This window comes from Pantoea dispersa, from assembly GCF_035783935.1.
GTDB classification, from domain to species: Bacteria; Pseudomonadota; Gammaproteobacteria; order Enterobacterales; family Enterobacteriaceae; genus Pantoea; species Pantoea dispersa_C.
This window is the reverse complement of the sequence record NZ_JALKOV010000006.1, coordinates 1-57,671: the sequence shown is the minus strand read 5'-3', so window position 1 is coordinate 57,671 and position 57,671 is coordinate 1. Positions and strand designations below refer to the sequence as shown.

The window sequence follows — 57,671 nt, the reverse complement described above, 5'->3', positions numbered from 1 at the left end:
ACGTTGTAAGAGAACGAGATACCGGTGAAGCGCACCGCCGCCGGAAACGCCCGCACCATAACAAACGGCACCACGCCGACCACGCCCACGCTCAGTCCCGCCAGACCGTACCAGACGAACAGCATCTGCGGCGTGCCGCCAAGCTGCTGGAAAAAGCTCCAGCTGCACAGCGCCAGCAGCAGCGACCCGATCAGCAGGGTGCGCGCCGCACCGTAGCGATCGACAATCCAGCCCGCCAGCACGCAGCCGATCAGCAGCATCACGGTCGCGAAACTGTTGGCCTGCAGACTGAGCGCTGCCGGCACGCCATGCTGTTTCTGCATCAGCGTTGGCGCCATCAGAATCACCACCACAATACAGGCCGACAGCAGCCAGGTAAGCAGCATCGACACCGCAATGCCGCGCTTATGGCTGGCGAGAATGGTCTGCAGCGGCAGCTTTTCCGCCAGCGCTTTGCGCTGCTGCATCTGGCGGAACACCGGCGTTTCATGCAGCCAGCGGCGCAGATACATCGCCAGCAGGCCAAACAGGCCGCCGAGGAAGAAAGGAATGCGCCAGCCGTGATCGCGTATCGCCGCCGGGGAAAGCGAAGTATTCAGCACCGTCGCCACCAGCGAACCAAGCAGAATGCCGGCGGTCAAGCCTGCAGTCAGCGTGCCGCAGGCAAAGCCGATGCGTTTCTCCGGCACATGCTCCGCGACAAACACCCATGCGCCCGGCACCTCGCCGCCAATGGCCGCGCCCTGCAGCACGCGCATCAGCAGCATCAGTAACGGTGCGGCAATGCCAATGCTGGCGTAGGTGGGCAGCGCGCCCATCGCCAGCGTCGGCAGCGCCATCAGCAGAATACTCAGGCTGAACATCTTCTTACGCCCGACTTTGTCGCCAAAGTGCGCCATGATAATGCCGCCCAGCGGGCGCGCCAGATAACCGGCAGCGAAGATGGCAAACGTCTGCACCTGGCGCAGCCATTCCGGGATGTCTGGCGGAAAGAACAGCTCGCCAATCACCGCAGCGAAAAAGACGAAGATGATAAAATCGTAGAATTCCAGCGCCCCGCCAAGGGCAGCCAGCGACAGGGTTTTATAATCCTGTCGATTGAGTCGGGGAGATGTCAGCGAATCCATAAGCGTGCGGTATCCAGAGGCCGTGTCAGTATAGTTGTAAAGCTACAGTTACTATACCGTCAATATTTTGCCACACCAGCCGCACTGAATTTTATGCCTGAAAACGGCGATTTTCAGACGTTTGTCTCACGCCGTGCGCTTTTCGGGCGAAAAGCTGCTACCACTTCGCTGTGCGTCTCGACGTAAGGCCCTTCCAGCAGCTGTAAACAATAAGGTACAGCGGCAAAAATGCCCGGCACTTTTACCGTACCGTCCTCTGCTTTCAGCCCTTCCAGCGTCTCTTTAATCGATTTCGGTTGGCCTGGCAGATTAAGAATCAGCGACTGCTTGCGGATCACGCCCACCTGGCGTGACAGAATCGCGGTCGGCACAAACTGCAGGCTAATCTGCCGCATCTGCTCGCCAAAGCCGGGCATCTCGCGATCGGCTACCGCTAAGGTCGCATCCGGCGTGACGTCGCGCCGGGCCGGACCGGTGCCGCCGGTGGTCAGCACCAGGTGACAAAAGCGTTCGTCCACCAGTTCGCAGATCGCCTGCTCAATCATCGGCTGCTCATCCGGAACCAGGCGGGTTTCAATTTCAAACGGTGTCGCCAGCGCAGCGCTCAGCCAGCTCTCCAGCGCCGGAATGCCCTGATCCTGATAGATGCCGTTGGCGGCCCGATCGGACACGGAAATTAAGCCAATACGTAAAGTATCCATAGAGTTATCGCTATGTTGACCGCAGGGCGGTAAGAAAAAGGGGAATGACAGAAAGGATAATACAAAGCACCAGCGAGGGAAACGCGAAAACCGTGGCGACCGGCAGCCGCCACGGGACATCACCTTACAGCAGTTCGGCGATCATCTTCTCAAGTTTGCCCTGGTCGATGGCAAAGTTGCGGATACCTTCGGCCAGCTTGGTCACTGCCATTGGATCCTGGTTGTGCTGCCACAGGAATTCCGCTTCGGTCATTTTTGCCGGACGTGCTTTCACTTCGCCGCTGTAGCTCAGTTTACGCTCTACGCTGCCTTCGCTCTCGGCCAGCTCTTTCAGCAGGCCCGGAGAGATGGTCAGGCGGTCACAGCCGGCCAGTTCGATGATTTCGCCGACGTTACGGAAGCTGGCGCCCATCACCACGGTTTCATAGCCGTGCTGCTTGTAGTAATCGTAGATTTCAGACACAGACACCACGCCTGGATCTTCATGCGCCGCGTACTCTTTCTTGTCGGTGTTCTGCTTGTACCAGTCGAGAATACGGCCCACGAACGGAGAAATCAGGAACACGCCCGCTTCGGCACAGGCACGCGCCTGGGCGAAGGAGAACAGCAGCGTCAGGTTACAGTTGATGCCTTCTTTTTCCAGCTGCTCCGCCGCGCGGATACCCTGCCAGGTAGAAGCCAGTTTGATCAGGATACGATCGTTGCTGATGCCAGCATCGTTATACAGTTTGATCAGGCTACGCGCTTTCGCGATGCTCGCGTCGGTGTCGTATGAGAGGCGCGCATCCACTTCAGTAGAGATACGCCCCGGGATCAGTTTGAGAATTTCCAGACCAATGTTGACGGCCAGCTTGTCAGAAACCAGCGCCAGCTGCTCTTCTTTGTTGCTGCTCTGCTGACGTGCCCAGCTAATGGCTTCGTCAATCAGTTTGCGGTATTCAGGGATTTGCGCAGCGTTGAGGATCAAAGAAGGGTTAGTGGTGGCGTCCTGCGGTTGGTAGAGTTTCATTGCCGCGATATCACCGGTGTCGGCGACCACAGTAGTCAGCTGACGCAAGGAAGTAAGTTTGTCCGTCATGGTTCTCTTTTCTCTTAAGTTGACTGTCAGGGTGTAAAAGGCTGTTGCGATAATATCACGCAGGCTAAGCGGCGCAACATCGCCGCGTGCCCTTTACGATAGCGCTAACAAATGGGAGCGATTTGCCGATCCGTGCAGCTTTTTTGCTACACTCGTCGCGACATTTTTTCCCATCTATCCCCTGAAAACAGCGGGTCAACGAGGACAGACACAATGCTGATGGTTATCTCGCCAGCCAAAACACTGGATTATGAAAGCCCGCTGGCTACGTCACGGTTTACCCAACCGGCGCTGTTAGAAAAATCACAGCAGCTGATTGATGTCGCGCGCGACCTTTCCCCGGCGCAAATCGCTTCGCTGATGGGCATCAGCGACAAACTGGCGCACCTCAATGCCGACCGTTTCAGCCAGTGGCAGCCGCCCTTCTCACCCGATAACGCGCGGCAGGCGATCCTGGCGTTTAAAGGCGATGTCTATACCGGTTTGCAGGCTGAGACCTTCAGCGAGGCGGACTTTGATTTTGCTCAAAAACACCTGCGTATGCTTTCGGGCCTGTACGGCCTGCTGCGCCCGCTGGATTTGATGCAGCCGTACCGCTTAGAGATGGGCATCAAACTGGCGAATCCGGCGGGCAAAGATCTCTACAGCTTCTGGGGCGATCTGCTGACGCAAAAGCTCAACGATGCGCTGGCGGAACAGGGCGATGACGTGCTGATCAACCTGGCGTCGGATGAGTATTTCAAAGCCGTCAAGCCGAAGCAGCTGAATGCCGAACTGGTGAAGCCGGTATTCCTTGATGAGAAAAACGGTAAGTTCAAGGTGATCAGTTTCTACGCCAAGAAGGCGCGTGGCCTGATGAGCCGTTACGTGATTGAGAAGCGCCTGACGAAACCGGCACAGCTGAAGAAGTTTGATGTTGACGGCTATTTCTTTGATGCGGCGGAGAGCAAGGATAACGAGCTGGTGTTTAAGCGCCGCGAGCAGTAACGCCAGTTTCACCTGAATCGTCGCAGCGCAGTTCATTGCGCGTCTTTTAAAACCCGCGCTAAATCGCGCCGCGACAAAAATGCATAACGGGCCGATGTGACCGGCCCGTGTGATATTTACTTCAGCAAAAACGCCCGCAGCGCGGCGAAATCCGCCTTCATGGCATGCGACAGCAGCGGCAAATCGGCGCGCGCGGCCAGCGCTTCCGGCAGCGGCAGCGGCTGGCCGAGAATCTCTTCCACGCTCTCCTTAAACTTCGCCGGATGCGCAGTGCCGAGGAACAGGCCAAACTCCCCTTCCTGCAGCTGATCGCGCAGCAGACGATAGGCAATCGCCGCGTGCGGTTCGGACAGGTAACCCAACTCTGCCAGCTCGCGCATGGTGGCTTTGGTGGTCTCGTCCGATACCGCGCCGTAAGCCAGATCGGTCAGGCGCCAGGTTTTGCGGCGGAACAGCTCTTCCACGCGCGGCCAGTTGTTAGGCTGGCTGACATCCATCGCGTTCGACAGCGTTGCCACGGTCGCGTTCGGCTGCCACTGACCGTCGGCGAGGAAGCGCGGCACGGTATCGTTAGCATTGGTCGCGGCGATAAAGCGCTTGATCGGCAGACCGAGCGATTTCGCCAGCAGACCGGCCGTGAGATCGCCGAAGTTGCCGCTCGGCACCGACACCACCAGCTGATTGCGTTTCTCCTGCGGCAGCTGCGCCACCGCTTCGAAGTAATAGCAAATCTGTGCCAGCAGACGGCTGATGTTGATGGAGTTTGCGGAGTTCAGGCCGATGGCTTTTTTCAGCTCTTCATCATCAAACGCCTGCTTCACCAGCGCCTGACAGGCATCGAAGTCGCCGTCGATAGCGATGGTTTCGATGTTGCCGCCCAGCGTACAGAACAGCTTCTCCTGCAGCGGGCTGATTTTGCCCTGCGGATACAGGATCACCACGCGCACGTTTTCCATACCGTAGAACGCGTGCGCCACCGCGGCGCCGGTATCACCGGAGGTCGCAGTCAGAATGGTGATCTGCTCATCTGCGCCAGACACATACGACAGCATCTGCGCCATAAAGCGCCCGCCGAAATCTTTAAACGCCAGCGTCGGACCGTGGAACAGTTCGAGACAGGCCACATCGTCGCTCACCTGGCTCACCGGTGCCGGGAAGGCGAAGGCGTTCTTCACGCGCTCGGCCAGCTGGTGCGCGGCAATTTCATCGCCGATGTAAGCAGAGAGAATCTTGCTGCTGCGGCTGACGAAATCCATCTCCAGCATCGCATCAATGTCGGTCAGCTCAAATTCCGGCAGTTCCAGCGGGAAAAACAGCCCCTGCTGCGAGCCGAGGCCCTGTTTCACGGCCTGCGCGAAGCTAACCTGCTCGTTATGATCCTTAAGGTTGTAGAGTTTCATGCGTTATCCCAGTTTACGTGCGCCAGCCGTATCAAGACGGCAGATATGGACGAAGCCTTCATCATTCTGCAGATAGTGCTGGCTCAGCCAGTCCGCCATCCGCTGTGCCGTTGCCATCTCGTTGCAAACGGCGAAAAGTGTCGGGCCAGAGCCCGAAATACCGCAGGCCAGCGCGCCGATGTCGCTGGCCGCCTGCCGCGCCTCAGCGAAGCCCGGCAGCAGTTTGGTGCGATACGGCTCGGCGATCACATCCTGCATCAGTTTAGCCGCCAGCAGCGGCTGACGGCTGTGGCAGGCGTGAATAAAGCCGGCCAGCAGACGACCATGTTTGATGGCATCCTGCTTGCGATACTGCGCCGGCAGGATGGCGCGAGCTTCTGCCGTAGAGACTTTGATGCCCGGATAAGCCATCACCCACAGCCAGTCATCAAAGCACGGCACCTCCTGGCTGATGATCCCGTTCTCTTCAATCATCAGCTGTACGCCTCCGAGGAAGCACGGCGCGACGTTGTCATAATGCACGCTGCCGGAAATACGCCCTTCCAGCTCGCCCATCAGCGCCAGCAGTTCGGTGTCGTTAAGCGGCTTGCCGCAGAACTCATTCATCGCCATCAGGCCGGCCACCACCGAGCAGGCGCTGGAACCGAGGCCCGAGCCAATCGGCATGTTTTTCTCCAGCGTCATCGCCACCGGGACCTCTTTACCGATCGCCTGGCAGAAACGCTGCCAGCACTGATAAACGATGTTGTCCTGCGGTTCGGCGGGCAGTTTGCTGACAAAGCGCCCTTTGTTCTGCAGGCTAAACTGGTCAGCCGCTTCGACCGAGACACAGTCGCCGAGCAGGGTGCCATCCACCGGCGAAACCGCCGCGCCCAGCACATCAAAGCCGACGCTGACGTTACCTATCGAGGCCGGTGCATAAATTTTTACCATCATTAAACTCCCAACTTCCACGTCAGCGTGCGCAGCAAATCGGCAAACACACCTGCCGCGGTAACATCATTCCCCGCGCCATATCCGCGCAGAACCAGCGGGATCGGCTGATAATAGCGGCTGTAAAACGCCAGGGCGTTCTCGCCGTTCTTCACTTTGTACAGCGGATCGTTGCCGTCCACCGCATCGATTTTAACCTTGCAGGCGCCGCCCTCTTCAATCGCGCCGACGAAGCGTAACACTTTACCCTCATCACGCGCTTTGGCAACGCGCGCGGCAAAGGCGTTGTCCAGCTCCGGCAGCCGCGCCATAAACTGATCGACGTCGGCGATGTCCGTCAGGCTGGCGGGCAGCAGCGGCTCGATATCGATGTCGCTCAGCTCCAGCTGATGACCCGCCTCACGCGCCAGAATCAGCAGCTTACGCGCCACGTCAGTACCGGACAGGTCGTCACGCGGATCCGGCTCGGTAAAGCCCAGCTCGCGCGCCATGCGGGTAGCTTCGGACAGCGTCACGCCCTCATCCAGCTTGCCAAAGATAAACGACAGCGAGCCCGACAGGATGCCGGAGAATTTGATCAGCTCATCGCCGGCGTTCAGCAGGTTCTGCAGGTTTTCAATCACCGGCAGACCGGCACCGACGTTGGTGTCGTAAAGGAACTTACGGCGCGATTTCGCCGCCGCCGCACGCATTTGCTGGTAGTAATTCCACGACGAGGTATTGGCCTTTTTATTCGGCGTGACCACGTGGAAACCTTCGGCGAGGAAGTCTGCGTACTGATCGGCCACCGCCTGGCTGGACGTACAATCGACGATCACCGGGTTGAGCAGATGGTACTCTTTCACCAGACGAATCAGCCGGCCGAGGTTAAACGGCTCTTTGGCTTCCGCCAGCGCCGCCTTCCAGTTGCTGAGATCGATGCCGTGCACGTTGGTCAGCAGCGCATGTGAATTGGCGATGCCGCACACGCGCAGATCGATATGCTTGCCCTTCAGCCACGCCTGCTGGCGGTGCAGTTGGTCGAGCAGTGCGCCGCCAACGCCGCCGACGCCCACCACAAACACTTCGATCACCTGATCGGTGGCGAACAGCATCTGATGCACCACGCGCACGCCGGTGGTGACGTCATCGTTGCTGACCACGACGGAGATGGAACGTTCGGACGAGCCCTGCGCAATCGCCACGATATTGATGTTGGCACGTGCCAGCGCTGAGAAGAATTTGGCGGAGATGCCGCGCAGCGTGCGCATGCCGTCACCCACCACCGAAATCACCGCCAGCTGCTCCAGCACGTCGAGCGGATCGAGCAGGCCATCTTTCAGTTCGAGGTAGAATTCTTCTTCCAGCACGCGGCGCGCACGCGCCTGCTCGTTCTGCGGCACACAGAAGCTGATGCTGTATTCCGACGAGGATTGGGTGATCAGCACCACGGAAATGCCGGTGCGTGACATCGCGGCAAACACGCGCGCCGCCATCCCGACCATGCCTTTCATCCCCGGACCGGAGACGTTAAACATCGCCATGTTATTCAGGTTGGTGATGCCTTTTACCGGGTTCTCATCCACTTCGCCTTCGCCGCCAATCAGGGTGCCCGGCGCCTGAGGATTGGCGGTGTTTTTGATCAGGCAGGGAATCTGGAACTGGGCAATCGGCGCGATGGTGCGCGGGTGCAGCACTTTGGCGCCGAAGTAGGAGAGCTCCATCGCTTCCTGATAGGACATCGACTTCAGCAGGCGCGCATCCGGCACCTGACGCGGATCGCAGGTGTAAACGCCATCAACGTCGGTCCAGATTTCACAGCAGTCCGCGCGCAGACACGCCGCCAGCACCGCCGCCGAGTAGTCGGAGCCGTTGCGCCCCAGCACCACCAGCTCACCCTTCTCATTGCCGGCGGTAAAGCCTGCCATCAGGATCATGTGGTCAGTCGGGATCTGGCTGGCCGCGATGCGCCGGGTGGATTCAGCGATATCCACGGTCGATTCAAGATAGTGGCCCACCGCCAGCAGTTTCTCGACCGGATCGATCACCGTCACTTTGTGGCCGCGCGCCTGCAGTAGCGCTTCCATGATGGCAATCGACAGCTTCTCGCCGCGACAGATAATGGCGGCGTTGACGGCATCCGGGCACTGGCCCAGCAGGCTGATGCCGTGCAGCACCTGTTTCAGCTGGGCAAACTCCAGCTCAACGCGGGTTTTCAGGCCGTCATAATCGAAGCCCGGCTGAGTATCGGCCAGCCCCTGCAGCAGTTCGGCAAAAATGCGTTCGGCGTCGCTGATATTCGGCAGTGCATCCTGGCCGCTGATGGTTTTCTCAATCATCGCTACCAGATGATTGGTGATTTTCGCCGGCGCAGAGAGCACGGTGGCAACCTGTCCCTGTTGCGCATTGCTTTCCAGAATGTCTGCCACGCGGAGAAAACGTTCCGCATTGGCTACCGAGGTTCCGCCGAATTTCAGCACTCGCATGATTAAAGCTCTCCTGAATTTTTGCCGAAAAAAAAGCCCGCACTGTTGAGGTGCGGGCTTCTTTCTTTTGTTTTTCCTGTATGCGTCAGCCCGCACCGTTACCTGTGGTAATGGTGGTGGTAATAATAATGGTGGTGTTCAGGCTGTCGTTACGCATTGAGATTTTTTCTGTCTGTCTTTGTCTTGTCCGTCTGCCTTCCAGAAGTAAAGCAAAGCGCACGTTAAGTCAACGAATTTGTCTTTGCACTCCGATGGTGCTGCTGCGCAGTGCTGCGCCACAGATGCCGAAACGGATTGTGATCGTTCAGGCACCGCCACAGACGCCCGATCACTCACTATCAGAAGCCGGTTTTCCCGAGCAATTATCTATAAGTTTTTTTTCTACGTCGTGCAGCAAACGGTGCAGCATGGCGCTGTCGCGCTGCTCCAGCAGACCGATGCGCTGATCGATCCAGTCCGCCAGTTTGGCATCATCGCTCACTTCCAGCGTTACCAGCAGCTGATGAAAACGCTGGCGCAGCGCCTGCAGCTGCTGCGCATTAGCCGCCTCAACCGGTGCGGCGGCCACCTGATGCAGCGACGACAGCTGATAGCAAAACACCATGACCGCCTGACCAAGATTCAGCGAAGGATAGTCCTGCGCCATCGGGATGCCGGTCAGCAGATCCACCTGTTCCAGCTCCTCATTGGTCAGCCCGCTGTCTTCACGACCAAACACCAGCGCAATGCGGTTCAGCCACTGGCGCTTCTCCTGCAGGATGGTTTCGACCTGCGCCGGCGTAGCGTAATAGCGAAACTTCGCCCGGCTGCGGGCAGTAGTGGCCACGGAAAAGTCGACATCAGCCAGCGCGGCGCTCAGTGTGTCATAGGTTTTCACGTGGTCGAGAATCTCACCGGCGCCGTGTGCCACACGCCGTGCGGCCGGATCCTGCCAGGCATCACTGGCGACAATACGCAACTCGCTAAATCCCATGGTTTTCATGGCGCGGGCTGCCGCGCCGATATTCTCCGGGCGAGCGGGTGAGACAAGGATCAGGGGGAAATGCATGATTTTTCCATCGAACGGTTAATAACCCGACCTATGTTGGCACGCAGCCGGCAAAATACCAACTGCAGCGGCCTGAGAAAATAAGATGTTAAGGATGTTAAAACCGGGCAAAAATGCCGGGCAGGCGAAATTATGCGTAATAAGCAAAATTTATGTACTTATCGCCCATTAACATATTACTTTTCATACAATTGAAAAGTTATTGCCTGCAGGTTTTACTTTTGCGCTGATGCAGCTGAAATGTAGCGAAAATGCTGCTTTTTGTGAGCTAAGCTGGCATTCCAGTAGAAGTTTTTCATAAAAGTGTTAACGTGCTACACTTGCATTTGATATAAGTCAACGAAGCGTTGTTTTTATGCTTATCGGTTGTTGTTGGTGCTGTTAGGTTGCTGTTAATACGGTTAGGATAAGCGCCAGTCCGATACCCACGGGGCACGCAAATATTCATCCTGACTGGCTGAGCTAACACTGAAGTTGACGTAGATGGATGGTGTATTCCGAAGATCATTTCGTACACCGGTTGCGAACGGCCCACTGTTCAGTGGAACAGTTATGGCAACCGCCGTACGCCCTGTTTTCGATTTGTTGGCAAATTTTAGGTAGCGAAACATGCAGACCCCGCACATTCTTATCGTTGAAGACGAACTGGTCACGCGTAACACCCTTAAAAGTATTTTTGAGGCCGAAGGTTACGTGGTCTATGAAGCCACCGACGGCGCCGAGATGCATCAGGTTTTGACCGATAACGACGTCAATCTGGTGATCATGGACATCAACCTGCCAGGCAAAAACGGTTTACTGCTGGCGCGCGAACTGCGCGAACAGGCCAATGTCGCTTTGATGTTCCTCACCGGCCGTGATAACGAAGTGGATAAAATCCTCGGTCTGGAGATCGGTGCTGACGATTACATCACCAAGCCGTTTAACCCACGTGAGCTGACGATTCGTGCGCGCAACCTGCTGTCGCGTACCATGAATCTGGCGATGCCGAGTGAAGAGCGCCGTCAGGTCGAGAGCTATCGCTTCAACGGCTGGGAGCTGGATATCAACAGCCGCTCGCTGATCAGTCCGAACGGCGAGCAGTATAAGCTGCCGCGCAGTGAGTTCCGCGCCATGCTGCACTTCTGCGAAAACCCAGGCAAAATCCAGACGCGCGCCGACCTGCTGAAGAAGATGACCGGTCGCGAGCTGAAGCCGCATGACCGTACGGTGGATGTCACCATTCGCCGCATCCGCAAACACTTTGAGTCGACGCCGGATACGCCGGAAATCATCGCCACTATCCACGGCGAAGGCTACCGCTTCTGCGGTGAGCTGCAGGATTAAGCGTCCGTCGCGAAACAAAAAAACGCCCGTCAGGGCGTTTTTTTATCGGCTCAGTGCCACGGCATAATCGGCACCGCGCTCAGCGCATTTTTCGGTGAGCCATCGACCACTTTATCCGAATAGCTCAGGTACACCAGCGCATTACGTTTCTGGTCAAAGAAACGCACCACCTGCAGCTTCTTAAACACCAGCGAAGTGCGTTTGCGGAACACCACTTCACCCTGCGCCTTGCCTTGCGCGATTTTATCGCTAAGCTCTACCGGACCCACCTGCTGACAGGAGATGGCGGCGTCGGAAGTATCTTCCGCCAGACCCAGTCCGCCTTTGATACCCCCGGTCTTCGCCCGGCTGATATAACAGGTTACATTTTTTACGTCAGGATCGTCGAAGGCTTCCACCACGATCTTATGATCGGGGCCAAACATCTTGAACACGGTGTCAACGGAGCCGATCTCCTCGGCCAGCACGCTATGACTTAACATTAAAGTTGCCAGCGTGACTATAAGATTGCGAGCTATTGTCATTGAGTTACCATTGCAAACGGAATAGATGTGAATGTAATGTACTGTTAATCGAACCGAGAACCAAACCAAATGGGTTTCAACCCGCATTGATGTAGCACAGTTAACTGGCAAACCACCCCCGCGCCGTTGTGCAATTCGTGCTACTATTCGGTGACTTCATCGTTGCGCCACCAGAGAGTTATGAGGATGTTTTATGGACCAAGCCGGTATCATTCGCGATTTGCTTGTCTGGCTGGAAAGCCATCTGGATCAACCCCTTTCGCTCGATAACGTTGCGCTAAAAGCGGGCTATTCCAAGTGGCACCTGCAGCGAATGTTCAAGGAAGTTACTGGCCACGCCATCGGCGCATATATCCGCGCCCGCCGGCTGTCCAAGGCCGCCGTTGCGCTGCGTCTCACCAGCCGGCCGATCCTCGACATTGCGCTGCAGTATCGCTTCGATTCGCAGCAAACCTTTACCCGCGCGTTTAAAAAGCAGTTCAATCAGACACCTGCGTGGTATCGCCGCTCATCAGAGTGGAACTCGTACGGCATTCGCCCGCCGATTCGCCTCGATGATTACCCGATGCCGCAGGCGCAGTTTGTTACACTGCCGGAAACGGTGCTGGTGGGGCAAACGCAAAGCTATACCTGTACCCTGGAGCAGATCTCCAGCTACCGCGACGAGATGCGCATCCACTTCTGGAAGCAGTTCCTGCTGGAGACCGATACCGTGCCGCCGGTGCTGTATGGCCTGCATCAGGTACGCGCCAGCCATGAGAAGGATGATGAGCAGGAGATTCTGTACACCACGGCGGTGCCGGCCGATCAGCAGGCGCTGAGCATGCAGTCAAACCAGAGCGTGATTCTGGAAGCCGGGGATTATGTGCAGTTCAGCTATCAGGGACCGCGCACCGCGCTGCAGGAGTTTATTCTGCTGCTGTACGGCACCTGTATGCCGACCCTCGGCCTGGTGCGCCGTCAGGGCCAGGATATTGAGCGCTTCTACACGCACGGTGGCAAGAAGCGCAGCGAGCCGCCGATGGAGATTCGCTGCGAATATCTGATTCCGATTCGTCCGCAGCAGTAACGGGCGGTGCCGGTGGTCGCCATCAATGGCGACCCTACAGAAGCATCACCGTTTGTCGCCAATGCGCATAGCCTGTGCACCCCGTAGGGTGCGCATTCATGCGCACCGATTCAACCGCAGCAACAACCCTTACCGTTTGTCGCCAATGCGCATTGCCCATGCCCTCGTAGGGTGCGCATTCATGCGCACCGATACGCGATCATTCATGCGCACCGATACGCGGTCATTCTGCGCCATGCACTACCGCAATTAACGCTGCAACTCGTCCAGCGCCGGGGCATCCAGATGCGACACATCACCGGCCGTCTCGACTACCCAGCCGGCGGCGAGCCAGGCGCTTTGCTGATGATCGACGCGCGAAATCGAGCAGTTGCGCAGACGCAAACGGCGCTCCGCATGGGCCGGCAGCCCCAGAATGGTACTCACCAGCACACCCAGCGCCATGCCGTGGCTGACCAGCAGCGGACGGCTGCCTGCCGGCAGATCGAGACAGGCGTTGAGCGCGGCATGCATGCGCGTCGCCATCTCTTCCATCGACTCACCGCCCGGAATCCGGCCGCCTTCGGTACCATCCACCAGCGCTTTACGCCAGCTCTCCTCTTCCGCCGTCAGGCCGTCGAGCGGGCGCTGTTCCAGACAGCCCATATTGAGCTCGCGCAGGCGGGCATCGAGCGTCACCGTGCAACCGCAGGCATCGGCGATAATCTCTGCGGTGCGCCGGGTACGTCCTAAATCGCTGGCAATCACGTGAGTAATGCCCAGCGATTTCACGCGCTCGCCCACCTGATGCGCCTGCTGCTCACCTTTATCCGTCAGCGGACTGTCGGACTGCCCCTGAATGCGTCGGGCCGCATTCCAAACCGTTTCACCGTGACGAACAAGATAGACCTGTAACATGCTTAATTTCCGTTATACTGCGACAAATTTGTCTTGAGGGTTCAGGTAATTATGTACCATGTTGTCGCAGCCACCATCAATCCGGCAAAAATCCGCGCAATTGCTCAGGCGTTCAACGACGTTTTCGGCGAAGGATCCTGCCATATTGAAGGGGTCGAGGTCGAGAGCGGCGTCGCTGCGCAGCCCTTAAGCGATGCCGAAACGCGAACTGGCGCACGCCAGCGCGTGGCGAATGCGCGTCAGGTACGGCCGCAGGCAGATTACTGGGTGGCGATTGAAGCCGGCATCGAAGGCGACTGCGCCTTTGCCTGGATGGTGGTGGAGAATGCACAGCAGCGCGGCGAATCCCGCTCCGCCAGCTTTACGCTGCCGCCGGTGGTGATGACCGGCCTGGCCGCCGGACGCGAACTCGGTGACGAGATGGCGCGCTTAACCGGCGTGGAGAATATCAAACACAAAGGCGGGGCGATTGGCGCCTTTACCCACGGCCTGCTGAGCCGCTCCAGCGTCTATCATCAGGCCCTGATTCTGGCGCTCTGCCCGTTCACGCACCCGCTGTATCAGCAGTAATCAGCTGCGCCCGAGGCGCGCTTCCAGCCAGCGTTTCAGCTCGGGCGGTGCCTCTTTCAGGCTGTTGGATCCACGGGTGATGGTGGCAATCCCGACGCCCAGCTCATTTTTCAGCTCGCGCTGACTGATATCACCGTTGATCAACGCTTCGATAATGCGCAGGCGTGTGCCCAAGGCTTCGCGCTCGTCCGGCGTCATCATCAGCTGCAGCAAAGGCAGCGCCACGTCATCGGAAAACGCGTTGTGCATCAGGTCGATGAAACGTAGCCAGTTGTCTTCAACCGGCTGCGGGGAAAGGGATTGGCTCATGAAGGCTTCCGTACTCATTAACGAGTACGGAAGCATAACACAGTCAGTAACGGCGATTCCACTCGCCGTCGGCCAGAATCTTATCCGGCTTGCCCATGAAGTAGCGGTAATAGGCATCGTAGGCCAGCACGTTTTTCACGTAGCCGCGGGTTTCCGAGAAGGGAATGGTTTCGATAAACGCCACCGCATCCAGTTTGCCACCGCTGGTATTCAGCCAGCTGCGCACCCGCCCTGGACCGGCATTATAGGCGGCGGAGGAGAAGATGCGGTTCTGACCAAACTGCTGATACACATACTCCAGATACTGCGTACCGATCTGGATGTTAGTCTGCGGATCGAGCAACTGGCTGCTGTTAACGTAGCCCGGAATGTTGTACATCTTCACGGTATGGGTGGCAGTGCCCGGCATCACCTGCATCAGTCCGCTGGCACCGACCGGCGAGCGCGCTTTCGGATTCCACGCGCTCTCCTGGCGGGAAATCGCCATGGCGTAGCTTTGCGTGATACTTTTGTCGCTGGTGTATTGCTGATACAGATTGCGCCACGCCAGCGGGAAACGCTCTTTCAGGCTATCCCACATTTTCGCGGTGATGGTGGCCTGCACGCTGAGATCCCACCAGTCCTGTTCATTCGCGTAGCGCGCCAGCATCTGCTGCTGGGTGCGGGTTTTGCTGCTGATCAGGTTAGCCCACTCGCTGCGCGCCAGGTTATCCAGCCCCCAGTACATCAGCTCGCGCACGCGCGCCATCTCCGGCCCCTGCACCACGCTGTTGTCGGCCGACGGTGCCTGATCCACCTGCAGCGGATACTCCACGCCAAGGCGCTGCGCCGCCACCATCGGATAGAAGCCGCGCTGCTGCATCAGCTTACGCAGAATCTCTTCCGCTTCCTCTTTGCGCCCCTGCGTCATCAGCAAGTCAGCCTGCCAGTACTGCCACTCATCTTTCTCTTTGGCTTCCACCGGCAGACGGGCAATCCAGGTGTTCAGACCGCGACGATCGTTCTCGCTCAGCGCCAGCCGCACGCGCCGCTCAATCAGCGCGGTCGATTCGCTGTTCATCACCACCGCATCGCGCCAGCGCGCCTGCTCCGAGGTGAGATCCGCGCCCATCATGCGCCACACCACCGTCTCTTTCAGATCCTGCTCTTCCGCCGGGCTCATCTTCTGCGCCTGGACCAGCTGCGGGATCATCATGCGCGCATTGTCCATATCCTGACGCGCCACGCGGGCAAAAGCGTAGCTGGTGGCCATACGGGTAAAATCGGTCGGGCCGAGGGTGCTGGCAAAGGTGGTGACGGTCTGGGGATTCTGCTGCAGCGCAATCAGCGCGCTGGCGGTAGTTTGGTAATCCGCCGGCAGCATTTTCGCCAGGTAATTAACCAGGCTGTCGTTGCCGGCTTTCATCGCCAGCCGGATGCGTTCGAGGATGGTGATCGGCGACAGCTGCCCTGAAGCCTGCCACACCGAGAACAGTTTGTCGCAGTCGTTCGGCAACGCGGTCCCGCGCAGCCAGATGGCTTTGGCCCCGTCAAACGCCGCCTGCTGCTGACCGGTCGCCCATTTGGCGTAGTACCAGTTACAGCGCGCCTGCACCGGCTTTGGCTCATCCGGGCTGAAGCTGAGCACGCCCGGCCAGTCCTGCCGGTGCGCCAGCACGTTAACAAAGCGCGTCTGCAGTGAACGCGCCGGCGGCAGCGTCGGATACTGCTGAATAAAGTTTTTCACCGCCAGCCCGGTCTCCTGATCGAGATCCTGCGCCAGCAGGCGGTACTGCAGGTACGGATAGAGCGGATAATCCTGCAGCGTTGGCATCAGCTGCTCAACCTGGTCCATCTGTTTGTTGTCCCAGGCCTGTTTGATCTGCGCATAGCGCTGTCGTTGCTGATCCAGCGAATCGGCCCACACGCTGCCGGCCGTGCTGACCAGACAGATCCCTATCATCCAGTTACGCCACTTCTCCACTCCGCTCTCCTCATTGCTGCGCTCCAGCTTATGCCGGACTCCCTTCATGCTAACCAGGCCAACCGGCTCTTGCCACGTTCTTCACAAAATTTACCCAGGCGCACCGTGATTGTTCAGCGTCTGCGCCGCAATTGTGCAAATTATCATCATAAAAACTTATTACCCAGCAAATAGCTATGCGATTTCATTCAGTTATAAATCTGGCACGTGCTTTGCTCTGTTGAATGCCATCTTGTATACCAGCTGGAATTCACTCATGGCATCGACCTTCGGTTTTACGCTTCAGGACTGGCAACGTTGCGCACAGCAGGATGCACAGCAGATCCCTGCACTGCTGGCCGCACATCTCGACGCACTCGATAACCAGGATAATGCCTGGCTGTATCTCGCTTCCCCGGCAGAGCTGCTGGCGCAGATTGAACCGCTGCTGGCGGCATACCAGCGCAATCCGGCCGCGCTGCCGCTGTTTGGCGTGCCGTTTGCCGTTAAAGACAATATCGACGTGGCGGGCTGGCCTACCACCGCCGCCTGCCCGGCGTTGACCTATCAGGCCGCGGCCGATGCCTTCGTGGTGGCAAAGCTGAAAGCAGCAGGCGCTATCGTCATCGGTAAAACCAACCTCGACCAGTATGCAACCGGTCTGGTGGGCACGCGCTCGCCGTATGGTGCGGTGAGCAACACCTTTAATCCGGCCTACGTCAGCGGCGGCTCCAGCTCTGGCTCCGCGTCGGTGCTGGCGCGCGGACTGGTCGGCTTCTCGCTCGGCACCGATACCGCCGGATCCGGCCGCGTGCCGGCAGGTTTCAACAATATCGTCGGGCTGAAGCCGACCAAAGGCTGGTTCTCCGCCAGCGGCGTGGTACCGGCCTGCCGTCTCAATGACACCATCTCGGTGTTCGCCCTGACGGTTGCCGATGCCTTCAGCGTCGCCAGCATCGCGGGCGGCTACGACGCCGGCGACGCCTATGCGCGCCACTCTCCGCGCAGCGCACCGGCCAGTTTCCAGCCGCAGCCGTCGCTGGCGATCCCTGCCGCGCCGCAGTTTTACGGTGACCAGCAGGCGGAAGCGGCGTGGCTCAGCGCCCTGGAGCAGCTTACGGCAGGCGGTGCGACGCTGCACCCGATCGACTTCGCCCCTTTCCACCAGCTGGCGGAGCAGCTCTATTACGGCCCGTGGGTCGCCGAGCGCACCGTGGCGGTCGGTGAGATGATCGACCGCCCGGAAGAGATGGATCCGGTGGTGTACGGCATCGTCAGTAGCGGCCGCCAGTACAGCGCCGTCGAGGCGTATCAGGCCGAATACCTGCGCGCCGAACTGACGCGCCAGATCCAGCAGACGCTGGCCCAGTTCGATGCGCTGGTGGTACCGACCTCGCCCACCATCCATACGCTGGAAGAGATGCAGCAGGAGCCGGTGCACTACAACTCGCAGTTCGGCACCTATACCAACTTCACGAATCTGGCCGATCTCAGCGCGCTGGCGCTGCCCGGCCCGTTCCGCGCCGATGGACTGCCCGCGGGCATCACGCTGATCGCCCCGGCGTGGCACGACCGCGCGCTGGCGGCGTTTGGCCTGCGCTGGCAGCAGCAGCTGGCGCTGCCGCTCGGAGCCACCGGCAAAGCGCTGCCGCCGCAGCCCGCCGCGCTGCCGCCGTCACCTGACCACGTGCGCGTGGCGGTGGTTGGTGCCCATCTCACCGGCATGCCGCTGAATTTCCAGCTCACCACGCGCCAGGCGGTGTGGGTCGAAGAGACGCAAACCGCCAGCCACTATCGCCTGTTCGCCCTGCTCGATGGCCCGATCAAAAAGCCCGGCCTGCTGCGCGGCGACAGCGGCGCCGCCATCACCGTTGAACTGTGGGACATCCCGCTGGCGCGCTTTGGCGAATTCGTCGCGGAAATCCCGGCACCGCTCGGCATCGGCTCGCTGACGCTGGCGGATGGACGCATCGTGAAAGGCTTTATCTGCGAACCGGCAGCGCTGACGCAGGCGCTGGAAATCACTGAATTCGGCGGCTGGCGCAACTGGCTGACGTCACAGGGGAATCACTAATCATGTTCAGCACCGTTCTGATTGCTAACCGTGGCGAAATCGCCTGCCGCGCCATCCGCACCCTGAAGCGCCTCGGCGTGACCAGCGTGGCGGTCTATTCGGATGCCGACCGCAATGCGCGTCACGTTACCGAAGCCGACGTGGCGATTGCCCTCGGCGGTGACAAAGCCAGCGACAGCTATCTGCGCATCGACAAAATTCTGGCCGCTGCGCAGCAAAGCGGCGCGCAGGCCATCTGGCCCGGCTACGGTTTTCTCTCCGAGAGCCTGCCGTTCGCCGCCGCCTGTGAAGAGGCCGGCATCGCGTTTGTCGGCCCGACCGCGCAGCAGATTGGCGAATTTGGTCTCAAGCATCGCGCCCGTGAGCTGGCAGCCAGCGCCGGCGTGCCGATGACGCCGGGCACGCCGCTGCTCAGTTCGCTGCAGGACGCACTCAGCGCGGCGGAAGGTATCGGCTATCCGGTGATGCTGAAAAGCACCGCCGGCGGCGGCGGCATCGGTCTGACCCGCTGCGCCGACGCCACGGCACTGGAAAATGCATGGGAGAGCGTGCGTCGCCTGGGCGAACAGTTTTTCAGCGATGCCGGCGTGTTTCTCGAACGCTGCATCGACCGCGCGCGCCACGTGGAAGTACAGATTTTTGGCGACGGCAAGGGCAAGGTGATTGCGCTTGGCGAACGCGACTGTTCGCTGCAGCGCCGCAATCAGAAGGTGGTGGAAGAGACGCCGGCCCCTAATCTGCCGCAGGCCACGCGCGAAGCGCTGCTGGCCTCAGCGGTGCGGCTGGGCGAGCTAGTCAATTACCGCAGCGCCGGCACCGTGGAGTACATCTATGACGCCGCGCAGGACGCGTTTTATTTCCTTGAAGTGAACACCCGCCTGCAGGTCGAGCATCCGGTGACCGAGTGCGTCACCGGCCTCGACCTGGTGGAGTGCATGCTGCAGGTGGCGGCGGACGATGCCATCGACTGGGATCGTCTGCAGCAGGCTCCACATGGTGCATCGATTGAGGTGCGGCTGTACGCCGAAGATCCGCTGAAAAACTTCCAGCCGAGCCCAGGCGTATTAACCCACGTCAGCTTCCCGCCGGCGGTGCGCGTCGACGGCTGGATCGAGACCGGCAGCGAAGTGACGGCGTTTTACGATCCGATGGTGGCCAAACTGATCGTGCATGGCGAAACGCGCGACGCCGCGCTGGCGAAGCTGCAGCAGGCGCTCGACGCCACCCAACTGCACGGCATCGCCACCAATCTGGATTATCTGCGTCAGATCGTGGCGACCGACGCCTTCCGCAGCGGCAACGTCTGGACGCGCTTCCTTGATGGCTTTACGCCGGCGGCCAGCGTCATCGAAGTGCTGCAGCCCGGCACCTTCAGCAGCATTCAGGACTTTCCCGGCCGCCTGGGCTACTGGGACATCGGCGTGCCACCGTCCGGCCCGATGGATGACTTCGCCTTCCGCCTGGCCAACCGTATCGTCGGCAACCACGCCAGCGCCGCCGGACTGGAGTTCACCCTGCAGGGCCCGACGCTGCGTTTCCACAGCGATGCACTGATCGCGCTGACCGGTGCCGACTGTCCGGCCGATCTCGACGGTAGCGCGGTCGACTACTGGCAACCGGTGGCGGTGAAAGCCGGACAAACCCTGACGCTGGGTCGCGCGCAGAGCGGCTGTCGCACCTATTTAGCGGTGCGTAATGGTTTCGACGTGCCGGAATACCTCGGCAGCCGCGCCACCTTCTCGCTGGGCCAGTTTGGTGGCCACGCCGGCCGCACGCTGCGTGTCGCCGACATGCTGCCGATCTCTCAGCCAGCGCTCGCCGCCTGCACCACGCCGGCCCCGGTCAGCGAACCCGAAGCGCTGGATCGCGCGCTGGTGCCGCACTACGGCAGCGAATGGCGCATTGGCGTGCTGTACGGTCCGCACGGCGCACCGGATTTCTTCACCCAGGCCGCCATTGATGAGTTCTTTGCCAGCGACTGGCAGGTGCATTACAACTCCAACCGACTGGGCGTCCGTCTGGTCGGGCCTAAACCCAGCTGGACGCGCGCCAACGGCGGTGAAGCCGGGCTGCATCCGTCTAACGTACACGACTGCGAATACGCCATTGGCGCGGTGAACTTTACCGGTGACTTCCCGGTGATCCTGACGCACGACGGCCCGAGCCTGGGTGGCTTCGTCTGCCCGGTCACCATCGCCAAGGCCGAGCTGTGGAAAGTTGGCCAGGTCAAACCGGGCGATCGCATCCGCTTCCACCCGATCAGCGCCGACGAAGCGGTCGCGCTGGAGAAAGCCCAGGCGCACAGCGTAACCACGCTGCGCAGCCAGCACGCACCGGCCTTCGCGGTGCCGTCGCTGGCAGCGAGCGACATCGGTTCTGCCACTCTGTTAGCGGCGCTACCGGCAACCGCCACCACCCCTGCGGCGGTCTATCGTCAGGCGGGCGACAAATATGTGCTGATTGAGTACGGCGATAACGTGCTGGATCTGGCGCTGCGCCTGCGCGTACATCTGCTGATGCAGGCACTGCGCCAGCGTGCAGAGCCCGGCATCGAAGAGCTGTCGCCCGGCGTGCGCTCGCTGCAGGTGCGCTATGACAGCCTGGTGATCGGTCAGCAGCAGCTAATGACGCTGCTGCTGGAGCTGGAAGCCGGGCTGGGCGACGTCAGCGCGCTGAAAGTGCCGTCGCGCATCGTCTGGCTGCCGATGGCGTTTGAAGACAGCGCCACGCTCGGCGCGGTGGAGCGTTACAAAGAGACGGTTCGCGCCAGCGCGCCGTGGTTGCCGAACAACGTTGACTTCATTCAGCGCATCAATGGGCTGGCGAGCCGCGAAGCGGTGCGCGACACCCTGTTTGCCGCCAGCTATCTGATTCTCGGTCTCGGCGATGTCTATCTCGGCGCGCCGTGCGCGGTGCCGATCGATCCACGCCATCGCCTGCTGAGTTCCAAATACAGCCCGGCGCGCACCTTTACCGCCGAAGGCACGGTGGGCATTGGCGGCATGTACATGTGCATCTACGGCATGGACTCACCGGGCGGCTATCAGCTGGTGGGGCGCACGCTGCCTATCTGGAACAAGTTCCTGCAAAACGATCAGTTTGCCGCCGGCGAACCCTGGCTGCTGCGCTTCTTCGATCAGGTGCGTTTCTATCCGGTGAGTGAAGCGGAACTGACGCAGCTGCGCGACGATTTCCGCGCCGGTCGTGCCCGCATCCGCATCGAACAGAGCGAATTTGACTTCGCGGCCCATCAGCAATTCCTCACCGACAACGCGCCGGAAATCAGTGCCTTCCGTGAACGTCAGGCCGCGGCGTTTGAGCAGGAAGTGACGCTGTGGGCGCAGGAAGAGCAGGAAGCGCCGCTCATCAGTGAAGAGACGCTGGTGGTGGCCGACGCAGAGGACGATGCGCTGGCGGTGTGCGCAGACATGAACGGCAACATCTGGAAAGTGCTGGTTGCGCCGGGCGATACGGTGCAGGCCGGCCAGACGCTGATCATCGTGGAAGCGATGAAGATGGAGCTGGCGATTGTCGCGCCGCAGGCCGGCACGGTGAAACGCATTGCCTGCCAGGCGGGCCGACCGGTAAGTCCGGGCGACACCCTGCTGTGGCTGGCTTAAGGAGCAGGTATGAACAGTAGCGCACCCCGCAGCAAAGGCCGTCCCGAAGCGCTGGCCGAAAAGGTTTATCAGGCGCTGAAGCAGGACATTTTTGAATTCCGTCTGATGCCGGGCGACCGCTTCAGCGAAAACGAAATCGCCGAGCGGCTGGCGGTGAGCCGCACGCCGGTGCGTCAGGCGCTGTTCTGGCTGGAGCGCGAAGGCTATGTCGAGGTGTGGTTTCGCAGCGGCTGGCAGGTACGGCCGTTCGATTTCGCCTACTTCGAGGAGCTGTACGACTTCCGCACCGTGCTGGAACGCGAAGCGGTGCGCCGTCTGTGCGCGCTGCCGCCGCTGGCCTGCGCGGAAACCCTGACCGCGCTGAAAACCTTCTGGATCGACGATGCCCGGCTGGAAGACGGCAAAGCGGTATCGGCGCACGACGAAGCCTTTCACATGGCGCTGGTGGCGGCGGCAGGCAATCAGGAGATGGCGCGCATCCACGCCGAGCTGACAGAAAAAATCCGCATCATTCGCCGTCTCGACTTCACGCGGGACGATCGGGTCGATGCCACGTACCGCGAGCACGCTCAGATCTTACGGGCGATTTTTCAGCAACACACCGAGGAGGCACAGCGCATTTTAACCGACCACATTGCCGTCAGTAAGGCCGAGGTCAGGAAGATTACATTGCACATGTTACAGCAGGCTCGGCTTCAACCCATTGAATAACAACAGATAACACAGTTAGGGGTTTAAATGATGAAAAGACGTTCGTTGCTTAAAGCGTTCGCGCTCTCCGCTACCGTTGCCAGCATGGGCTTCGCCTTTACCGCGCAGGCGGCAGACACCATCAAAGTCGGCATCATGCATTCGCTGTCCGGCACCATGGCGATCTCCGAAACGCCGCTGAAAGATGTGGCGCTGATGACCATCGATGAGATCAACGCCAAAGGCGGCGTGCTGGGCAAGAAGCTGGAACCGGTGGTGGTCGATCCGGCCTCTAACTGGCCACTGTTCGCCGAAAAAGCGCGCCAGCTGCTGACTCAGGACAAAGTGGCGGTAGTGTTTGGCTGCTGGACGTCGGTGTCGCGTAAATCGGTGCTGCCGGTGTTTGAAGAGCTCAACGGCCTGCTGTTCTATCCGGTGCAGTACGAAGGCGAAGAGATGTCGCCGAACGTGTTCTACACCGGTGCCGCGCCGAACCAGCAGGCGATCCCGGCAGTGCAGTATCTGATGAGCGAAGATGGCGGCAGCGCAAAACGCTTCTTCCTGCTTGGCACCGACTACGTCTATCCGCGCACCACCAACAAGATTCTGCGTGCCTTCCTGCACAGCAAAGGCGTGCAGGATAAGGATATCGAAGAGGTATATACGCCGTTTGGTTACAGCGATTACCAGACCATCGTGTCCAATATCAAAAAATTCTCCGCCGGTGGCAAAACCGCGGTGATCTCCACCATCAACGGTGATTCCAACGTACCGTTCTACAAAGAGCTGGCGAACCAGGGCATTAAAGCAACCGACATTCCGGTGATCGCCTTCTCGGTGGGGGAAGAAGAGCTGCGCGGCATCGACACCAAACCGCTGGTCGGTCAGCTGGCGGCGTGGAACTACTTTGAGTCGGTGGATAACCCGACTAACGCGAAGTTCGTGGCCGACTACCGTGCTTACGCCAAAGCGCACAACCTGCCGAACGCCAGCACCGTGGTGACCAACGATCCGATGGAAGCCACCTACGTCGGCCTGCATATGTGGGCGCAGGCGGTCGAGAAAGCCGGCACCACCGATGTGGACAAAGTGCGCGCCGCAATGGCCGGACAGACGTTTAAAGCGCCGGACGGCTTCACGCTGACCATGGACAAAACCAACCACCATCTGCACAAGCCGGTAATGATTGGTGAAGTGGAGGAGAACGGCCAGTTCAACGTGGTGTGGCAGACCGAACAGCCGGTACGCGCCCAGCCGTGGAGTCCGTACATCGCCGGGAATGATAAGAAGCCGGATTATCCGGTGAAGTCGGCGCAGTAAGGGGAGGCTGAGAGCCCTCGCCCTCTGGCCCGCTGGCCCTCACCCTAACCCTCTCCCGCTGGCGGGAGAGGGAACCGATCGAGCCAGCACGCCGCTACCGAACTCACCTGTAGCAGCGTCTCCCTCTCCCTGTGGGAGAGGGCCGGGGTGAGGGCCATGCACCGCACTGCCGCTTTTTCTCCCTCTCCCTCCGGGAGAGGGTTAGGGTGAGGGCCAGACAACGCCTTAACCCCGGTGAGGGCCACATCGCACCCAACGTAACCCATAACAGGATGATCACCATGACACTCCGCCGTATTCTCAGCTGCCTGCTATTACTGCTGCCGTGGCTGGCGCAGGCCGGTGATGGCGCTGACTTCGCCGCCGCCAGCCGCACGCAGCAGGCGACGCTGCTGCAGCAGTGGGCTGCGGCGCCACAGGCCAGCCGCTTGCCGCTGCTGCAGGCGCTGCGCAATGAAAGCGTGGTTATCGACCAGAACAAACAGCCGTTCAGCAAGCAGGCTGACCAGCTTCTGCCGCTCGACAGCGCCCGGCAGCCGGACGGCGAAACAAAAAAACTTTTCATGAACAACCGGCTGCGCGTGCTGATTGCCAGCGCCCTCGCCGCCCACCAGCTGGTGAGTGACGATGCGGCGACTCGCCTGCGCGCGGCACAACAGTTACAAAACGATGCCGCGCCTGACCAGCTGCCGCTGATTGAACAGCGCCTCGCCGCCGAGCAGGACAGCAAGGTGCACGCGGTGCTGGCGATGGCCGCCGCGAATCTGCAGCTCGCCAGCCCGGACGCCGCGCTGCGCCTGAAAGCGGTCACGCTGCTGGGTGAATCGGGCGATCCGGCAATGCAGGCCAGCCTGACGCGCTTAACCCAGGCCAGCAACGAACCCGATGCGCAGGTGCGCGCCGCTGCGGCCGCCAGCCTGCAGCACATCAGGCAGCGCCTGATGTGGGGCGATTGGCTCGGCCAGGCGTTTACCGGCCTGTCGCTCGGTTCCATTCTGCTGCTGGCCGCACTCGGCCTGGCAATCACCTACGGCCTGCTGGGGGTGATCAACATGGCGCACGGCGAGATGCTGATGCTCGGCGCCTACGCCACCTGGCTGGTGCAGAACCTGTTCCAGCAGTTTGCGCCGCAGTGGCTGGCGTGGTACCCACTGCTGGCGCTGCCGGTGGCCTTCGCCGTCACCGCCGCGATGGGCATGCTGCTGGAACGCACCATCATCCGCCATTTATACGGTCGCCCGCTGGAGACGCTGCTCGCTACCTGGGGCATCAGCCTGATGCTGATTCAGCTGGTGCGCATGCTGTTTGGCGCGCAGAACCTCGAAGTGGCCAATCCGGGCTGGCTGTCCGGCGGCTGGCAGCTGCTGCCGAATCTGGTGCTGCCGTATAACCGCATCGCGGTGATCCTGTTTGTCATCGCGGTATTGGCGCTCACCTGGCTGCTGCTGAATAAAACCCGGCTGGGGCTGAATGTGCGGGCGGTCACCCAGAACCGCGCTATGGCGGACTGCTGCGGCGTGCCGACCGGCCGCATCGATATGCTGGCGTTTGGCCTCGGTTCTGGCATTGCCGGGCTCGGTGGCGTTGCGCTGTCGCAGCTGGGCAACGTCGGGCCGGAACTGGGTCAGGGCTACATCATCGACTCGTTCCTCGTGGTGGTGCTTGGCGGCGTCGGTCAGCTGGCCGGCACCGTGGTGGCGGCTTTTGGTCTCGGCATCCTCAACAAAGTGCTGGAGCCGCAGATTGGCGCGGTGCTCGGCAAAATCCTGATCCTCGTGCTGATCGTGCTGTTCATTCAGAAGCGTCCACAGGGCCTGTTTGCCGTTAAAGGGAGGGTGATTGACTGATGAGCCAGCCACTGACCTTACGCGCGGTGCGCAAAGCGCCGCGCCTCAGCCTGATTCTCGGCGTCATCGTGACCGCGCTGCTGCTGGTGCTGCCGTTCTGCGCCCTGCTGCCCGCCAGCCATCCGCTGGCGATCTCCACCTACACGCTGACGCTGGTCGGCAAAATCCTCTGCTATGCGATTGTCGCAGTAGCGCTGGATCTGGTGTGGGGCTATGCCGGACTGCTGTCGCTTGGCCACGGGCTGTTTTTTGCCCTCGGCGGCTATGCCATGGGCATGTACCTGATGCGCCAGGCCGCAGGCAGCGGTTTGCCGGCGTTTATGTCGTTTCTGTCGTGGAATGAGCTGCCGTGGTTCTGGGCCGGCAGCCAGCACTTTCTCTGGGCGCTGTGCCTGATTGTGCTGGTGCCGGGCCTGCTGGCACTGCTGTTTGGCTTCTTCGCCTTTCGCTCCAGAATCAAAGGCGTCTACTTTTCTATCATGACACAGGCGCTGACTTACGCTGGCATGCTGCTGTTTTTCCGCAACGAAACCGGCTTTGGCGGCAACAACGGCTTCACCGGTTTCACCACCCTGCTCGGCTTCAGCGTCACCGCCACCGGCACGCGTATCGCGCTGTTTATCGCAACCGTGCTGTTGCTGCTGTTCAGCCTGGCACTGGGCTTTGCCCTGGCGCGCAGTAAGTTTGGCCGTGTGCTGACGGCGGTGCGCGATGCGGAAAACCGCCTGATGTTCGTCGGTTACGATCCGAAAGGCTTCAAGCTGTTCGTCTGGACGCTCTCCGCCGTCCTGTGCGGGCTGGCCGGCGCGCTGTACGTGCCGCAGGTCGGCATCATCAACCCGAGCGAAATGTCGCCGACCAACTCGATTGAAGCGGCGATTTGGGTGGCACTCGGTGGACGCGGCACGCTGATTGGTCCGCTGCTGGGTGCGGCCATCGTCAACGGTGCCAAAAGTTGGTTCACCGTCGCCTTCCCGGAATACTGGCTGTTTTTCCTGGGCCTGATGTTTATCCTGGTCACGCTGTTCCTGCCGCGTGGTGTGATTGGCCTGCTGCGCCGGAGGCGCCATGACTGAGCAACTGTTTACCCAACCGCACCCGGCGGATCGCCATCGTCAGCAAACCGATCCGGTGCTGCTGCTGGAGAAGATCAACGTCTCGTTTGACGGCTTTCGCGCGCTGACCGATCTGTCATTGCAGATCGGCGTCGGCGAGCTGCGCTGCGTGATCGGCCCGAACGGTGCGGGAAAAACCACGCTGATGGACGTGATCACCGGCAAAACCCGCCCGGACAGCGGCCAGGTGATCTACGACCAGGATACCGATCTGCGCCAGCTGTCGCCGGTGGAGATCGCCCGCGCCGGCATTGGCCGCAAGTTCCAGAAACCCACGGTGTTTGAAGCGCTGACGGTGTTTGAAAACCTCGAAATCGCGCTAAAAAACGATAAATCGGTGTGGGCCAGCCTGCGCGCCCGGCTAAACGGCGAGCAGCGCGATCGCATCGACGAGGTGCTGAAACTGCTGCGGCTCGGCGGTGAACGCCAGCGGCAGGCGGGTCTGCTGTCGCACGGGCAGAAGCAGTTTCTCGAAATCGGCATGCTGCTGGTGCAGGAGCCGCACCTGCTGCTGCTGGACGAACCGGCAGCCGGCATGACCGATGCCGAAACCGACTACACCGCCGAGCTGTTCCGTAGCCTGGCGGGCAAGCACTCACTGATGGTGGTGGAGCATGACATGGGCTTTGTGGAAACCATTGCCGACCACGTGACGGTGCTGCATCAGGGCCAGGTGCTGGCTGAGGGATCGCTGCGCGAGGTACAGGCGGACGATCGGGTTATCGACGTATATCTGGGGCGCTGAGATGTTACAGGTAGCAGAACTGCATCAATATTACGGCGGCAGCCATATCCTGCGCGGCCTGTCGTTTGAGGCCCGCCCGGGCGAGATCACCTGCCTGCTGGGGCGCAACGGCGTGGGCAAAACCACACTGCTGAAGTGTCTGATGGGGCTGATTCCGGCCAAATCCGGCGAGATTCGCTGGCAGAACCAGCTGATCAATACGCGCAAGCCACACCAGCGCGTGCGGGCCGGCATTGCTTATGTGCCGCAGGGACGCGAAATTTTTCCGCGTCTGACGGTGGAAGAGAACCTGCTGATGGGGCTGGCGCGCTTCTCCGGCGCGCAGGCCAGCCGCGTTCCGGAGGAGATCTACCAGCTGTTTCCGGTACTGCGCGAGATGAAAACGCGGCGCGGCGGCGATCTTTCGGGCGGGCAGCAGCAGCAGCTGGCGATCGGCCGGGCGCTGGCCTGTCGGCCGCAGCTGTTGATCCTCGATGAACCGACCGAAGGGATCCAGCCGTCAGTGATCAAAGAGATCGGTGCGGTGATCCGCCAGCTGGCGCAGCGCGGTGACATGGCGATCCTGCTGGTCGAGCAGTTTTACGATTTCGCCGCCGAACTGGCCGACAGCTACCTGGTGATGTCGCGCGGCGAAATTGTGCAGCGCGGCGCGGGGGCGAATATGGAAAGCGAGGGCGTGCGCGGGCTGGTGGCGATTTAGCCGTGCAGCGGGTGGCGAGGCAGAGGACAGGTTGTTAATCTGCAAGAAAAAACTTATGTTTACTCTCCACCCGGCCATCCTGGCCGTAGCTGAGGCTGAGCGAACTGTTACTGATGGAAACCCGCCGCGACGAACGAATCAACAAGCTGGCGCAGGCGCTGAAACACAGCGATACCCTGCACTTAAAACAGGCCGCGCAGCTGCTGGGCGTGTCGGAAATGACCATCCGCCGCGATTTAACCGGCGCCACCCAGGGCGTGGTGCTGCTGGGTGGCTATGTGATGCGCGACCCACGGCAGAACGTGGCGCACTATTTTGTCAGCGACCAGCAAAACCTCAACGTCAGCAAGAAACGTCTGCTGGCACAGCGGGCTGCCGCGCTGGTGCAGGCCAACGACACGGTATTTTTCGACTGCGGCACCACGTTACCGCTGGTGATCGAAGCGATCGATAACGACCTGCCCTTCACCGCCATCTGCAGCGCGATCAACACTTTTCTGGCGTTAAAGGAGAAGCCGCGCTGTCGGGTGATTCTGTGCGGCGGCGAATTCCACGCCGATAACGCCGTGTTTACCCCGCTCGAACAGGTCACGGTGCTGGATGCGCTCTGCCCCAATAAAGCCTTTATCTCTGCCGCCGGCATGGACGCCGCGCAGGGTGCCACCTGTTATAACCTCAATGAACTGCCCATCAAGCATCTGGCGCTGCAGCGGGCGCAGACCAAAATCGTGGTCGGCGACAGCAGCAAGTACGGCAAGGTGCTGCCGGCGCGCATTGGTGACTTCTCGCTGTTTGATAGGCTGGTCAGCGACAGCCCGCCTCCGCCCGCGCTGCTCGCGGTGCTGCAGGCGGCCGGGCTGACCCTGCATTGCGGCTAGCATTATTCAGCCCGCGCCAGCCGCTGCGGAAGATTGCGCGCAATGCGGCTGTGATTGGCGGGTGAAAACGGCTAAACTTCAGCATCTGACGTTCCACCCATTACAGACCAAGAGGCTCATCACAACGTGGCTCAATTCGTCTATAGCATGCATCGCGTCGGCAAAGTGGTTCCGCCGAAGCGTCACATTCTGAAGAATATCTCCCTTAGCTTTTTCCCTGGTGCCAAAATTGGCGTACTCGGCCTGAACGGCGCGGGTAAATCGACCCTGCTGCGCATCATGGCCGGCATCGATAAAGATATCGAAGGGGAAGCGCGCCCGCAGCCGGGCATCAAAGTCGGCTATCTGCCGCAGGAACCTCAGCTGAACCCGGAACACACCGTGCGTGAGTCGGTGGAAGAAGCGGTCGCGGAAGTGGTTGGCGCGCTGAAGCGTCTCGACGAAGTGTACGCGCTGTACGCCGATCCGGACGCCGACTTCGACAAGCTGGCCGCTGAGCAGGGCCGTCTGGAAGAAGTGATCCAGGCACACGACGGGCACAACCTGGAAACCCAGCTGAACCGCGCCGCCGATGCCATGCGTCTGCCGGAGTGGGATGCCAAAATCGCGAACCTGTCCGGTGGTGAACGCCGCCGCGTCGCGCTGTGCCGTCTGCTGCTGGAAAAGCCAGACATGCTGCTGCTCGACGAACCGACCAACCACCTGGATGCCGAATCCGTCGCGTGGCTGGAGCGTTTCCTGCACGACTTCGAAGGCACCGTGGTGGCTATCACCCACGACCGTTACTTCCTCGATAACGTTGCCGGCTGGATTCTGGAGCTGGACCGTGGCGAGGGCATTCCATGGGAAGGCAACTACTCCTCATGGCTGGAGCAGAAAGATCAGCGTCTGGCGCAGGAGGCTTCTCAGGAAGCGGCGCGTCGCAAATCGATCGAGAAAGAGCTGGAGTGGGTGCGTCAGGGCGCGAAAGGCCGTCAGTCCAAGGGCAAAGCCCGTCTGGCGCGCTTTGAAGAGCTCAACAACACCGATTATCAGAAACGTAACGAGACCAACGAACTGTTCATTCCACCTGGTGCGCGCCTCGGCGACAAAGTGCTGGAAGTGAAGAACCTGAGCAAAGCGTATGGCGATCGCGTGCTGATTGACGATCTGTCGTTCTCGCTGCCGAAAGGCGCCATTGTCGGCATCATCGGCCCTAACGGCGCCGGTAAATCGACGCTGTTCCGCATGATGTCAGGCCAGGAGCAGCCGGATTCCGGCAGCATCGAGCTGGGCGAAACCGTGAAGCTGGCGTCGGTCGATCAGTTCCGCGATGCGATGGATAATTCCAAAACCGTGTGGGAAGAAGTTTCCGGCGGTCAGGACATTATGCGCATCGGCAACACCGAAATGCCGAGCCGCGCTTATGTCGGTCGCTTCAACTTCAAGGGCACCGATCAGGGCAAACGCGTTGGCGAACTGTCCGGCGGTGAGCGTGGTCGTCTGCACCTGGCGAAACTGCTGCAGGTAGGCGGCAACCTGCTGCTGCTCGATGAGCCAACCAACGATCTGGACATCGAAACCCTGCGCGCACTGGAAAACGCCCTGCTGGAGTTTCCGGGCTGCGCGATGGTGATCTCGCACGACCGCTGGTTCCTCGACCGTATCGCCACCCACATCATCGATTATCAGGATGAAGGTAAGGTGGAGTTCTTCGAAGGTAACTTTACCGAGTACGAAGAGTACAAGAAACGCACCCTCGGCGCCGAAGCGCTGGAGCCGAAGCGTATCAAGTACAAGCGCATGGCGAAGTAATCGCTGTGATAACAAAAAGGCGCCGCGGCGCCTTTTTTGTTGTGCTGTGCTAGCTGCCCAGCATCTGCTTCACCAGCTCGACGCAGCGCAGGAAGCGTGTGTCGTAGTCATCCTCTTTGACGTGCACATATTCAATGTGATTTTCACGCAGCATGGTGACCAGCATCGACTGGAACTCGCGGCGATCCATCGAACTGCCGAGGCTGCGCAGGCCGTCGGCCACCCACGGCACATTATTTTCCAGCAGAATCACCAGGTCAAAGCGGTACTCATCGATCAGCGCCTGCACGAACGGGTGCTCGCGCCCTTCATACTTGAGGCAGAACGCCTGGGTAGTGATGAAGTCGGTATCGATAAACGCCACTTTGTTGGCATATTTGACGGCAAAATCGATGTACTGCGCCTGGCCGAGCGCGATTTTGTCGTAATCGGAGTATTGCAGCGCCATCTCATCGCCGCCGAGGTGCGAGAAGACGTAATCGCGGCCATACTCCCACGCGCTGGTGGTGTTGAAGATGTTGGCCAGTTTGTTAACCAGCGTCGATTTACCGCTCGATTCACCGCCAAGCACCGCCACGGTGCGCACGAAGAACGGCTTCACTTCAGTCGGGATGTACTCCCAGTAGCGGAACGGATCCTGACGAATCTGGCTGCCGCTGATGTTCATAAACGATCGATGCGGATCGATCACCACCGCCGGAATACCCAGATGCTGCTGATACATCGGCGCATCCGGTTCTTCGCTGGTGTAAACACAGTCTGGCTCAATGCCCTGCTCCGCCAGGAAGGTTTTCACGCCGGCGCTCCACACGTCCCAGCCGTGCGGATAGGGCTCAATGCCCTCTTCGTCGAACGAATGGATGCGGATATTTTTCTGGTATTTAAAGGTCTGCAGCAGCCAGCGCAGACGATCGCTGATGGTGGGCTGCTGCGACATGGCGCTGTTCTCAAACAGCTGGCGATCGCGCGGATCGTCATGCCCCATGATGATGTGCAGCTCATCGACCTGGCTACAGGCGCGCTGGATCAGGTAGATGTGGCCAGTGTGCAGCGGATAGAACTTCCCGAACACCACGCCCACGGTTTTGTCGCGACGCGGGAATTCCAGCCCGAGAAAGCGGTGCAGCGCTTCCAGCTTCTGCGCGCTCGGGCTTTTGATTTTGGCATTCAGCAACTGGCTCAGATAGCCTTTGGTCATCCCGCTGGCATCAGCCACCTGCTGCAATGTGTGTCCCTGCTGGCGAATCGCGGTTTTCAGATAGTCAAACGATGACATGTGGTGCCTCCTGCGTGGAATGAGTGGGATGGTGCGCGCGGGCCCTCACCCCGGCCCTCTCCCGCCCGCGGGAGAGGGGGAAAATCCTGGATAGAGCGATAAATGGCAGATCAACGCCGTACTTCCCGCCCCTGCGAACGGTCCCCTCTCCCGCAAGCGGGAGAGGGGGAAAATCCTGGATAGAGCGATAAATGACAGATCAACGCCGTACTTCCCGCCCCTGCGAACGGTTCCCTCTCCCGCCTGCGGGAGAGGTGGAAGGTCCTGAACAGAGCGATAAATGGCAGATCAACGCCGTACTTCCCGCCTCTACGATCGGTTCCCTCTCCCGCAAGCGGGAGAGGGTTAGGGTGAGGGCAAAGGTAAGGACAAAGATGGGGCACAAGCCACCCCTCTCCCAACACCCCGCCTTACAGCTCGTCCAGAATCGCCAGCGCATCCGCCAGCTTCTTCGCGCTATACACCTTCATACCGTCAATCGCCTTCTTCGGCGCATTTCCTGCCGGCACAATGGCGCGCTTGAAGCCGTGCTTGGCCGCTTCGGAAATGCGCTCCTGGCCGCTCGGCACCGGACGAATTTCCCCGGCCAGCCCGACTTCGCCAAAAATAACCAGATCCTGCGGCAGCGGGCGATCGCGCAGGCTCGATACCATCGCCAGCAGCAGCGCCAGGTCTGCACTGGTCTCGGTGACTTTGACGCCGCCGACCACGTTCACAAACACATCCTGATCGGCCATCTGCAGGCCGCCGTGACGGTGCAGCACCGCCAGCAGAATCGCCAGACGGTTCTGCTCCAGCCCAACCGCCACGCGGCGCGGATTGCCCATCATCGAATGGTCCACCAGCGCCTGAATCTCAACCAGCAGCGGGCGCGTGCCCTCCCAGACCACCATTACCGAACTGCCGGAGGTGATCTCATCGCCGCGTGACAAAAAGATAGCAGACGGGTTGCTGACTTCGCGCATGCCCTGCTCGGTCATGGCAAAGACGCCCAGCTCATTCACCGCACCAAAGCGGTTTTTGTGGCTGCGCAGCGTGCGGAAGCGCGAATCGGCATCGCCGTCCAGCAGCACCGAACAGTCGATGCAGTGCTCCAGCACCTTCGGCCCGGCCAGCGAGCCATCTTTGGTGACGTGACCGACCATGATGATCGCCACGCCGCGCGTCTTGGCGAAGCGCGTCAGGTAAGCGGCGGTTTCCCGTACCTGCGCCACGCTGCCCGGCGATGACTGGATCTCCGCCATGTGCATCACCTGGATCGAGTCGATCACCATCAGCTTCGGCTGCTCCTGCTCGGCGATCAGGCAGATCTGCTCAATGCTGGTTTCCGACAGCATATTGAGGTTTTCCGTCGGTAATCCCAGACGATGGGCGCGCATCGCCACCTGTTGCAGCGACTCTTCGCCGGTGACGTACAGGGTTTTCATCCCTTCCGCCAGCTTACACATCACCTGCAACAGCAGCGTAGATTTACCGGCGCCCGGGTTACCGCCAATCAGTATCGCGCTGCCCGGCACCACGCCGCCGCCCAGCACGCGGTCAAACTCTTTAAAGCTGGTCGAGAAACGCGGCAGCGCTTCCAGACTGATCTCCGACAGCTTCTGCACCCGGCTGGTGCCGGCGCTGCCGGCATAGCCGCTCAGGCGCTCATTGCGCGCAGCCGCAGGCGAGGCGGCAATGCGCACCTCGGTAATGGTATTCCAGGCGTGACAGGCGCTGCATTGCCCCTGCCAGCGCGGATAGTCAGCGCCGCATTCGTTACAGACGAAGGCGCGTTTTGCCGCTTTGGCCAAATCAAATCCTCAGTTAACGCTCTTCGTGAATCAGGCTGCCGGTGAGAATGCAGAACACTCCCATCAGGTCAGCGTGGCGGATAATCACTTCCGTCTGCTCATTCACTTTCGGTTTAGCATGATAGGCGATACCCAGCGCCGCGGTTTTAATCATCGGCAGATCGTTAGCACCATCGCCAATCGCCACGGTTTGTTCCGGTGCGATGTCAAAGCGCTGGGCCAGACTGTTCAGGGTATCGGCTTTAAATTGCGCGTCGACGATTTGCCCCAGCACTTCGCCGGTCAGCTTACCGTCACGCATTTCCAGTTCGTTGGCTACCGCAGCGGCCAGATGCAACGTCTGCCGCAGGTGATCGGCATAGAAGGTGAACCCGCCCGAGGCAATCGCCACCTGCCAGCCCAGCGCCTGCAACTTGTGCACCAGCGTGGTCAGGCCCGGCATCAGCGGCAGCGTGTCGCGCACCTGCTTCAGGATGTTGGCGTCAGCGCCAGCCAGCTTCGCCACGCGCTCGCGCAGGCTGGCTTTAAAATCCAGCTCGCCGCGCATCGCGCGTTCCGTCACTTCCGCCACCTGCTCGCCGCAGCCCGCCAGTTTGGCGATTTCATCGATGCACTCGATCTGGATGGCAGTGGAATCCATGTCCATTACCAGAAGCCCTGGCGTTTTCAGATGAGGGATTTTGCCAAGCGGCGCCACATCAAAGCCGGCCTCATGCGCCAGCTTGCTGGCACGCGGTGTCAGCGAGCCCGCCAGCCGGATTACCTGATACTCATCGACATTCCACGCGCTGACGATCACCATCGCCGCGCCCAGCTGATGCTGATAATCGGTCAGTTTTTGTTTATCGAGCCCGCGCCCATACAGTAACCAGCCAGTCCGACCGGCACGGTAATCCAGCGGCATCACTTCATCACCGCTCAGGGAAAGGGGTAAACCCGGCCAAAGAGAGACATCGGCGGGCAGATCGCACCAGGTAAGACGATTTGGCATTACAGCTCCTGTAGGGACAACAAAACCACGCAAGAGGCTACCTTGTCTGCGCGGGTTCTGGCAACATAATTGCCAGCCTTTCTGCTGTTACGTCACACGGGTTTCTGATGGTCAAAACCGCACTGAAATTTCGCCTGCATCGCACGGTGATCGTTCTTATCTCGCTGGCGCTGTTAGTGGTGCTGATGCAGGGCGCGTCATGGTTTAGTCTTGGCCATCAGATGGCCCGTTCCGAACAGGTCGAGGAGCTGGCGCACACGCTGACGCGCCAGGTGGCGTTCAGCCTGAAACCGCTGATGGACAACAGCGACGATAACCGCACCCAGATTGAAGCCATCCTGAATCAGATGACGGATAACAGCCGCGTGCTGGACGCTTCGGTCTATGCCGACGACGGCAGCCTGGTGGCCCACAGCGGCGAGAGTATTAACGTGCGCGACCGCCTGGCGCTCGACGGTAAACGTGCCGGTAGCTATTTCAATCATCAGATTGTCCAGCCGCTGGAAGGGAAAGAGGGTCCGCAGGGTTTTCTGCGTATCACGCTGGATACGCATGTGCTGGTGACGGAATCGCGACAGGTGGATAACACCACCAATATTCTGCGCCTGATGATGCTGCTGGCGCTGGCGATCGGCATTATCCTGACCCGTACCCTGCTACGCGACCGCCGCACCCGCTGGCAGCAATCGCCGTTCCTGCTGACAGCCAGCAGAACGGTGAAAGAGGATAAAGAGGAAGAGACAGCGGCGGAGAGTGTGGAGACGGAGAGGAAAGAGGGTTGAGTTCATTGGGGCGGTGCGGTCTGATCGCTTGCTGAAACGAGGTTTGGCACCGGTCGGGCGATGACAGTCAGGATAGAGGCGGCTGCATGATCCTGACGGCGGGCGGCTAAAACAAAAAAAACCGGAGGATCGTTAAGAGCGCTTTCGGCTTATTCTAATTTTTTCATACCGATAGGCAACATCGACTAATACCTTTATCAGTCCATCCTTATCTGGCCAATCAAAATGAACAATGGATAACCTGGCATATAAACCTTTGGCTCCTTTATCTTAATCATTTCTTCGCTCAATAGTGTTATTAGAAAAGGTCTATCTATAAAACACTGCATTCATCGTATTACCGTCATCATCTCTAATCAAGTTGTTCATTTCAAATGTTTAAAATAAATAATATTTTTGCACAAGCCAAAATTATCCGTTACATGATGAATGCTATGGTGATGAAATGATTTTTAGCCACCTTACTTCAGGAGCGAATGGATTAATTCCCCTTGATGTTATTCCATTCGCAATACTCAACCCATTTTTTATCTTCAAACCCTTTTCGATAATTACAGACAACCGTCCCTGTATGATTATGAGGATCATAAGCAGCATCTACGTGCCCCCATGCCCCTGACACTGGAAGCTCAGCCGTAAATTCATCACTAAACCATTTTCTTAACCCTCGGGTAACATTACCTTCAGGTTTTTTTGTTCACCCATCAAAAGCTTTTCAGGTGAGAATCGCCAACTACTAAGTTGAGAATTAATGTCATTAGGCTGCAAAAAATCAACTATAAGATAAATATCTCCAAACTTCCTGTCACCTTTAAGTATGGTTTTATACGATACGGTCTTATTTCCTTTTTTTTCAGGCCACCCCTCCCACTTTATATTGAACTCACCAAATAAATTACTTTTGGTTACCTCTGGAGCCAACGTCAATGAGTTTTTAAATGTAACAATTCCTTTCTCTAGGTCGAACATGATTTTACACTCCAATATCAAATGGTAAACCTAAGGTTTCCAGGGCTGTTTTACGATTAGATATGAAGAATTTCGTCCCACAACTGCTCCCAAACTACCAGTATCCTGGGATGGTTTAGCGGGGTAACGATTATGCTACTTGAGAATAACTAACCTAAAAGTAAATTTTCAGAACGGAACAGCGCAGTATTTTTCGCTATAGTATATAATACCGAGCAAGCCAGCTTCTGAAATATAAAAATTAATCATTAGAATAAATTACTCCGCCTATACTCACGCCATTTTTCCTGATCTTCGAATGCTGTTTTATAGTTACAAACAATCATTCCTACACTATTCCATGGATCATAGGAAGCATCAATATGCCCCCATTCTCCTCCTGTAGGTAATAAAACTTGCGTTTTTTTAAAAAACCAATCCCTTAAACGCTTTGTTACTTTCCCTGATGCTTTTTTTTGCTGACCTTCAATCAGTGCTTCTGGAGCAATAAACCATGTAGCAACGAGTGCATTTTCGTTAACTGGCGGTTTAAAAGTAACAATTAAATAAACAAAACCATCATGTTTATTACCTAATTTCAATCTATAGGATACAACTTCCCCATCATCGTTTCTTAACCAATCCTCCCATGGATGCAGATTGGTAATAATTTCTTTTTTCTTCTGGAAAAGAGATATTTTTATATTCTCATCAAAGATTATAACGTCAGCCTTACACGATATTTGCAAAATCATACTCCTAAACCAAATGGAGATCCTATTGACTCTAATACAATTTTATAATTAGAGATAAAGAATTGCGTTCCGCCACCTTTACCAAAACCAAGAGAAGGATCTTGTGATAACGCCTGGCCAGTACCTGCAACTGTAGTTTTTTTAACTCGGTAAGCCTGTACCATTTTTCTATAACCGTATGTTGGGTGGGGAAGAACCTGCAGACTCTGCCATAATTTTGTTCTGCTACCATCAGCAGCATCTAAAGTGGCTTTGTCGAAATAGAAACCAGATTGTCCGGGTGCTCCGCCATAGACAATATCCCCCTTCTTTTAAGAAAGTATTTGACCATTTATCGCGCCCCTTATAAATACCATGACCTTGCCATTGTCTGCCACGGGGATCGCTTCCGGCTTATTTAACTATATTTCTTTTTCTAAATAACTATCGACTGCTTTTTCCATTCTATCCAAAACATTAGTAATTGGATTAAGGTAGTCGTTATACATGTCTGCATAACGACGGGCAAAGCCTCTTAAGATATTACTCTTTACTTCATCATTAATAACTTCCACTTTTAAATTTTCAAGATCATTAATAAAAGCCCGCAAATCTTCTTTGCGCTCATTTTTTATAACAGTTTCAATATTATCAATTGCTATATATATTTCAGATAAGAGGGATTTTTTATACAAGATTAATATTCCTCATGAGGAAGATAACTCTTCACTACTTCTTCAGCATCAGACATTTGATAAAGAAGATGATTATCATAATCATTATATTTTTCTAAATAAGCTTTAACTGAGTTATGTATTTCGTTGTACGTCAAAACATCTATTTCAATATCATGAATTCTTTTCTTATATTTATCAATAATATTATTGAGTTCCACCTTATGAAAAACCAATCTTTCTTTTTCTAGATCCGAAAGAGTTTTCCTTAATATATTTAATGCTTCGGCTTTTGTTTTCATAACATCATTACATCACTCGTCTCCTTTCAGTAAAAAATAGAGATAACATTACTGCCATATGTCTAACAGTTTCCTCCATACATCTCTCATATTTTCACCTTGTACAGAGTAGTCATTGAACTCTTCTGTGTAATCAATAAAAGTTTGGTGAATAGACCTGATCGGGACATTCCTTTCATACCTTGAATCCTCAATTATTTTCTTAAGCTTATGCAGGTAATACGGATCCCTCACTCTCCCCGCAAAGTAATTATCAAGGAAATCAAGCACTTCACTGTAGGACTCATAGTTCATTCTTACTCCTCAGGAAGAATATTAACATCATCGAAATTTATAACTCGCTTGTCTGCGTATAATTGCTCGACACCACCTTTTCCATATCGCGGATATGCTTTAGTAAAAGGCTCTAATGGTTTACCCGATTCATTTCCAAACATTGTTGGGTGCCTAACCTGAGGAATGCCATTTTCAAATAATTGAAGAGTATCAAATTGCCCTCTCAACCTACCATCACTCCAGGACATATCTTCAGGATTGAGAGAATTAACTTTGTCAATACCTTTTATTTGAAAAGCATCTCTTGTTGCTTTTCCACTATTAAATTTATCGAAACCAAAATAGGTGAACAGAGCACTCTTATCAGAAGCAGCTTTTGTCCCCACTCATTTAAGCTGCCATCATCGTTCTTATATCGTACAAACCGATACGCTGTCGCTCGCATTGTTGCACTAGGCCCATCAGGACCAACATGAAAATCAGGCTTACTTTTATTTCCATTGTTGCTGCACTTTCTCAACCCCCACGGATCCACCCACCCTAGCGAAGTCGGCGCATACTGGTACAGGTTCAGCCCACCCGCCAGTCCTATCTGGTCATAGGGAGGACTCTAACATCGTCATACCTTTTAGTGGGATTAACATGCTGCTTTTATTATCTTTTCATGGGGGCCTTTCCCACTTTCAGCAGGCTGTCAACACGATGAACATGGACGCGTGCATTTGCCCTGCCCACGCGACCGCCCAGTCATGACCTTACTTGTCTGTACCCCTAAATACTACCAGCCACGCTTTGAACGGCAACCCGTGCACGGCAGCTTGCTGTTCGCCGGGCACGGCCGGCACAGAGCCCACTGGTGATGCCACTACCACTTGGATTTACCGGGGGTAGCGGCTGCATGTGGCCGGGTTCGGGGTCGTTAAGAAGTTAACCATGCAGGTTGAACAGGGCTGTATGATCCTGACGGCGGGCGACTAAAATAAAAAGCCGGAAGGATCATTCAGATCGCTTCCGGCTTATTATTTAACAAAAATTAAAATATATCTCTCTGATCAGTGCGCCATCTGCTTCTTCAATAGAGTCGACCGCAAGATCATTAAAGTCTGCTAAGATACTTTTTACTGGCACGTCATCTTTTAATAAACGAGACGAAAAAACACTTCTTTTTTCCGGGGGAACATATTTATCAATTAAATAATTTAAATAATTAACCAACTCATCACGACTCATAATTACTCCGGTAACACGCTAACTTTATTGAAAATCACAGGAGTTCCTTTCTCAATTGGCAGTAGCTGAACAGCACCACCTTTCCCATATTGAGGATAAGCACTTGTAAATAATTCATAACCAGGCCCATCCCCCCCATTAGCAAGCGGAACTTTAACCTGAGGAACACCATTCTTATAAAGCTGTAAAGTATCAAATTCTCCCAACAGGCGAGCATTACTCCATGATTTAATATTACCTTTTTCATAGAAAATTTGATAAGCATCCTTAGCCTCACTACCAGTTTTATATTTTGTTTAACCAAAATAACTTAATGGCACTGATTTAGATGCCATTGTTTTTGCAGCGTATGAATCTGAACTATTCATATAACGATAAGCAGTCGAGGGCATCGTCGCACTTGGTCCATCAGGCCCCACATAAAAATCAGGTTTATCTTTGCCGCCGCCGCTACAGTTACGACTTAACCCCCACGGATCCACCCCCCCCAGCGCATTCGGCGCTTACTGGTACAGGTTCAGCCCACCCGCCAGCCCTATCGGGTCCTACTGCGTAAACCGCGCACTTTTCGGATCGTAGTAACGAAACAGATTGTGGTGCAGTCCGGTTTAACGGTCCAGGAACTGGCCCTGCATACGCAGGTTCTGGTCGTAGCCGGGCAGTTGCTGATGAGTAAAGGTGGAAAGGGATTACTTGATCCTGACATTAGGCGGCTAAAGAGAAAAAAGCCGGAAAGACAGTTAATATTACTCCAGACTATTCTCAGCAATAATAGAAATATATATCACTTATTAAATCGCCATCAGCTTGTTCTACAGTTACTGCTTTAACTTTATTTAAGTCTGCCAGTATCCCTTTTACTGGGACATCATCTCTTGATAGATATACATAGAAATTTTCTCTTTCACTCTTAGGCACATATTTATTTATCAAATAAAGAAGGTTTTCTCTTAATTCTTTATCTTTCATAGTATTAACTCTTCAAGAACACTGACTTTATCGAAGTGTAATAGCATAGCCTTTTTACGTTGATAATAATTTAATGCACCGCCTCTATCACATTCTGGATGTGCGCTGGTATAAAATCGTATATCCGTGCCCTGTGTCACTTTTGGCAAAAAGGCGATGGTTCGCTTAACGTGAATACCAAACCCCGCTTTTAATTCATCATTGCCTGATCCAAATCATCTATAAAAAATTGATTTTATTTTCGTTGCATATCCAATGCAATTGACCATTTTCTTTATCGCAAATTAAGTCATCATTCATTTTCAACTCAATAACTATGGCTTACGCCGGGACTCGTCAATAACCTTCAAATAATCCTTCCGCTCTGCGTGAGGTACCGCCATTTCATCTAGTGAACCGCCCCAAGTAGATACACATTGTACCTCAATCTACTCGAGGGCTGTCATAGGATTGCGAAGCATTAAATAGTTCATTTGATATTTCATGTCTATAGGCTGCGGGAGGTCGGATTTGAGAGCGACCAGCCGGTTACCGTTCGGGTGGAGGTGGGTTGTCTGATCCTGACGGCGGGCGGCTAAAATAAAAAGCCGGAAGAATCTTCAGGATCGTTTCCGGCTTATTTATAAACATTCTCTAATAATAACTATGTTCGTAATTCATATAGATCTTTTGCTTCTTCATCCATATCCAGACTACCAAGTGCTCCGAGATCTAAGCTGTAGATTTTATCACTATTGTTATTTAAGCAGATAAAATATCCAAGATCACCGTCTTGGCCAATTAAAAAATAATCAGGCTCAGCATCCTGGATAGTATACGTTTCATTTCTCTCAACAACATCCATGTAATTAAATATATAAATTGGATCACCTTGTTTATTTTCTATCTCATAAGCATCTGCATCTTGTACTTCTTCAGATAGAAATTTCTTGTAACCATCTGGAAAGGTTATGTTTAACTTTTTTTCTATAGATTTTAACTCTTCTAGAACTTTATCTTTATCCACTGATTGTTACCTCTATTTGTACGAGATGGTATATTAAATATCAAAGAATGGATTTCCTATGTTACTTTCTCTGATTCCATCAAAGTATTTATATGCATCGCTAAGTGATTTCTTAGCCTGATTGGTAGGAACTCCAGAATCAAGCATCTCTTTATAGCTAATATTAAATTCCTGTTTCAACGTAGTATCCCACCCCCCCGTCGAAGCACGGCGTATTCGCTGAGCTGCACTGATACATGCATGAGGGCTACCGGAAGCAGACTTCAATAATGTAGCTGGCGCCGAATTTCTTTGATATCCATCGATTCTTTTCTTAGCCCATGCATCCTGAATAGGGTGGTGGCTTTGAACGAAACCATCAGTTTTACTATTTTTATGCCCCAGCGCGCGATTTACTCCAGGAGATAAATTTCCATGAGGGTCTACATCACCTGCTTTATATCCATTTGGAGCATTACACTTATTCAGCCCCAGCGGATCTATCCAGCTGAACGCATTCGGCGCATACGCATACAGGTTTATCCCACCCGCCAGCCCTATCGGGTCCTGCTGCGTAAACCGCGCACTGTCCGGGTCGTAGTAACGAAACAGATTGTAGTGCAGTCCGGTTTCACGGTCCAGGTACTGGCCCTGCATACGCAGGTTCTGGTCGTAGCCGGGCAGTTGCTGATGAGTTTCGCGCAGCAGCTTGCCCCATGCGTTATTGATGCCTTCCCAGCTGATGCGGCCTTCGCTGTCTGTCAGGCGTTCCGGCATGCCGTTAGCGGCATTGTGGAACCAGAAAATCTCCGCGCCCTCATTGCCGTCAATACGCGCCAGCGGTTCATAGCTGTTTGCGTCGCTGTATACGTAAGTCAGTGGCACTTCGTCGTGTATTTCCTGCAGCAGACGAAAACCGTCCCAGACGAAGCGGGTGAGGGTGGCTGCTCCGGCCGGCTTGCCGTGCAGCAAACGCTGCGCGCGCTTGCTGATGCGGCGCCCGAGTGGATCGTAGCGGAAACTCACCTGCACCTGAGGCTTGTTGCGATCGCGCGGTTCGCTGACGACTTCGATCAGGCGATGCTCGTCATCATAGCGGTAGCGCCAGCGCGTCTGACCGTCATCCTTTTCACTGGTGCGACCGTGCACGTCGTAGCGCCAGCGGATGCCGTTCAGCTGCGTAACACGGTTGTGGGTTACCGTTGCCGCGCTGCGGTCCAGCGGATTGCCCGCGCCATCCCAGCGCCACGTATCATTACCGGGCTGTGCACCTTCCTGCGCCAACAGACGGCCCGCGCTGTCGTAGTGCCAGAGCGTCTGGCTGAAAGGATTGTCGTCGCGCTGTTCGCGGATCAGGTTGTTGCCGTAGTCGAAATCACGCCGGCGTGACCAGCGGCGCGGTGCCGGGCGCTGTGCCTCACCGTCGAACACATCGCGACGCACCAGCCTACCCAGCCGATCGTAATCGCTGCGCGTGGTCAGTCCGCCCTGACTGCGGCTCAGCTCGCGGTGCAGTGTATCGCGCGTAAATTCGCTGACCGGCAGGTTATCCAGCGCGATGCTCAGCAGATGGCCGCTGCCGTAATACAACTGTTTCAGCTGGCGGCCATCCGGCAACGTCAGCGCAGTGCAGTTGCCCAGCGCGTCGTACTGCCACGCCAGGCTGCCCTGATCGCCCTGCTCCGCTATCACGCGACCAGCCTTGTCATACGCAAAGGTAATCGCCTGCTCGGCTTCACGGCTCCACTGGTTTTCCCCCAGCGGCAGATGCTGCGCCACGCTTGCCAGCTGGCCCGCCGCGGTATAGTCATAGCGCGTCTGGCCTTCCGGGGTGATGCGCGCCATGAGTTGCCCTGCCGGGCTGAAGGCGAAGCGGTGCGTAATGGCCTGCGGGTGACCGGCGGCGAAAGTGCGGGCAACTGCGCGTCCGGCGGCATCGTAGTCATAGCGTGTTGCCACACCGTCCAGCCCGACCTGCGCCAGCAGCAGCGAATCTGCGCCCCATTCGAAGTGGTAGCTTTCACCGTTCTGATTTTGCAGCGAGATTAAACGTCCACGGCTGTCCCAGCGGCGCTGCACCTCTTCGCCCTGCGCGTTTCGCGAGAGAGTCAGTCTGCCGGCCTGGTCGTAAGCGAATTCGCTGCGTTTGCCGTCTGCCGAAGCATACGCCACTGGCAAACCACCATCGCTCCACTCCAGGCGTTCTTCCCAGCCTTCAGCACGTTCCATCTGCCGGGGCCGTCCGGCGGCATCATAGTAATATCGCGTTTCTTCGCCATCGGCTGCTGTAACACAACTCAGCCAGCCCAGCGGATGATAACGGTAACGTGTAGTCTGGCCGGAGCAGTCCGTCTCGCGAATGACCTGCCCGGCATCGTTATACTCACGGCGATAGCGATTGCCTGCCGCATCAATCTCTTCTGTGATCAGCCCAAACTCATCGCGCAGATAACGCGTGCTGTGCCCGAGCGCATCGACCACCCGTTCCAGTCCGTGATGAATGTCGTAGTAATAACGGATGGCAGCGCCGCCAGGCTGGGTGATGACGCTGGGCAGGGCACGATGCGTTAACCACTCTGTGGTCTGCGCATTGCCATCAGCATCCTGCTCTTCAATGCGGTTGCCGAACTCGTCATAGGTAAAGTTCACCGCATGGCCGAGCGGGTCAATACGACGCGTCAGCAGTTCATTGTCATCCCACTCGTAGCGCCATTGCTCGCCGCGCTCGTCGATGTAGCAGGTAATCAATCCCTGTGCATTCCAGTGATGCTCGCGCTGCTGTCCATCGTAGGTAGAAACGCGGGTAATACCTGCCGTGAGATCGTACTGCATACGGCAGCCATCGCCGCTGCTGGTGCGGTTTTCTATCACCCGCCAGTGATCAAACAGCTGCCAGCGATACTCGCTCTCCAGCCCGCCCGGCAGGCGGTGCCACACCATCAGGCCATCCACGTTATAACGGAAACGGCGCGTCTCAATGCCTGCCGCATCGGTGACGCCGGCCAGCTGGCCGTTATCATCAAAGCTCCAGCGCATCAGCGGCCAGTGCTGTTCACCATCAAAGTGACTGGCAGCGGTAACGCGGTGCGGATGGCGTTCATCGTTGTAGTGCAGCGTCACGTCAATCGCCAGCGGTTCATCATGGATGCGCACCAGCCGGCTCTGCTCATCCCAGCCCATCTCCAGCGCGTTGCCGTACTCGTCGCTCAGCGAGGCGAGACGCAAGAGCTGCGGGTTTCTGGCGGTGGGTTTGTACAAGCGCCAGACCGCGCCGTCATCGTCAGCGATTGCCACGTCACCGTGCGCATTGCGTCGCACCATCAACCCTTCGCTGATGCTGTAAAGCACCTCTTTTTCACCGGGCAAAGCAAAACGCAGTTCGCGGCCGTTGTCATCAAACCAGGTGGCCTGATTGCCTTCCAGCATCAGATAGCTATCGAATACCGTCGACCAGCCACGGCCAAACAGGCCGGCGCGCTGCGTCAGGCTGTTATAGCTGCGCTGCCAGCGCAGGGGAAAACGTCCCGGCAGCGAGAAATCACGCTCGGCATCATCATTCAGCACTTTCACGCCGGTAGCGGCATGTACCGGGTGCAGCGCGGAGAATGTCGCGTTGATAGACATATCGGCCAGCATGCCGCCGCCCGCCATTGCCAGCGCACACGGCATATTTTTCAGGATCTGACCGGGACGACCGCGGATCAGCGACAGGCCGATCATCGCCAGCGCCAGACCGGGCTGTTTGCCGCTTTTGATATCCCGCACCGTTAGCGTTTCACCGCCAATGATGACGTTGGCAGAAACATCATCGCTGATGGTCGCGCCACAGGTGGTGCGATCTTTAGCACGTGCCGCCGGCTGGCCGTTGATGAATACGCTTTTAGATCCTTCAGCGAGATACTGTGGTCCGCTGTGTTTCTCGCACGCAACTTTATCCTGTTCCAGTGGAGAGGTACCTGCGGCAGCGGAGGCAATCGTCGGCTGCCACATCGCCCCGGCGAACTGGTCGGCAACCGCCAGCAGTTTGCCGGCATAGTCGGCAAAAAATCCGGCCGACTGCGCTTCCGGTGGCGGCGTATCGCCTGCCGTCAGTTCACCTGCCGCGCGAGCCGCCGCCAAGCCATTGATGATCACATTATCCGAACCGCTGGCAATGACACCCGCAGGCGACGGCGGGAACAGCATGTCGCCAATGCCATCCGCAGCCGCGCTGATGTCGTCCGTGATACCTGCCACATTCGCCACCGCACCCGCGATGATACCGCTCAGCAGACAGCTACTGCCTACCGCCGCCAGCGCCCCCACGCCAACCAGCGGGGCAGCTACGGTAGCCACACCGGCAACAATCGCGCCCATCGCGGCGTAGACCGCACCTTCAGCGACGATACTGGTGATATCAGCGAAAATACTGGAATGAATGATGTCATCGCCCTGGCGGGCCGCGTGCTTATCCATAATTATCCCTTCCGTGGGGCGTTCAGCGTCAGGCTCTGTTTGAAGGCATGCCAGCGTGCCCCGTCTTCTTCATCAAAAGGCCGCATGGCTGAAAAAGTAAATATCATCAACATATTGGTTTCAGGCACGTTTACTGCCAGCTGACGTTGCCAGAGTGCCTGACCATTGCGATCAAAAGCCGTTTCCACTTCGATGGCGCGCAACGTGTTGTCGGCTCCCGCCAGCACGCGTGCAAATTCGCTCTGCTCTACATGGCCCATCTGGCTGCGCAACGTATCCCACTGACGGTGAAACTCCTGCTCAAAATCGCTGCCTTCAGCGATTGGCCCACGGCTGACGATCAGCGCCAGCCCGGTGGCTTCATCGCGCAAAATATTCATGCTGGTGTCCTGCCAGCCAGCCGGAAACAGGGCGAACGCGCCCTCGTTGAATTGGTAGTGCATGTTGGATATCCGTTAGAGGAATAAATGAGGATGGATCTGGAACTATGCGAAATCACTTTAGCGAAGCGAACTTAATTAAACTGACCCATCGCCAGCAGATAATTTTATTTGCATATTAACCAGTAATTGACAGTGACACATTACGCATCATTAAAAACCATCATAATATGACTTATGCGATGATCTTCAATCTGAAATAAGAGACGCTTTCCATCACCCTCGTAATAAATCCAGTATTGATCATCACTGTCATCAACAGCGCCTTTGCCATAACGACGCTGCAGAGCGCTTTCGCTGTCACCAACTGAAACACCTCTGTACGTTTTGATCCCCGGCGAATTAAGCGTGATTTGCGCTATGATATAGCTATCACTGTCGCGATGCTCTTTTCCCCCGTTTAAATTGGAAGAGTAAATATCAAAACCTGGATAGTTATACTGATAATAATGATAATTTCCGTCGTCTGAAGGTCTGTCGCCAACATAGCTTTCAGCAATCGGCACTCCGGCGTGCTGCTTTGTCAGATTATCCCATTCCTCTCCAAGTGAGACACGAAAATGATTGATTTCCACACTGAAGTCGGAGGCTGAAAGAGGTTTACTGGTATAGTTTGCTTCTAAATTACCTGCAGAATCCCCCGCAGGGCCGCTATTGAAACGCTTTGCCCAGGCAGCAATATCAGGCTGCAAATTTATCTCAGTATTATCATTACATCGATAACTTATTTTGCCCATTTTAGCATCTATCCATGCAGCATAGGTCCTGCCATCAGGTTGTATTACAAAGGCTGAAGCCTGTTCCAGATAGAGATCTCTTAACCAGCCCTCCACAAACAATCCGCCTGCTGATGTCAGATGCGGTGCACCATACACATCAAAGTTTTGACTGAAGGTATCGTATTCAGGACCTAAAATGCTCTTTAGCTTCAGCAGTACATCTTTGTTGCTAAAAACGGATGAAACTTTCTCAAGGCTATTATAATCAGACATCACCACGTCTGCTCTGGCTGACATCATGCCGAAAGCCATAACTGCCACAACACTAAATAAAGATAACTTTATACGCATCAACTTACCCGATAATCTAACTGTTTAAAACTCAAATCGATCATCAATCCGGATAGGACGGCTGTATATAAAAACCTAAAAATCATTTATTAGCCTGGCAATATACATTTTACGCAACATACTCTTGGGAATTTATTCCCACTTTCCATCCTGTGATAACAATATCTTTTTGTCTCTTGATACCGTCAGCGTCAACGGCTCAAAATTAATTCCATACTCTATATTTCCATTATTGAAAATCATACCAACTGCTTTGGCTGCATCAGGAGAATTAATTGTGTGGCCGGTAAGAGAAATCTGGCTACCATCACTATTTCTCATGCCATAGTACTTTACATTTTTACAATTGGCATAAAACTCCCCACAGTTATTTACAAGAGTCACGGTGAATCCTGATGTAGAAAAAACCCTGGATTTTAACATTGCATTTCTATTTGGCTCTATCTTTTTAAGGGAAAAATCTTTGGGAGCATAAAACTCACCATGGCTAGGCAGTACAGTTAAATGCCAGAGCATGGCGTCATTATTTAATGTCAGCTCAGCCTCTCCATTTTCACCACCAAAGGCAGAGTCAAATTTCACATTAGCTTTATTATTCTTCACAACGCCCTGTAAGTTACTCTCATCACCATCAGGGCAATCAATACGATTACCACTATTCGTAATGTAGCAGTAACGCCCAACAACTTTTCCATCAATCTGTCTGAGCTTAATATTTAATGTGGAATAATCGGAACTATTTTCATTACCCGCAGCACCAGACCACTCACCGTTGAAATCCACCGCAGCCCACAGAAATGTAGATTTAACCAATAATACAATTGCAAAAATCGAAAATTTACTTCTCATTTTATTCAGCCTTTAAAATTCAAACAATCGTTTACTCTGTTAATCCATCCATTTAAATTAGGAAGGTTATTGGGATCTGAAATCGTTAAATTTTTATAGTATACCTTCCTAATCTCTGCGATATTTTCGGTTAACTCATTAGAATCAGCAACACTATTCATTGCGGCGATGGTATCTGGCCCGATAGCCCCATCCACCTTTAAGTTCTTACCATATTGGCTATTCAATAGCTTCTGAATTTGTTTGCCAGCCCCACCAGATGTAATAGTCCAGTCATATGACATTAATGCTAACTTAGGATCCTTAATATCATTAAATCCTTTGGCATCCCAATATCTTTTTTTGTAGATAACTTCTGCTTGCTCTGGAGTAAGTTTTTTAAGGTTATCTAGCGTGGGCTCAACGCCCACATCTTCCTGAGCATATCTCTGCCATGTTTTCCATGCAATACCGTGATTAGTTGGCCCACCTTTATCTGCCGCACGATTGGCATAACCACCTTCATGCCGCAGAATTATTGGCGATAACTTACTAAAGTTATCGCCATGCTTTTGGTCTGCGGCATTTTTTGGTTCAGCCTTGGCAGCTTTGGGCGCAGCCGGAGCCGCCTGTCCTTTCTGTTTCGGTGGGAACAGGTTCTCCACCGCTTTACTGATATTCTGTTTGTGATCAGCACCTGGCGCACCGGTGCCGGGCTTCGCACCGTCAGTATTCAGGTTCAGCTTGCCGCCGGACGTTGTAATATGGCCATCGCCCTGCACGAAAATATTGAAGCCTTTACCGACGATATTAATGTGACCGTTAGCGTTGAGTTCAATGGCGCTTTCACCGCACTCCAGACGCAGTTTGGTGCCGGATCCCAGAACATAAGTATCAACTGCCGCGTCCAGCTTGCCTTGTCCGGTCAACAGCTCCTCGCCGCCTTTGATACCGTGTACACGGTTGGTCTCAACGCGGTACAGCTCATTGCCGCCAGCATAATGGCTGTGGTTGTTGGCGACCGAGTGGCTGGCATCGTTTTTAACGTGCGTATCCATGTTTTTCTGCGCCTGGATCCAAAGATGCTCCTCGCCTGCCTTGTCCTCGAAGCGCAGCGCGTTTGCCGTGTCCGCCGTGCCGTCCTTCGAACGGCTCAAAAACCCCATCTGCGTCGCCGCCGCCGGCAGCGCCCACGGCGGCATGCTCGCCTCGTTGTACACGCGACCGATGATCAGCGGCCGGTCCGGGTCACCGTTGATGAAGTCAACCACCACTTCGTCGTTCACCCGCGGGATCTGCACCCCGCCGAACCCCTGGCCCGCCCACGCGCTCGACACCCGCACCCAGCACGAGCTCGTGTCGTCCCCCTTCGCCAGGCGGTCCCAGTGGAACTTCACCTTCACCCGGCCGTAGCGGTCCGTCCAGATCGACTCTCCCGCCGGGCCCACCACCTTCGCCGTCTGCGGCCCGTGCGTCTTCGGCCACGCCGTCGCCGGCTCCGCACGGTACGTCACCGACGACGGCAGCACCGTGAACGCGATGTTGTGCCGCGCTCCGCCGCCGCCGCTCGCGTACTCGTTCTCTTCGAAGTCGTACCGCGCCGACGTCACCAGGTACTCCCCGTTGTCGCTGAAGTGCGGCGCGTTCACGATGCCGAACCGGTATCCCGGCGCGATGCCCGTCGCCGTCCCCGTTCCGCTCACGCTGTGGTGCGCCACCTGCCACACTTCCTGGCGGATGCGCGTGTAAAACTCGCCGTGGCTGTGGTCGACAAAATGGCCCGGCCAGTCGTACACGTCCACCGCCCCCGGCACCGGCGACACCGGGTTCTGCCGCGCCTGCAGCATCCACGCGTTCGGCTTGCGGAAGTCGTAGTCGTCCGTGCTGTACATCCCCGGCGTCACGCTCTCGCACAGCGACCACTGGCTGATGCCCTCCTCCGTCACGCTCCCGCCCGACGCCGTCACGTGGTACGGTATCGTCTCGTAGCCCGCGAACGCCTCGTGCTGGTCCGCCCCGTCGCACAGCACCATCACGTGACGCTCCGCCTCGTGGCGGAACCAGTAGTAAATCCCCTCCAGCTCCATCAGCCGGCTGATGAAGTCGAAGCTGCTCTCCTGGTACTGCACGCAGTACTCCCACACCCGGTAGCTGCTGCCCAGCCGCGTCTCCACGTTCACCCCGTTCTCCTGCAGCAGCGTCTGCACTATCTGCGGCACCGTCTGACCCTGGAATATCCGCAGGTTGCGGTCGCGGCGCATCGGCCACAGGTCCGGCTCCACCCGCAGCTGGTACACCGCGTAGCGCGTCCCGCTCAGCTCCTCGCTGCGCACCGCCACCCGCGTGATTTTGCCGTTGAGGTAGCGCGGCGACAGCAGGCTCTGCGTCGGCAGCGTGAACGTGACCGGCTGCCCCAGCAGCGCGTGCCGGTCGATGCGCGCGTCCGTGGCCAGCAGCTCGGCGTTCAGCTCAAACGACTGCGACAGCGCCTCGGCGCCGGTGAGTTTCCAGAACAGCAGGCCGTCCATCGGCAGCTGCGCGGTGATGCGTGAGAACATAAGCAGATTCCGTAACTTATTTAAGTGATTGAGTCATCGGGGGAGGTTAAACGCCAGGGTGAGAAATGCAGCATATAAGCATTACGCTAAAAATTAACAAGCGGTCTTATAGTGCTTTTTTCTTATTTCATATTCGGGAAGTGTTCGATGACCCGGGTATTGACCGCGACCGGGCAATGTTCCGCTGGATTGAAGCTTTTTGGCAGCACAACCCAGTAATGCAGCATTTTTTCTCTGACCGAAGCATAAAGGCATTTTCAGAAGTGCTGCTCGACCTCTTCTTTAGAGAAACCCAGCGCAAGGGGAAAAGCAGACTCTATATCGATATTCATAACCGGTTTCCCTTCTTAATTCAGTTCGCCAGCCAAACACCGTAATAAATCACTATAGCGCCAAGAGAAAGAATGACCTTTGAAAAAATGAACAGCCCTGGTGCCAGTTTATTGATAGCCGGTGAAAACTTTCTGTAATTTTCAGTGTTATATTTCTTGTGAAAATCCATAATTGCGCCAAAAATATGGCACAACACAACAAGTATAAACCTCATCCCCCATATAAAAACCAATGACACACCTAACGCTTCCATTAAATCCCCTGCGGCGTCCCTGGTAAAACCTGGGATTATCGCTGCCAGTCCTTTAAGCACAAACCCGATAGCGATAATGGCGGTAAAGATCCCAATAAAAGCTTTCCCTATGCCAGCCAGTGTTTTTCCTCCATGGGAAACCTTACTACTCCAGATAAAATATATCGTCACCAATAAGAAAAATAAAAACGCTGCGATCCCCATGCTGTTGCCACCACTTTAAAAAAATCACCAACGAAAAGCGTTTTGCAGCCGCTAATGATAACGCCATCATCACCGCCTCCTTCCTCGGAATCATCTTGACTTCCTTGCCAATAATTAAATGACGTAGAGGCTTCATGACAACTTTCAAATCCACTTCGCAAGCTAATCTCAATAACAAAGCAAATCTGTCGTTGGCTTTAAGCGTGACTGAATATTTTTTATTAAAATAAGCAGCAGCGCCTATTGACACCCCTACCGCACCCAAATGCAGTTTAGCATTTTCTTATGCTCCAGCAGTTTCTATTGTTACATCGCCGGTTGCATTGGCATACCAGGTACCCTCACTCCCTGCCGCGCCTGTAACTTCACCAGTTAATATTTAAAATATCTCAACCAGTTCAGATAGCGCTGCCAAACAAGACACCATAAAACATAAGCACGCAACCCAACGAAATCACGTCCTTTATAGCCAAAAAAGGATTTTGATTGCATTCATTATACATTAATAATAATCGTGAAAATTTCCTTGGAATTATAGCAGTTATGAAAAGTATGATAAAATTAAAAATAACATTAAACATTACCAAAAAATAGATAGCAAGACACCAGCAATATTTAACATCAAAAAAATTCAATCTTTATCACCAAAAAAACCTCATTCCATATATAGTTAAACCACTGTCAAAAAAAACGGAATCGATGAAATTCACGATAAACTCATTCTATGAAAATCGATCAACCACTATCTAAAAGACAGGTACAACCAGTGGCGATACAAACATCAACACTATCAGCATTCTTGCTCGATGCGTTGTTAATTTCGTGGTTTTAAAATAAAAACCAATATAGTTAATCAACTTCATCCGGAGCCATAGAGTATAGAGCCTCAGCATGAGACAGAATTTTATCTTTAAAAGCTATCTTGTTTATCCAGTCATCAGGAATACCTGACAAGCCATATAAAGCACCAGCTAATTGTCCAGCAGTTGCGGCGACACTATCCGCATCATCAGCTAAGTTAGCAGCAAGTAATACTGCATCTTTGAAACTATTCGTATGCCAAACCGCCCACATCGCTGCTTCAAGAGTATCAATGACATAACCAGAAGATCGGATTTGGTCACGGTGCTTTAACTTATATTCACCAGCATTAATAATTAGCACACGAAGTGAAGTAGACATTACATGTGGGGAAAAGCTTTCATCTTTTCCGTAACCGTTCAACAAATAATGTAGAATTATATTAAAAAAACGGCAACTGTCTATTGATTCAGCAGCCCCATGTGTAGCCCGACTTTGAATAGCAGCATCTCTCCAACCATCAATAAAAGATTTCCTGCGGAAAATCGCTGTTGGAGCATGCCGGATCAGTGCTGCATTTCCCGCTGTATCAGGGGATGTATTTCCAAACCAACAAGAGCCATTAATCATTGTTTGTTCAAGAGCAAAGCGTGTTGTATTCCCTATATCAAAACATGTTCCATTGGAACTATTTGTGCCTTTTTTGTACCAGCTAATGAGTTTATCCCTGAATGTATCTGTGTCGCACTTCCTGCTTTCAAGATAAGTTTCAGCGAGGCACAAAGCCATTGAAGTATCGTCAGTCCATTCTCCGGGCTTGAGGTTAAAAGGACCCTTTCCAATCATATCATGTACACTAGCCCTGTCTCTTGGCATAAATTCCAGGGTAGTACCAATAGCATCGCCAACAGCCAGCCCCATTAAAGCACCTTTACACTTATCTAATACTTCGTGATCAGTAACTCTTTGAGGCAATGACATCATCCATTCCGGCTTGCTTTTGTCTTTAGAGTCCTCACATAAAACCTTAGGTTCGTACTCCATTCTATTTTTAAGCTGCCGGGATACCTTAGGGATTAAATGTGAATATCGCTCTGCGTAAACATAAAGCTCAAAATCATCTGCCTTCAGGTCAATCATTATAATTCCTTATAATCTAAAATTATCTTACTACCATCATCAACTCTATTAATAACCTTGAATTTAACACCTGGTGGATACAGAACTTCAGCTTCGTTAGGATATTCTGATAAGAAGGAAATATCTCTTCCTGATACCCCTTTAATTTTCATGTTTATGTTACCACCAAAAGGTTCCCCTGAAGAGGTGCTCATAAAAGCACCGTCAGAAACCACATTTCCTGGATGGTTATTAGCAAGAACCTCTTCAGGTAAGGAACTAACCCCCCTGAATGAAGTACCTTCATAAGCAGGAAGTCGAGACAAGCCACTTGTAGCATGGCCGGCAAATGCTTCAAGTTCTGGCGTTAAAACAGTTTGTCCTCTCAGCGCTGGATTCAATGCCATATAACCCTCATTTGTTGTATAACCATACAAGGCGCCTATTTGATCATCACTTAAAACTCTCGACATTTCAGGATCATTAATCGCAGCATTTTTACGTCCTGCCGAAGTCCATTCAGCAGCCTTTTCCTTACCAACTGCCTCTTCCAACGTCATTTTAGGTGATGGAGGTTCCACAACAACTTTAGGAGGCAACTCAACACCAATTTCCGTCTTTATCGAACGCCAGGCATCAAACTTCATCCCGCCTTTGCCGCCAGCAGCGCCGCCAATGAAGCTCCCTGCCAGCATAGACCATTTTTGCCCATCCGATCCTTCACCGAAGAGCCTGCCACCAATCCAGCTGCCGCCATAGCCACCGCCGATCCCGCCGGCTAATCCAAGTAATGCTATGGCTGGCGAAGCTAAAACTGCAACGGCAGCCGTTCCAACTCCCATCATGATCCAGTTAACCCAGCCAGGAATTTCCGGATTAATGTCATCGGTCTGGTACTTCCCTCCGCCGATAAAAACGTTGGCAGATCCGCTGGCTATCTCGGCGCTACAGGTTAGACGGTCACCGATGCGTGCGGCTGGGTAATTATTGATAAAGACCTTGTCTGAACCTTCTGCGACCAATTGCAGCGAACCACTGTGTTCATCACAGTTCCCTTTGGATAAATGGGCACGTATCGCTGCTCTGCTGTTGATAAAAACGTTAGGAGAGCCAGACATGAGCTTACCGGTGTTATGTCGTGGCGCCCAGGACATGCTACCCAGTACTTCGCCTATCCCACCTGCTGCACAAGCTCCTGCCGCCGCAGCGGATACCGCGATCAACGCCGCACCGCCAGTAACAACCACTGCCGCAGCTCCAAGTATCGCTCCGCCGATAAGACCGGCTATCATCCATCCTTCAGAAGCTGTATGCGCTACGTCGTCCTGCTCTCTGGCCGCATTGAATTCCGCCATAATTTATTCATCCCTGTGCCTCTGAAGAAAAGCAAGAATTTGCTTCTCACCACTTAATTCTTCTGGTCCCTCAATCGCTTTAGCGATCCCAATCATTTGAGTTAAAGATGAGAGATTTTTGCCTACGGATGTCCAGAGCGCATAACGGAGAGGTTCTTCATTATTTAACGCGGCGATATGGAGAGGATTTCCTGCTTTATCATAGAATAAATAACTACCATTCAATGCTCTCTTTAAATCAACGTGTTGATAAAGTGCATTGACGCCCTCATGTGCGGTGAGTATTTTCGTATCATTGTCGAGAGAAAAAAATATATCGGAAGAGTCAGAGGCAACGGGAGCGGACCCAGCCTCACTATTCTGTGAATTAAACTTAATGCTATCTATAATTGCCCGATACTGCTTTTGATAATATTCACTGAAATGTCCAGGGCAAGTCCCTATATAACAGACGATTTTCTTCCCGCCAGGCTCATCATCAAGCAGGAGAATGGTTTGCTTTTGCCATATCTGTACACCACCATTCTCAAAATGATAAAAAGCTTCAACCGCTGGTAAACCATCAACCACGATAAGTTGTGATGTAACGCTATTGAATGCCTGAACGGTAGTGCTCATCTCCTGAATTACCCGGGCAGCAACTTTCTGCACAGTATCATCATGCAAGGCGGATGCCCGAGATACTACAAATGTAAATTCGCTGGCGTTATTTTCACTCAGCGTAAACAGGTTCATGGTTCTATCTTTAAATACATCTGGTAATTCCAGGGATGCTTCCTGTAGAGTATAAATTGCCATACTTATCCCTTAATCACCCTCAGCTGAAGAAAAATATTGATCAATTTCGTTCTTAATGACGTCTTTATGTCCGCTGCCGGGTGCCACGATAGCTGCAGAACCACCCGTTGGATTTAAGTGTAATTCTCCGCTTTTAGTGTTAATTTGGCCTTTGCTATCTACAGTGAGATTGAAATTTTTACCAATGAAATTAATCTCACCCTCTTTGGTTAATTCAATTGCGCTAAGACCGCATTCAATTCGCACGCTGTCGCCAGCAGAAATAATATAAGAGGCCAGAGCCCTTTCTGTACGATTGCCCTTCGTCAGTGTTTTGCTATCCCCCTGCGTGCCGATGCTATGATCGCCTTGTACACGCGTGTCATGGTTAGCACCTACGGTGATAATCTGGTTATTCACGACGTTATGACTTTCATCATTCTTGACGTGTGTGTCCAGGTTACGCTGTGCCTGGATCCAAAGATGCTCCTCGCCCGCCTTGTCCTCGAAGCGCAGCGCGTTTGCCGTATCCGCCGTGCCGTCCTTCGAACGGCTTAAAAAGCCCATCTGCGTCGCCGCCGCCGGCAGCGCCCACGGCGGCATGCTCGCCTCGTTGTACACGCGACCGATGATCAGCGGCCGGTCCGGATCGCCGTTGATGAAGTCCACCACCACCTCGTCGTTCACCCGCGGGATCTGCACCCCGCCGAACCCCTGGCCCGCCCACGCGCTCGACACCCGCACCCAGCACGAGCTCGTGTCGTCGCCCTTCGCCAGGCGGTCCCAGTGGAACTTCACCTTCACCCGGCCGTAGCGGTCCGTCCAGATCGACTCTCCCGCCGGGCCCACCACCTTCGCCGTCTGCGGCCCGTGCGTCTTCGGCCACGCCGTCGCCGGCTCCGCACGGTACGTCACCGACGACGGCAGCACCGTGAACGCGATGTTGTGCCGCGCTCCGCCGCCGCCGCTCGCGTACTCGTTCTCTTCGAAGTCGTACCGCGCCGACGTCACCAGATACTCCCCGTTGTCGCTGAAGTGCGGCGCGTTCACGATGCCGAACCGGTACCCCGGCGCGATGCCCGTCGCCGTCCCCGTTCCGCTCACGCTGTGGTGCGCCACCTGCCACACCTCCTGGCGGATGCGTGTGTAAAACTCGCCGTGGCTGTGGTCGACAAAATGGCCCGGCCAGTCGTACACGTCCACCGCACCCGGCACCGGCGACACCGGGTTCTGCCGCGCCTGCAGCATCCACGCGTTCGGCTTGCGGAAGTCGTAGTCGTCCGTGCTGTACATCCCCGGCGTCACGCTCTCGCACAGCGACCACTGGCTGATGCCCTCCTCCGTCACGCTCCCGCCCGA

The 57,671-nt window shown here is 55.6% G+C and carries 52 protein-coding genes, 2 pseudogenes and 1 other annotated feature (1 of these 55 running past the window's edge); of the genes and pseudogenes, 16 read left to right on the top strand and 38 right to left on the bottom strand.

Annotated features, from left to right (window positions below):
* The 3 genes from MXF20_RS13085 to tal all read right to left on the bottom strand — a co-directional run.
* On the bottom strand, positions 1 to 1,127 hold the 5' portion of the coding sequence (locus MXF20_RS13085) for an MFS transporter (protein WP_325969726.1). The gene continues 184 nt to the left of window position 1, outside the view; 1,127 of the gene's 1,311 nt are visible here — the first part of the coding sequence; its start codon is at positions 1,125 to 1,127; its stop codon lies beyond the left edge, outside the window.
* A gap of 113 nt (positions 1,128 to 1,240) precedes the next feature.
* Positions 1,241 to 1,828 carry a molybdopterin adenylyltransferase gene (mog, locus tag MXF20_RS13080; protein WP_325969725.1) on the bottom strand — a complete coding sequence of 196 codons (588 nt, stop codon included), beginning with the start codon at positions 1,826 to 1,828 and terminating at the stop codon, positions 1,241 to 1,243.
* Positions 1,829 to 1,952: 124 nt separating this feature from the next.
* Complete coding sequence (tal, locus tag MXF20_RS13075) at positions 1,953 to 2,906, bottom strand: transaldolase (protein ID WP_325969724.1); 954 nt, start codon at positions 2,904 to 2,906, stop codon at positions 1,953 to 1,955.
* A 213-nt stretch (positions 2,907 to 3,119) separates the two neighbouring features.
* Between tal and yaaA the strand changes: the two genes are divergently transcribed.
* Positions 3,120 to 3,893, top strand: a complete 774-nt coding sequence (gene yaaA, locus MXF20_RS13070; RefSeq protein WP_325969723.1) for a peroxide stress protein YaaA — start codon at positions 3,120 to 3,122, stop codon at positions 3,891 to 3,893.
* A gap of 116 nt (positions 3,894 to 4,009) precedes the next feature.
* On the opposite strand, the gene thrC is transcribed toward yaaA, so the two are convergent.
* The 5 genes from thrC to MXF20_RS13045 form a co-directional block, all read right to left on the bottom strand.
* Positions 4,010 to 5,293: a threonine synthase gene (gene thrC / locus MXF20_RS13065; protein ID WP_021508656.1), complete on the bottom strand. Its 1,284-nt coding sequence runs from the start codon at positions 5,291 to 5,293 to the stop codon at positions 4,010 to 4,012.
* Between the two features lie 3 nt (positions 5,294 to 5,296).
* Positions 5,297 to 6,226, bottom strand: coding sequence for a homoserine kinase (gene thrB, locus MXF20_RS13060; RefSeq protein WP_325969892.1), 930 nt, complete (start codon positions 6,224 to 6,226; stop codon positions 5,297 to 5,299).
* A 2-nt stretch (positions 6,227 to 6,228) separates the two neighbouring features.
* Positions 6,229 to 8,691: a bifunctional aspartate kinase/homoserine dehydrogenase I gene (gene thrA, locus MXF20_RS13055; protein ID WP_325969722.1), complete on the bottom strand. Its 2,463-nt coding sequence runs from the start codon at positions 8,689 to 8,691 to the stop codon at positions 6,229 to 6,231.
* A gap of 26 nt (positions 8,692 to 8,717) precedes the next feature.
* Positions 8,718 to 8,841, bottom strand: a sequence feature (Thr leader region).
* A complete protein-coding gene (gene thrL / locus MXF20_RS13050; RefSeq protein ID WP_325969891.1) occupies positions 8,777 to 8,848 on the bottom strand; it encodes a thr operon leader peptide in 72 nt (23 codons plus the stop codon). Its footprint overlaps the feature before it by 65 nt.
* A 171-nt stretch (positions 8,849 to 9,019) precedes the next feature.
* Entirely contained in the window at positions 9,020 to 9,739 is a 720-nt protein-coding gene (locus MXF20_RS13045; RefSeq protein WP_325969721.1) for a tRNA/rRNA methyltransferase, read from the bottom strand.
* A gap of 609 nt (positions 9,740 to 10,348) precedes the next feature.
* Between MXF20_RS13045 and arcA the strand changes: the two genes are divergently transcribed.
* Entirely contained in the window at positions 10,349 to 11,065 is a 717-nt protein-coding gene (arcA, locus tag MXF20_RS13040) for a two-component system response regulator ArcA (RefSeq protein ID WP_325969720.1), read from the top strand.
* Positions 11,066 to 11,115: 50 nt separating this feature from the next.
* On the opposite strand, the gene creA is transcribed toward arcA, so the two are convergent.
* Complete coding sequence (gene creA, locus MXF20_RS13035; protein ID WP_325969719.1) at positions 11,116 to 11,589, bottom strand: protein CreA; 474 nt, start codon at positions 11,587 to 11,589, stop codon at positions 11,116 to 11,118.
* A 193-nt stretch (positions 11,590 to 11,782) separates the two neighbouring features.
* On the opposite strand from creA, the gene robA reads away from it, so the two are divergent.
* Positions 11,783 to 12,658, top strand: a complete 876-nt coding sequence (robA, locus tag MXF20_RS13030) for an MDR efflux pump AcrAB transcriptional activator RobA (RefSeq protein ID WP_021508651.1) — start codon at positions 11,783 to 11,785, stop codon at positions 12,656 to 12,658.
* A 249-nt stretch (positions 12,659 to 12,907) separates the two neighbouring features.
* Here robA and gpmB read toward each other — a convergent pair whose 3' ends face one another.
* Positions 12,908 to 13,555, bottom strand: a complete 648-nt coding sequence (gpmB, locus tag MXF20_RS13025) for a 2,3-diphosphoglycerate-dependent phosphoglycerate mutase GpmB (RefSeq protein WP_021508687.1) — start codon at positions 13,553 to 13,555, stop codon at positions 12,908 to 12,910.
* Between the two features lie 51 nt (positions 13,556 to 13,606).
* Between gpmB and yjjX the strand changes: the two genes are divergently transcribed.
* Positions 13,607 to 14,125 carry an inosine/xanthosine triphosphatase gene (gene yjjX / locus MXF20_RS13020; RefSeq protein WP_325969718.1) on the top strand — a complete coding sequence of 173 codons (519 nt, stop codon included), beginning with the start codon at positions 13,607 to 13,609 and terminating at the stop codon, positions 14,123 to 14,125.
* Here yjjX and trpR read toward each other — a convergent pair whose 3' ends face one another.
* Together trpR and sltY are read right to left on the bottom strand one after the other, a co-directional pair.
* Positions 14,126 to 14,434, bottom strand: a complete 309-nt coding sequence (gene trpR, locus MXF20_RS13015) for a trp operon repressor (protein ID WP_058781604.1) — start codon at positions 14,432 to 14,434, stop codon at positions 14,126 to 14,128. It lies immediately after the preceding gene.
* 43 nt (positions 14,435 to 14,477) lie between these two features.
* The gene (gene sltY / locus MXF20_RS13010) at positions 14,478 to 16,397 is read right to left on the bottom strand and encodes a murein transglycosylase (RefSeq protein ID WP_325969890.1); all 1,920 of its coding nucleotides are present in this window, start codon (positions 16,395 to 16,397) and stop codon (positions 14,478 to 14,480) included.
* Between the two features lie 256 nt (positions 16,398 to 16,653).
* On the opposite strand from sltY, the gene atzF reads away from it, so the two are divergent.
* The 10 genes from atzF (at position 16,654) to ettA (ending at position 31,159) form a co-directional block, all read left to right on the top strand.
* Positions 16,654 to 18,450, top strand: coding sequence for an allophanate hydrolase (gene atzF / locus MXF20_RS13005; RefSeq protein ID WP_325969717.1), 1,797 nt, complete (start codon positions 16,654 to 16,656; stop codon positions 18,448 to 18,450).
* A gap of 2 nt (positions 18,451 to 18,452) precedes the next feature.
* Positions 18,453 to 22,070 (top strand): urea carboxylase, encoded by a 3,618-nt coding sequence (uca, locus tag MXF20_RS13000; protein WP_325969716.1) that lies wholly within the window; start codon positions 18,453 to 18,455, stop codon positions 22,068 to 22,070.
* Positions 22,071 to 22,079: 9 nt separating this feature from the next.
* Positions 22,080 to 22,781, top strand: a complete 702-nt coding sequence (locus tag MXF20_RS12995) for a GntR family transcriptional regulator (RefSeq protein WP_021506818.1) — start codon at positions 22,080 to 22,082, stop codon at positions 22,779 to 22,781.
* A 30-nt stretch (positions 22,782 to 22,811) separates the two neighbouring features.
* Positions 22,812 to 24,080: an urea ABC transporter substrate-binding protein gene (gene urtA / locus MXF20_RS12990; protein ID WP_031279577.1), complete on the top strand. Its 1,269-nt coding sequence runs from the start codon at positions 22,812 to 22,814 to the stop codon at positions 24,078 to 24,080.
* Positions 24,081 to 24,361: 281 nt separating this feature from the next.
* A complete protein-coding gene (gene urtB / locus MXF20_RS12985; protein ID WP_325969715.1) occupies positions 24,362 to 25,927 on the top strand; it encodes an urea ABC transporter permease subunit UrtB in 1,566 nt (521 codons plus the stop codon).
* Entirely contained in the window at positions 25,927 to 27,003 is a 1,077-nt protein-coding gene (gene urtC / locus MXF20_RS12980) for an urea ABC transporter permease subunit UrtC (RefSeq protein WP_058781599.1), read from the top strand. Before urtB ends, urtC begins: the two co-directional genes overlap by 1 nt.
* Positions 26,996 to 27,787 carry an urea ABC transporter ATP-binding protein UrtD gene (gene urtD / locus MXF20_RS12975; RefSeq protein WP_325969714.1) on the top strand — a complete coding sequence of 264 codons (792 nt, stop codon included), beginning with the start codon at positions 26,996 to 26,998 and terminating at the stop codon, positions 27,785 to 27,787. The genes urtC and urtD overlap by 8 nt, the downstream gene beginning before the upstream one ends.
* A 1-nt stretch (position 27,788) precedes the next feature.
* Positions 27,789 to 28,487 (top strand): urea ABC transporter ATP-binding subunit UrtE, encoded by a 699-nt coding sequence (urtE, locus tag MXF20_RS12970; protein WP_325969713.1) that lies wholly within the window; start codon positions 27,789 to 27,791, stop codon positions 28,485 to 28,487.
* A gap of 113 nt (positions 28,488 to 28,600) precedes the next feature.
* Positions 28,601 to 29,365 carry a DNA-binding transcriptional repressor DeoR gene (deoR, locus tag MXF20_RS12965; protein WP_325969712.1) on the top strand — a complete coding sequence of 255 codons (765 nt, stop codon included), beginning with the start codon at positions 28,601 to 28,603 and terminating at the stop codon, positions 29,363 to 29,365.
* A 126-nt stretch (positions 29,366 to 29,491) separates the two neighbouring features.
* Positions 29,492 to 31,159, top strand: coding sequence for an energy-dependent translational throttle protein EttA (ettA, locus tag MXF20_RS12960; RefSeq protein WP_071813584.1), 1,668 nt, complete (start codon positions 29,492 to 29,494; stop codon positions 31,157 to 31,159).
* A 49-nt stretch (positions 31,160 to 31,208) separates the two neighbouring features.
* Here ettA and nadR read toward each other — a convergent pair whose 3' ends face one another.
* The 3 genes from nadR to serB all read right to left on the bottom strand — a co-directional run bounded on the left by nadR (position 31,209) and on the right by serB (position 35,219).
* Positions 31,209 to 32,435: a multifunctional transcriptional regulator/nicotinamide-nucleotide adenylyltransferase/ribosylnicotinamide kinase NadR gene (gene nadR, locus MXF20_RS12955; RefSeq protein WP_058781598.1), complete on the bottom strand. Its 1,227-nt coding sequence runs from the start codon at positions 32,433 to 32,435 to the stop codon at positions 31,209 to 31,211.
* A 410-nt stretch (positions 32,436 to 32,845) separates the two neighbouring features.
* Complete coding sequence (gene radA, locus MXF20_RS12950; RefSeq protein WP_021506810.1) at positions 32,846 to 34,228, bottom strand: DNA repair protein RadA; 1,383 nt, start codon at positions 34,226 to 34,228, stop codon at positions 32,846 to 32,848.
* Positions 34,229 to 34,241: 13 nt separating this feature from the next.
* Positions 34,242 to 35,219, bottom strand: coding sequence for a phosphoserine phosphatase (gene serB, locus MXF20_RS12945; RefSeq protein ID WP_021506809.1), 978 nt, complete (start codon positions 35,217 to 35,219; stop codon positions 34,242 to 34,244).
* Between the two features lie 107 nt (positions 35,220 to 35,326).
* Between serB and MXF20_RS12940 the strand changes: the two genes are divergently transcribed.
* Positions 35,327 to 36,001: a YtjB family periplasmic protein gene (locus tag MXF20_RS12940; RefSeq protein ID WP_021506808.1), complete on the top strand. Its 675-nt coding sequence runs from the start codon at positions 35,327 to 35,329 to the stop codon at positions 35,999 to 36,001.
* Between the two features lie 660 nt (positions 36,002 to 36,661).
* Here the strand turns inward: MXF20_RS12940 and MXF20_RS12935 are convergent.
* The 17 genes and pseudogenes from MXF20_RS12935 to tssI all read right to left on the bottom strand — a co-directional run bounded on the left by MXF20_RS12935 (position 36,662) and on the right by tssI (position 51,470).
* On the bottom strand, positions 36,662 to 36,970 hold the full coding sequence (locus tag MXF20_RS12935; protein WP_325969711.1) for a hypothetical protein: 309 nt from the start codon (positions 36,968 to 36,970) through the stop codon (positions 36,662 to 36,664).
* 248 nt (positions 36,971 to 37,218) lie between these two features.
* Positions 37,219 to 37,704: a hypothetical protein gene (locus tag MXF20_RS12930; protein ID WP_153010191.1), complete on the bottom strand. Its 486-nt coding sequence runs from the start codon at positions 37,702 to 37,704 to the stop codon at positions 37,219 to 37,221.
* Positions 37,701 to 37,868 carry a hypothetical protein gene (locus MXF20_RS12925; RefSeq protein ID WP_325969710.1) on the bottom strand — a complete coding sequence of 56 codons (168 nt, stop codon included), beginning with the start codon at positions 37,866 to 37,868 and terminating at the stop codon, positions 37,701 to 37,703. The genes MXF20_RS12930 and MXF20_RS12925 overlap by 4 nt, the downstream gene beginning before the upstream one ends.
* Before the next feature lie 237 nt (positions 37,869 to 38,105).
* Complete coding sequence (locus tag MXF20_RS12920; RefSeq protein ID WP_325969709.1) at positions 38,106 to 38,378, bottom strand: hypothetical protein; 273 nt, start codon at positions 38,376 to 38,378, stop codon at positions 38,106 to 38,108.
* Positions 38,379 to 38,380: 2 nt separating this feature from the next.
* Complete coding sequence (locus MXF20_RS12915) at positions 38,381 to 38,659, bottom strand: hypothetical protein (protein WP_325969708.1); 279 nt, start codon at positions 38,657 to 38,659, stop codon at positions 38,381 to 38,383.
* 296 nt (positions 38,660 to 38,955) lie between these two features.
* Complete coding sequence (locus tag MXF20_RS12910; protein ID WP_325969707.1) at positions 38,956 to 39,321, bottom strand: hypothetical protein; 366 nt, start codon at positions 39,319 to 39,321, stop codon at positions 38,956 to 38,958.
* A gap of 104 nt (positions 39,322 to 39,425) precedes the next feature.
* A pseudogene (locus MXF20_RS23435) lies at positions 39,426 to 39,533 on the bottom strand (RHS repeat-associated core domain-containing protein); the annotation flags it as partial.
* 425 nt (positions 39,534 to 39,958) lie between these two features.
* Positions 39,959 to 40,165, bottom strand: coding sequence for a hypothetical protein (locus tag MXF20_RS12905; protein ID WP_125311996.1), 207 nt, complete (start codon positions 40,163 to 40,165; stop codon positions 39,959 to 39,961).
* Between the two features lie 2 nt (positions 40,166 to 40,167).
* Positions 40,168 to 40,371, bottom strand: a complete 204-nt coding sequence (locus MXF20_RS12900; RefSeq protein ID WP_325969706.1) for a hypothetical protein — start codon at positions 40,369 to 40,371, stop codon at positions 40,168 to 40,170.
* A 90-nt stretch (positions 40,372 to 40,461) separates the two neighbouring features.
* A pseudogene (locus MXF20_RS23430) lies at positions 40,462 to 40,818 on the bottom strand (RHS repeat-associated core domain-containing protein); the annotation flags it as partial.
* A gap of 109 nt (positions 40,819 to 40,927) precedes the next feature.
* Positions 40,928 to 41,134 carry a hypothetical protein gene (locus tag MXF20_RS12895; RefSeq protein WP_325969705.1) on the bottom strand — a complete coding sequence of 69 codons (207 nt, stop codon included), beginning with the start codon at positions 41,132 to 41,134 and terminating at the stop codon, positions 40,928 to 40,930.
* Positions 41,135 to 41,777: 643 nt separating this feature from the next.
* Positions 41,778 to 42,140: an SMI1/KNR4 family protein gene (locus MXF20_RS12890; protein WP_325969704.1), complete on the bottom strand. Its 363-nt coding sequence runs from the start codon at positions 42,138 to 42,140 to the stop codon at positions 41,778 to 41,780.
* 33 nt (positions 42,141 to 42,173) lie between these two features.
* Entirely contained in the window at positions 42,174 to 46,574 is a 4,401-nt protein-coding gene (locus MXF20_RS12885) for an RHS repeat-associated core domain-containing protein (protein WP_325969703.1), read from the bottom strand.
* A 2-nt stretch (positions 46,575 to 46,576) separates the two neighbouring features.
* The gene (locus MXF20_RS12880) at positions 46,577 to 47,017 is read right to left on the bottom strand and encodes a DcrB-related protein (protein WP_136547494.1); all 441 of its coding nucleotides are present in this window, start codon (positions 47,015 to 47,017) and stop codon (positions 46,577 to 46,579) included.
* A 140-nt stretch (positions 47,018 to 47,157) separates the two neighbouring features.
* Positions 47,158 to 48,084 (bottom strand): hypothetical protein, encoded by a 927-nt coding sequence (locus tag MXF20_RS12875; protein ID WP_325969702.1) that lies wholly within the window; start codon positions 48,082 to 48,084, stop codon positions 47,158 to 47,160.
* A 132-nt stretch (positions 48,085 to 48,216) separates the two neighbouring features.
* A complete protein-coding gene (locus MXF20_RS12870; protein ID WP_325969701.1) occupies positions 48,217 to 48,933 on the bottom strand; it encodes a hypothetical protein in 717 nt (238 codons plus the stop codon).
* A 5-nt stretch (positions 48,934 to 48,938) separates the two neighbouring features.
* On the bottom strand, positions 48,939 to 51,470 hold the full coding sequence (gene tssI, locus MXF20_RS12865; protein ID WP_325969700.1) for a type VI secretion system tip protein TssI/VgrG: 2,532 nt from the start codon (positions 51,468 to 51,470) through the stop codon (positions 48,939 to 48,941).
* 65 nt (positions 51,471 to 51,535) lie between these two features.
* On the opposite strand from tssI, the gene MXF20_RS12860 reads away from it, so the two are divergent.
* A complete protein-coding gene (locus MXF20_RS12860) occupies positions 51,536 to 51,847 on the top strand; it encodes a hypothetical protein (RefSeq protein WP_325969699.1) in 312 nt (103 codons plus the stop codon).
* On the opposite strand, the gene MXF20_RS12855 is transcribed toward MXF20_RS12860, so the two are convergent.
* From MXF20_RS12855 to MXF20_RS12830, 6 genes are all read right to left on the bottom strand, one after another.
* Complete coding sequence (locus MXF20_RS12855; RefSeq protein WP_325969698.1) at positions 51,823 to 52,260, bottom strand: hypothetical protein; 438 nt, start codon at positions 52,258 to 52,260, stop codon at positions 51,823 to 51,825. The two genes, MXF20_RS12860 and MXF20_RS12855, sit on opposite strands and share 25 nt — an antisense overlap.
* Positions 52,202 to 52,525 carry a hypothetical protein gene (locus MXF20_RS12850; protein ID WP_325969697.1) on the bottom strand — a complete coding sequence of 108 codons (324 nt, stop codon included), beginning with the start codon at positions 52,523 to 52,525 and terminating at the stop codon, positions 52,202 to 52,204. Before MXF20_RS12850 ends, MXF20_RS12855 begins: the two co-directional genes overlap by 59 nt.
* Before the next feature lie 584 nt (positions 52,526 to 53,109).
* Positions 53,110 to 54,201 carry an ADP-ribosylarginine hydrolase Tri1 gene (gene tri1 / locus MXF20_RS12845; protein ID WP_325969696.1) on the bottom strand — a complete coding sequence of 364 codons (1,092 nt, stop codon included), beginning with the start codon at positions 54,199 to 54,201 and terminating at the stop codon, positions 53,110 to 53,112.
* Positions 54,201 to 55,535, bottom strand: a complete 1,335-nt coding sequence (locus MXF20_RS12840) for a PAAR domain-containing protein (protein WP_325969694.1) — start codon at positions 55,533 to 55,535, stop codon at positions 54,201 to 54,203. The genes tri1 and MXF20_RS12840 overlap by 1 nt, the downstream gene beginning before the upstream one ends.
* A gap of 3 nt (positions 55,536 to 55,538) precedes the next feature.
* A complete protein-coding gene (locus tag MXF20_RS12835) occupies positions 55,539 to 56,333 on the bottom strand; it encodes a DcrB-related protein (RefSeq protein WP_325969693.1) in 795 nt (264 codons plus the stop codon).
* Positions 56,334 to 56,342: 9 nt separating this feature from the next.
* The coding region (locus MXF20_RS12830; protein WP_325969692.1) for a type VI secretion system Vgr family protein at positions 56,343 to 57,671 on the bottom strand (1,329 nt) is incomplete at its 5' end.

What these genes read in the sequence shown, in the direction of transcription:
- MXF20_RS12840 (WP_325969694.1), bottom strand. Translation starts at nt 55,535, where the DNA reads ATGGCGGAATTCAATGCGGCCAGAGAGCAGGACGACGTAGCGCATACA.
- yaaA (WP_325969723.1), top strand. Translation starts at nt 3,120, where the DNA reads ATGCTGATGGTTATCTCGCCAGCCAAAACACTGGATTATGAAAGCCCG.
- MXF20_RS12915 (WP_325969708.1), bottom strand. Translation starts at nt 38,659, where the DNA reads ATGAAAACAAAAGCCGAAGCATTAAATATATTAAGGAAAACTCTTTCG.
- urtC (WP_058781599.1), top strand. Translation starts at nt 25,927, where the DNA reads ATGAGCCAGCCACTGACCTTACGCGCGGTGCGCAAAGCGCCGCGCCTC.
- MXF20_RS13045 (WP_325969721.1), bottom strand. Translation starts at nt 9,739, where the DNA reads ATGCATTTCCCCCTGATCCTTGTCTCACCCGCTCGCCCGGAGAATATC.
- MXF20_RS12925 (WP_325969710.1), bottom strand. Translation starts at nt 37,868, where the DNA reads ATGGTACAGGCTTACCGAGTTAAAAAAACTACAGTTGCAGGTACTGGC.
- thrA (WP_325969722.1), bottom strand. Translation starts at nt 8,691, where the DNA reads ATGCGAGTGCTGAAATTCGGCGGAACCTCGGTAGCCAATGCGGAACGT.
- MXF20_RS12895 (WP_325969705.1), bottom strand. Translation starts at nt 41,134, where the DNA reads ATGAAAGATAAAGAATTAAGAGAAAACCTTCTTTATTTGATAAATAAA.
- MXF20_RS12875 (WP_325969702.1), bottom strand. Translation starts at nt 48,084, where the DNA reads ATGCGTATAAAGTTATCTTTATTTAGTGTTGTGGCAGTTATGGCTTTC.
- tal (WP_325969724.1), bottom strand. Translation starts at nt 2,906, where the DNA reads ATGACGGACAAACTTACTTCCTTGCGTCAGCTGACTACTGTGGTCGCC.
- trpR (WP_058781604.1), bottom strand. Translation starts at nt 14,434, where the DNA reads ATGAGCCAATCCCTTTCCCCGCAGCCGGTTGAAGACAACTGGCTACGT.
- creA (WP_325969719.1), bottom strand. Translation starts at nt 11,589, where the DNA reads ATGACAATAGCTCGCAATCTTATAGTCACGCTGGCAACTTTAATGTTA.
- robA (WP_021508651.1), top strand. Translation starts at nt 11,783, where the DNA reads ATGGACCAAGCCGGTATCATTCGCGATTTGCTTGTCTGGCTGGAAAGC.
- tssI (WP_325969700.1), bottom strand. Translation starts at nt 51,470, where the DNA reads ATGTTCTCACGCATCACCGCGCAGCTGCCGATGGACGGCCTGCTGTTC.
- thrC (WP_021508656.1), bottom strand. Translation starts at nt 5,293, where the DNA reads ATGAAACTCTACAACCTTAAGGATCATAACGAGCAGGTTAGCTTCGCG.
- deoR (WP_325969712.1), top strand. Translation starts at nt 28,601, where the DNA reads ATGGAAACCCGCCGCGACGAACGAATCAACAAGCTGGCGCAGGCGCTG.
- urtE (WP_325969713.1), top strand. Translation starts at nt 27,789, where the DNA reads ATGTTACAGGTAGCAGAACTGCATCAATATTACGGCGGCAGCCATATC.
- MXF20_RS12935 (WP_325969711.1), bottom strand. Translation starts at nt 36,970, where the DNA reads ATGTTCGACCTAGAGAAAGGAATTGTTACATTTAAAAACTCATTGACG.
- tri1 (WP_325969696.1), bottom strand. Translation starts at nt 54,201, where the DNA reads ATGATTGACCTGAAGGCAGATGATTTTGAGCTTTATGTTTACGCAGAG.
- MXF20_RS12835 (WP_325969693.1), bottom strand. Translation starts at nt 56,333, where the DNA reads ATGGCAATTTATACTCTACAGGAAGCATCCCTGGAATTACCAGATGTA.
- atzF (WP_325969717.1), top strand. Translation starts at nt 16,654, where the DNA reads ATGGCATCGACCTTCGGTTTTACGCTTCAGGACTGGCAACGTTGCGCA.
- MXF20_RS12870 (WP_325969701.1), bottom strand. Translation starts at nt 48,933, where the DNA reads ATGAGAAGTAAATTTTCGATTTTTGCAATTGTATTATTGGTTAAATCT.
- MXF20_RS12905 (WP_125311996.1), bottom strand. Translation starts at nt 40,165, where the DNA reads ATGAGTCGTGATGAGTTGGTTAATTATTTAAATTATTTAATTGATAAA.
- urtA (WP_031279577.1), top strand. Translation starts at nt 22,812, where the DNA reads ATGAAAAGACGTTCGTTGCTTAAAGCGTTCGCGCTCTCCGCTACCGTT.
- yjjX (WP_325969718.1), top strand. Translation starts at nt 13,607, where the DNA reads ATGTACCATGTTGTCGCAGCCACCATCAATCCGGCAAAAATCCGCGCA.
- serB (WP_021506809.1), bottom strand. Translation starts at nt 35,219, where the DNA reads ATGCCAAATCGTCTTACCTGGTGCGATCTGCCCGCCGATGTCTCTCTT.
- arcA (WP_325969720.1), top strand. Translation starts at nt 10,349, where the DNA reads ATGCAGACCCCGCACATTCTTATCGTTGAAGACGAACTGGTCACGCGT.
- thrB (WP_325969892.1), bottom strand. Translation starts at nt 6,226, where the DNA reads ATGGTAAAAATTTATGCACCGGCCTCGATAGGTAACGTCAGCGTCGGC.
- MXF20_RS12930 (WP_153010191.1), bottom strand. Translation starts at nt 37,704, where the DNA reads ATGATTTTGCAAATATCGTGTAAGGCTGACGTTATAATCTTTGATGAG.
- mog (WP_325969725.1), bottom strand. Translation starts at nt 1,828, where the DNA reads ATGGATACTTTACGTATTGGCTTAATTTCCGTGTCCGATCGGGCCGCC.
- MXF20_RS12885 (WP_325969703.1), bottom strand. Translation starts at nt 46,574, where the DNA reads ATGGATAAGCACGCGGCCCGCCAGGGCGATGACATCATTCATTCCAGT.
- gpmB (WP_021508687.1), bottom strand. Translation starts at nt 13,555, where the DNA reads ATGTTACAGGTCTATCTTGTTCGTCACGGTGAAACGGTTTGGAATGCG.
- uca (WP_325969716.1), top strand. Translation starts at nt 18,453, where the DNA reads ATGTTCAGCACCGTTCTGATTGCTAACCGTGGCGAAATCGCCTGCCGC.
- MXF20_RS12860 (WP_325969699.1), top strand. Translation starts at nt 51,536, where the DNA reads ATGCAGCATATAAGCATTACGCTAAAAATTAACAAGCGGTCTTATAGT.
- MXF20_RS12855 (WP_325969698.1), bottom strand. Translation starts at nt 52,260, where the DNA reads ATGGGGATCGCAGCGTTTTTATTTTTCTTATTGGTGACGATATATTTT.
- urtD (WP_325969714.1), top strand. Translation starts at nt 26,996, where the DNA reads ATGACTGAGCAACTGTTTACCCAACCGCACCCGGCGGATCGCCATCGT.
- urtB (WP_325969715.1), top strand. Translation starts at nt 24,362, where the DNA reads ATGACACTCCGCCGTATTCTCAGCTGCCTGCTATTACTGCTGCCGTGG.
- MXF20_RS12880 (WP_136547494.1), bottom strand. Translation starts at nt 47,017, where the DNA reads ATGCACTACCAATTCAACGAGGGCGCGTTCGCCCTGTTTCCGGCTGGC.
- nadR (WP_058781598.1), bottom strand. Translation starts at nt 32,435, where the DNA reads ATGTCATCGTTTGACTATCTGAAAACCGCGATTCGCCAGCAGGGACAC.
- MXF20_RS12995 (WP_021506818.1), top strand. Translation starts at nt 22,080, where the DNA reads ATGAACAGTAGCGCACCCCGCAGCAAAGGCCGTCCCGAAGCGCTGGCC.
- MXF20_RS12940 (WP_021506808.1), top strand. Translation starts at nt 35,327, where the DNA reads ATGGTCAAAACCGCACTGAAATTTCGCCTGCATCGCACGGTGATCGTT.